Origin of the sequence: Pseudofulvimonas gallinarii, from assembly GCF_004343305.1 — a bacterium.
Taxonomy (GTDB): Bacteria; Pseudomonadota; Gammaproteobacteria; order Xanthomonadales; family UBA2363; genus Pseudofulvimonas; species Pseudofulvimonas gallinarii.
The window spans coordinates 56,345-114,015 of sequence record NZ_SMAF01000003.1; the positions used below are offsets into that span (position 1 = coordinate 56,345).

The following is a 57,671-nucleotide window of genomic DNA, read 5'->3' on the forward strand; positions in this document are numbered from 1 at the left end:
CGGGTCGACGTTCATCGAGCTGTAGTCGCCGAAGCGGTTGCTGGAGTTGGAAGCGGCGCCCGTAGCGATCGTGTTCTCACCCTGCGGCATCGTGCCCAGCGGATCGCCGGCCAGCCGGCCGGTGTAACGCAGGCTCGGGTAGTTCGGCGCCGTGCCGTTGTTGGTGCCGTAGCCCAGCGCGATGTTGCCGGTGCGGTCCATGGAGATGCTGCCCATGAAGCGGTTCAGCGCGTCCGGCGCGTAGGTGCCTTCCTGATGCAGGGCCCAGGAGCCGGCGAGGCCGCCGGTGCGGCGCAGTTCGAACCAGCGCTTGCCGCCATGATTGGTGCCGACGTCGGTGACGAGGGTGCCGATCAGCGCTTCATGCGTACCGAAGTTGCGGTACTGCAGGCGGTGCATCACCACCTCGCGCAGCGGGTCCAGCGCCGTGCTGGTGCCCGGCTGCGGGAAGCAGTTGAACGAGCTCAGGCCGCACAGGTCGGAGTCGATCTCGGCGATCGAGATCTGCACCGGACCGGTCAGCGTGCTGTTTGCCGGCGTCGTGAAGTCCGGCTGGAAGAAGAACAGTTCCAGGAAGTCCTCGGACAGGAAACCGGTCGGGCCATGGGCCTCGGTGTCGCGGTGGCGGGCGAAGATGCCTGGCGCGCCGGTGGGCGGCTGCTGGGCGCCGTCGGCGTCGGCCGGCTGGATCATCTGGAAGCCGAAGCCCGACAGCTTGGTGGTGCTCAGGCGGATGAAGGTGGCCGGCTGGCCGGCAAGCATCTTCACGCGATCAAAGGCGTACAGACCCAGCGTACTCTCGTTGGTGCCGACGAAGTAGGCCGTCGGCCAGACGCCGTACTTGGGATAGTCCGGGAACGAGGGTGCCTGGAAGTTGTAGGCGTACCAGCCGCCGGAAACCGGGTCGTTCGACTGCGAGACGTAGACGCACATGCGGTTGCCGGAGTTCGAGAACTCGCTGATGAGCCAGCGGTCGGCGAACTGGTCGTACAGGGTGATCGGGTCACCCAGGCCGCTCGCGCACTGGGCGCTGCCCAGGCTCTGCATCATGAAGTTGGCGACCTGCTCGCCGGTATTCTTGTCGTAGATGCGGACCTGCGTACCGGAAGAGCCGTTGATGGCCTGCAGGTAGTGGTTCGGGCCGACGACACCCACGGTGTCCGGCGGGTTGACGCCGGAGAAGCCGCCGCCGGCGAAGTTCAGGTCGGGCGTGCCGAAGACGCGCTGGTTGCGCGACGGCTCGGCGTTGCGCTGCAGATCAAGCAGCGGATCGACGTGCGGCGCATCCGAGAGCGGCTTCTTGCTCGGCGTCTGCTGGCCGGGCTGGCCCTTGGGAATCTCCCGGATCGAATCGCCCGGCTCCCATGCACGCGGCGTAGGCAGCTGGCGGACGTCGCCGTTGAACACGGTCGGCCAGACCGGATCGCTACCTTCACCGCCCACATAGGTGCGGATCTCGGTGCCGGTCACATTGGTCGGCACGCCGGCAGCATGGACGTGCGCGGCCGGTGCGGCTGCCGCGGCAAGAGCCGTCAGGCTCCCGCACAGCAGGCCGCAGGCCCAACGCGCCCGCGGTGGATTGGAATACGCCATTTCGTTGCTCCTTGAACAGGCAAAACAGACTCTCAACGACCTCGCGCATGCCTGTTACGGCAGGACACGGGTTGCGCCATGGTGCGAGGCCGTCCAGTCGGGCTACTCGCTTTTCCCCCTCCGTGGGGAAACCTCTCCCTTGAAACAGTCGGCCGGTCCGGTCGATCCTTCCCGGCCAGGATCCGCCCCGTGCGGTTCAGCGTCGGGAACCGGCAGGCGCATCCGCCACCGATTCACGCATCCAGCCATACAGGGTGAAACTGATGTCCCCGGTCTCGCTCTTCGCATCGATGCGGTGGGCGGCAGGGGCGTCGCCCCAATGGCCACTGAGCGTGTGGCCGTCGAGGACGAGATGCTGGGCCAGCGCTTCCGGCTCGACCTTGATGGTGCCGGACGTCTGCGCGTGGACCGCCAGCGGCGCCTTGGTCGGGAACTCGACCTCGATCGATCCACTGCGCGTTTCAGCCTTGTGTTCGTGGTTCCAGCGCTCGCCGATGAGCACCATCTGGATGCGGCCGGAGTCGGAGGCCAGGTCCATCCAGCCGGTGGTGGACAGGTTGATCAGGCCCGATTCCGAGCGCGCCTCGATGTTGGCGCGCACGCGCTTGCCGGTGATGACGCCATCGCGGGTGCGGACGCGAAGCGTGGTGCCCTGAGGCACCAGCACGGCGAGGTCGACGCGACCGGGGCGGTTGAATCCGTCCGGCGTGGTGTCGATGCCCTTGGGATAGCTGACTTCCACGCGGACATGGTCCTTGCCGGCGCGCAGGTCGATGTTCTCGATGGCGGGGTCATGGCCCAGTCGCTGGATGACGCCGGAAACGCCGAAGTTGGATCCGCCGCGGTTGTGGCGGACGTAGACGTCACCATAGGGGTTGATGACCTCGATTTCGGCGTTCGCAGGCAGTGGAGCGCTCCACTGCTCCATACGCCCGATCTGCAGGCCTTCGAACTCCGTGCTGGGCGGGTCGAAACGCAGTTCCGGCTTGAACTGGCGACTGCCCGAAGCACAGGCGGTCAGGCCACAGACCAGCAGGAGGATCAATGCGTTACGCATCGATGCGGCGGAAAACGGAAGCGCGCGACACGGGACCACAGTCATAGCCGGAATTCATCCGAAAAGCAGTCCAGAGTCTAGCAGTGCCGGGTGAAAATTCAACCGCCGCTGAACGGTTCGCGGTGCGCTCGCCGCTCAACGCGCAGGTTTTGGGGAAACGTGAATCCGGTCACGAAATGCGACTGCGACGCCCGCGTCCTGCCGGCAGGTACCCTCAGGCGCGGACGTGATAGTCGCCCTCGACGACCCATTTGTAGCTGGTCAGCTGCTCCAGGCCCATCGGGCCGCGGGCATGCACGCGCTGCGTCGACACGGCGACCTCGGCGCCCAGACCGAATTCGCCGCCGTCGGTGAAGCGGGTGCTGGCGTTCCAGTACACCGCCGCCGAATCGACCTCGTCCAGGAAACGTGCCGCCAGCACCGGGTCATTGCAGAGGATGCCGTCGGAATGGCCGCTGCTGTGGGCGCGGATATGGGCGATCGCCGCATCCATGTCGCCGACGACGGCGACGCCGAGCACCAGCGACAGCCACTCGCGGTCATAATCCCCGTCAACGGCGGCCACGACACCTTCGTCGCGCCCGGCTGCGTCGAGGGTGGCCAGGGCCGCGGCGTCCAGGCGAAGCTCGACACCGGCGTCACGCAGGCGGCGGACCAGTGCGGGAACGAAATGGATGGCGATGTCCCGGTGCACGAGCACCGTGTCGAGCGCGTTGCAGACGGTCGGTCGTTGCGTCTTCGCATTGTGGATGACGTCGAGCGCGCGCCCGGCATCGACATCGCGGTCGACGTAGAGATGGCAGATGCCTATGCCGCCGGTCACCACCGGCATGCGCGCATGTTGCCGGCAGAAGGCGTGCAGGTCGGCGCCGCCGCGCGGGATCACCAGGTCGACGTCGTCACCGCAGCCGAGCAGCGCAAGGACTTCGTCGCGGTTGCCGGTATCGATGAAGCCGATCGCGCTGTCCGGCAATCCCGCCTCGCGCAGCGCGTCGTGCACGCAGGCGACCAGTGCGCGATTGCTGGCCAGCGCCTCTTTTCCACCGCGCAGCACCGCCGCATTGCCGGTCTTGATCGCCAGGGCGGCAATGTCCAGCGTGACATTGGGACGTGCCTCGTAGATCACGCCCAGCACGCCCAGCGGCACCCGGCGCCGGTGCAGTCGCAGCCCGTTGTCGAGGACCCGGGCATCGAAGCGCTGCCCGAGCGGATCGGGCAGCGCGGCGAGGTGTTCGACGGCGGTGGCGAGGGCGTCGATGCGCGCCGGCGTCAGGCGGAGGCGGTCCTGCAGGCTTTCCGGCAGCGACTGCGCGCGCTGCATGTCCTCGTGATTGGCGGCAAGCAGGCGGTCGCTGCCGCAGCGCAGGCGCCGCGAGAGGCAGCCGAGGAAGCCGTTGCGCCGGCCGATATCGGCGCCGGTCAGCGCCGGCAGCGCAGTGCGCGCCGCGCGGGCGATTTGGGGAGCCAGTGCGCTCATAGGGTGACCAGGTCGTTGCGGTGGATCGCCTCGGGCCCGTAGTGGTAGCCGAGCACGGTTTCGATGTCGCCGGAACGGCGTCCGGCGATGCGCAGCAGTTCGGCGGCGCTGTAGTTGGCGATCCCGCGCGCGAGCAGCCGGCCGGCGGGCCCTCGGACTTCAACGGTGTCGCCACGGCCGAAGTCGCCATCGGTCGTCGTCACACCGACCGCGAGCAGGCTGCGGCCGGCGCCGAGCGCGGTTTCAGCACCGGCGTCGACCACGATGGCGCCGCGCGCACGGCCGCCGGCGAGGATGTAGCGCTTGCGTGCCTCGCGCGGCGCAATGCCGGCGCGGATGCGGGTGCCGACCGCTTCGCCAGCCAGCAGACGTTCGATCACCGCGCTGTCCTGTCCGTTCGCGATCACCGTGTCGGTGCCGGCCCGCCGCGCGATCTCGGCGGCACGCAGCTTGGTCAGCATGCCGCCGGTCCCGAGTCCGCCCGTGCTGCCACCGGCCGCCTCCCAGAGCACGTCGGGGATCGGATCCTCGGAGATGTCGGTGACCAGGCGCGCGTCCGCGTTGCGGCGCGGATCGGCGTCGAACAGCCCGTCCTGGTCGGTGAGCAGCACCAGCAGTGGCGCGTCCACGAGTCCGGCGATGAGCGCCGACAACTGGTCGTTGTCGCCGACACGGATTTCCGCCGTCGCCAGCGTGTCGTTTTCGTTCACCACCGGCACGATGCCGGCATCGATCAGCCCCAGCAGCGTGGTGCGCGCGTTGAGGTAGCGACGGCGATGTTCAACATCGGCGTGGGTGAGCAGGATCTGCGCGACCTGCAGGCCTTCATCGGCGAACAGCGCGGTGTACAGCGCCATCAGCGCGGGTTGGCCGAGCGCGGAGAGCATCTGCTTGTGCGGCACGTTGCGGCCGGCGGCGATGTCCGGACGCAAGGCGCGGCCGGCGGCAACGGCGCCGGAACTGACCAGTACCGGCTGGTGGCCGGCGTCGCACAGGCGACGCAAGCTGCGCGCGACGCCGGCGAGGCGGGCGCGATCGGGTGCGGCACCGCCGCCGGTCACGGTCGACGTGCCGAGCTTGATCACCAGGCGCATGGGCGAAGTGTCGGCGATCGTCGCCGCCGACGGAAGGGTGTTCAGCGTTTCCGCCGTGCAAACAGGCGGGCCAGGACGCGCGCGCGCTGGAAACGCGGTTCGCTTCCGGCACGAAGGCGGGCAAGGTTGGCGCGGTGCTTCCAGACCAGCAGTGCCGCGGCGGCGACGGCCACCAGAACCAGCGCCGCGTCGGCGCGCAGCGGCGTCAGCAGCAGGATGATCGGGAACGACACCGCGGCCATCACCGAGGCCAGGCCAACGTAGCCGGTGCTGGCCAGCACCAGCAGCCAGACCGCCAGCATGGCCAGCGCCAGCCAGGCGGACAGGGCCAGCACGCCCCCGAACAGCGTGCCGGCGGCCTTGCCGCCGCGGAATCCATGCCAGACCGGATAGCAGTGTCCCACTGCGGCCGCCAGGGCGCAGGCCAGCCCGACGGACGCCTGCGACATCGCCACAGGCGTCTGGCCGAAGAGATCGAGGCGGGCGATCACCAGCGCGGCCAGCGCGCCCTTGCCGACATCGATGGCCGCGACCATCAGCGCGAATGTCCAGCCTTGGGTCCGGAATGCATTGGTCGCACCGGCATTGCCGCTGCCGGCCTTGCGGATGTCGATGCCGCGCAGGTGACCGAGGACGAGGCTGCCGACGATGCTGCCCACCAGATAGGCGAGCAGCAGCTTGATCGCGAGCGCGATCAAGGCTGCACCGGATCGTCGCTGGCGGAGTCCGGCAGCCGCTGCAGGCCGACGACGACGGTGCCGGGGCCGGCATGGCAGCCAAGCGCCGGTCCGCACTCCGTCACCCAGATCTTGTCGAGTCCCTTCATGCGTTCACGCAGCGCCCCCGCCAGGGCGGCCGCCTCGTCACCGGCGTCGCAATGGGCGACGATCGCGCGCCATCGCCGGTCCTTGCCCTGCCGTCGCAGGACGCGGTCCGCAAACCGTTCCATCAGCGGGCCGCGCGCGCGCAGTGCGCCGAACGGCTTGATCCTGCCGTCCCGAATGGTGATCAGCATGCGCAGGCGCAGCAGGTCGGCCAGCCGTTTCAGCAGCGGCGGCACGCGACCGCCGGCAACGCCGTAGCGCAGATCGGCGATCAGCGCATAGACGCGCGTGTTCTCCATCGCCTGCGCCGCGGCGGCGCGCACCTGCGCGACACCGCCACCGGCCGCCGCACATTCGGCGGCGCTCAGTGTCACCAGCGCCTGGCCACAGGACGCGGACAGCGTATCGATGACATGGATGTGATCGGGGTCGGTATCGCGGGCGGCACTGACGGCGGCCTGCCAGGTGCCGGAGACCCGGCTGGATACGTCGAGGGCGACGACGTCGTCGCAATGGCCCCGTGTCAGTTCGAACGAACGGCGGAAATCGCCCGCCGGCGGCTGCGACGTGCGCAACGGCGTCGGATCCTGGCGCAGGCGGGCGTACAGCTCGTCCGCCGACAGCGTGATGCGGTCCAGGAAATCCTCTTCACCGGCAACGACGCGCACCGGGATCACGCCGATGCCGAGTCGTTCGACCTCGCTGGCGGGCAGGTCGGCGGCGGAGTCACAGACGACGCGCACCGGCTGGAAGGCCGAGGCGCGCAGGCGTGCCTGGGCGTGCATGTCGTCCGCCTTGCGCTGGGCGACTTCGCCGAAAGCCGCCAGCGCCTCGAACAGCCGGTTCGGCGAATCGATATGGGCATGGACGCGGATGCGTTCGCGACCACCGGCGACGACCAGCGAATCCAGCGGCAGCGCATCCAGCGCGGCGCGGATGTGCGTGGGGTCCAGACCGGTTCCGGTCACCACGCACTCGCTGCAGTAGCGGTAGCGACTGTCGGTTTCGACCGATTCCAGGTGCACGTCGGTGTCGTTGACCGTCGTGACCGGGCGCAGCCCTGGCGGAAGGCGCAGCGCCCGCCGGCCGTTTTCCAGCCATTCCTCGACGCCTTCCAGGAAATCCACGAAGCCGGCGGCGCCGGCATCGACCACGCCCGCGGCGCGGAGGACCGGCAACTGGCGGGGCGTGTCCGCCAGCGACTGCCGGGCACGATGCAGTGCCTGGGTGAATTGCGCGCGCAAGTCGGCGACGCCCCGCTCGGCCTGGCGCCGCAGCTCGGCCGCGAAATCGCCGATCACGCTGAGGATCGTGCCTTCCCTCGGCTGTGCCAGCGCGCCTCGCGCCGAGCGCGCCGCCGCTTCGGTGGCGTTCGCCAGCGTCGAGGCATCGGCGACGCTGCGGCGACCCAGCGCGTCGGCGAGACCCTGGAAGAACTGCGCGAAGATGGCGCCTGAGTTGCCGCGCGCGCCATCGACCGCGTCGCGCGCCACGCGCGCCAGCAGGTCACCGACATCCTTGCCGCGACCGCGCCGCGCACTGCCGAGCACGGCATTGAGCGTGAACGCCAGGTTGGTGCCGGTATCGCCATCAGGCACCGGGAATACGTTGATGCGATTCAGGTGGTCGCGCCGGGCAAGCACGCGGCGGCATCCGGCGATCAGCGCGGCGCGCAGGCGGGGTCCACTCAGCAGCGCGGGGACGGTAGGCGGTTGGATGAGGGCGGCATTCATGCGCGGCAAGCATACGGTGCCGTCCGCCTGGGGCATGCTGCCGCGCACCACGGCGCGCCGCTACTAACATGGCGCACTGCCGGCAAACCCGTCGTTGGCCGGGGTCATGCGTCAACGGGTCAGGAATGGCTGCGCTGGAATGCCGTTCCGGCGCGGCGAAAAGAATGCAAGGAGAGCGTCATGCAGCAGGGCACACCCGACATCCACGCCGTCACGGAATTCCTGCAGGGCCTGCAGGACCGCATCTGCGCTGCCATCGAACAGCTGGACGGCGGGGCCGCCTTCAGCGAGGACGCCTGGCAGCGGCCGGAAGGCGGCGGCGGGCGTTCGCGCGTTCTCAAGCAGGGTGCGGTGTTCGAACAGGCCGGCGTCGGTTTCTCCAGCGTCGGCGGCGAAGCCCTGCCGGCGGCGGCCAGTGCGCGCCGGCCGCAACTGGCGGGCGCTCCCTGGCAGGCCGTCGGCGTGTCCCTGGTGTTCCATCCGCGCAATCCGCACGTCCCCACCACGCACATGAACGTGCGCTACTTCCAGGCCAGGCCGAGCGAAGGCGAGCCTGTGTGGTGGTTCGGTGGCGGTTTCGACCTGACCCCGTTCTATCCGGTCGATGCCGACATCCGGCACTGGCACGAAGTGGCCAGGTCGGTCTGCGAACCCTGGGGCGGAGAAGCGCGCTACCAGGCGCACAAGCGCTGGTGCGACGAGTATTTCCACCTGCGCCACCGCGGCGAGACGCGCGGCGTCGGCGGCCTGTTCTATGACGACCTGAACGAGGACGGTTTCGATGCCAGCTTCGGCTACACGCGAGCGGTCGGCGAAGGTTTCCTCGATGCCTACCTGCCGATCGTCCGCGCCCGGAAGGACGCGCCGTATGGCGAGCGCGAGCGCCAGTTCCAGTTGTACCGCCGCGGCCGCTATGTCGAATTCAACCTGGTGTTCGACCGCGGCACGCTGTTCGGCCTGCAGAGCGGTGGCCGCACCGAATCGATCCTGATGAGCCTGCCGCCGCTGGTGCGCTGGGAATATGGCTACCAACCCGAGGCCGGGTCTGCCGAAGCCCGCCTGGCCGACTACCTGCGTCCGCGCGACTGGCTGGCGGAACTGCCCTGAACCGGACGGCCGTAACGGATGCTGCAAATAAAAACCCCGGACGTTAGGGGTCAACGTCCGGGGCCGGTTACAAGGCTGCCTAGGGGAGGAAACAGCCTTATCGTTTTTCGGTTCACCAGGGAGGAGGGTGAACCTGACGGGCCTCACGGCCAGTCGCGCATATTGACGCGCGTTCGGCGGCGAAGTTCCAGTGAAAGAAGTTGGGGTGTTCAGCTGTCAGTGGGCTTGATCCCAGTTGTCGCCGATGCCTGCGTCAACGACTAACGGAATCTTAAGTTCCGCCGCGGCACACATGCGTTCGGTGATCAACGCGCGAGCCTCTTCCAGCGCATCTTCGCGCACTTCGAATACCAGTTCGTCATGCACCTGCATGATCATTTTCGCCGGAAACTCACGCCGCCTCACGCAGGCGTCCAGGTCGATCATCGCGCGCTTGATGATGTCGGCGGCGGTGCCCTGCATCGGTGCGTTGATGGCGGCGCGTTCGGCGGCCTGGCGGAGATTCGCGTTGCGCGCGCGGATGTCGTTCAGGTAGAGGCGGCGCCCGAAGACGGTTTCGACATGACCGCGCTCGCGCGCCTGTTCGCGTGTGCTTTCCATGAAGGCGCGGACGCCGGGATAGCGGGCGAAGTAACGGTCGATGTAGTGCTGCGCCTCGCCGCGGTCGATGCCGAGCTGGCGCGCCAGTCCAAACGCACCCATGCCGTAGATCAGGCCGAAGTTCACCGCCTTCGCGGCGCGACGTTCATTGGCGCTGACCTCGTCGAGCGGTTTGCCCAGCACTTCGGCGGCGGTGGCGCGATGGATGTCCAGGCCGCTGCGGAACGCCGCCAGCAGCCCCTCGTCGTCGCTGAGGTGCGCCATGATCCGCAGCTCGATCTGCGAATAGTCGGCGGCGAGGATCTTCCAGCCCGGCGGAGCGATGAAGGCCTGGCGGATGCGGCGGCCTTCCTCGCTGCGCACCGGGATGTTCTGCAGGTTCGGATCCGACGACGACAGCCGGCCGGTTGCGGCGACCGCCTGGTGGTAGCAGGTGTGCACGCGCCCGGTATCGGGGTTGATCTGTTCGATGAGCTTGTCGGTGTAGGTCGAGACCAGCTTGGCCAGGCTGCGGTAATCGAGGATCACGCGCGGCAGTGGATGCTGGTCGGCCAGGGCGTCCAGCGCTTCCTCGTTGGTGGACGGCTGGCCGGTGGCGGTCTTGAATGCCACCGGCAGGCCCAGTTCCTGGTACAGGATCGCCTGCAGCTGTTTCGGCGAATCCAGGCTGAAAGCGCGGCCGGCCATGGCATGGGCCTGCTGCTCCAGTTCCAGCATGCGCTGGCGCAGGTGGCGTCCCTGTTCGACGAGCATGTCGCGGTCGATCAGCACGCCATTGGCCTCGACGCGGCCGAGAACCGGCACCAGCGGCATTTCGATCCGCGTGAACACATCGCGCGGACCGGGCTCGTCCTGCAGCAGCGGCCACAGCACCTGGTGCAGGCGCAGGGTGACGTCCGCATCCTCGGCGGCGTAGCGGGTCGCCGTCCCGAGGTCGACCTGGCTGAAGCCGATGCGCTTGCTGCCCTTGCCGGTGACGTCGTCGTACTTGATCGTCGTGACACCGAGGTAGCGGGCGGCGAGCGAATCCATGTCGTGCCTCGTCGCGGTGGCGTTGAAAACGTAGGACTCGAGCATGGTGTCGAAGGTGACATCGGCGACCTCGATGCCGGCACGACGCAGGATGTGCAGGTCGTACTTGCCGTTCTGGGCGACGCGCTTTTTCATCGGGTCGGCCAGCAGGGGTGCAAGGTCCGCCAGCACCTTCGCGGCCGGCAACTGCGGGGCGACGCCCGGACCGTCGTGCGCCAGCGGCACGTAGCAGGCGATGCCGGGCGCGACCGCCAGCGACAGGCCGACCAGCGTCGCGCGCTGCGGGTCCAGTCCGGTGGTCTCGGTGTCGAAGGCGAAGCAGTCGGCGTCGCGCAGCCGTTGCAGCCAGCCGGCCCAGGTCGCTTCGTCGAGCACCAGGTCATAGTGGCGTTCGATGCTGTCGCCAGCGGGCGTCGGGACGGCCGCGGCGCCGGTCGCCGCAGGCGCGCCCGCGGTTTCGGAAACGGCGCCGCCGCCATCGAGCTCGCGCAGCGCCGCCGTGAAACCGTAGCGCGTGTAGATCTGTCGCAATGCTTCGCGATCGGGTTCGCCCGGGCGCAGCTGCCCGGGGCCGAGTTCCAGCGGCACGTCGGTGCGGATGGTCACCAGCTCGCGGTTCAAGGGCAGGCGTGGAAGGGCGGTGCGCAGGTTTTCGCCGAGCTTGCCCTTGAAGGTGTCGGCCGCGGCCATGATCGCATCCAGACTGCCGAATTCCGCGAGCCATTTCGCGGCGGTCTTCGGGCCGCATTTCTCGACGCCGGGCACGTTGTCGATGCTGTCGCCCATCAGGGCGAGGTAGTCGATGATGCGCTCGGGCGGCACGCCGAACTTGCCGATCACGCCGTCCCGGTCCAGGGCGCTGCCGGACATGGTGTTGACCAGGCCGATGCGGTCGTCCACCAGCTGGGCGAAATCCTTGTCGGACGTCGAGATCGTCACCTGCAGGCCGGCCGCGGCGCCTTGCCGGGCGAGGGTGCCGATCACGTCGTCCGCCTCGACGCCCTCGATGCGCAACAGCGGCAGGCCCAGGGCACGCACCAGTGCGTGCAGCGGTTCGATCTGCACGCGCAGGTCGTCCGGCATCGGCGGCCGGTTGGCCTTGTACTGCGGGTCCAGTTCCTCGCGGAAGGTCGGGCCTGAGGCATCGAAGACCACGGCGACATGGTCCGGTCGATCGGCCAGGTGCTTGCGCAGCATGTTGAAGACGCCGAACAGCGCGCCCGTGGGTTCACCCTCGCGATTGGTCAAGGGCGGCAGGGCATGGAAGGCGCGGAACAGGTAGGACGATCCGTCGATCAGCAGGAGTGTGCTCATGCCGGCATTGTAGGCGTCGCCAAGGACAGGCGCGGCCAGCGGCAGGATCTGCGATGCCCGGCACGCGGCCGGGCCGGTTCAGGCAGGCCGGTTACACTAGCCCGCTTCCGAATGAGCCCGGACCGATGGACCCCGTCAACCGCCAGCTGAGCGTCGCGCCCATGATGGACTGGACAGACCGGCATTGCCGCGTCCTGCACCGTCGCCTGGCGCCCGCTGCGCTGCTCTATACCGAAATGGTGCACGCGCAGGCGGTAGTCCGCGGCGACCGCGCACGCCTGCTCGGCTACAGCGACGAGGAACATCCCCTGGCGTTGCAACTGGGCGGCAGCGAGCCGGCACTGCTGGCACAGGCCGCCCGCATCGGTGCCGATGAGGGCTACGACGAGATCAACCTCAACTGCGGCTGTCCCAGCGAACGTGTGCAGGAAGGCACCTTCGGCGCCTGCCTGATGCGCGAACCCGCGCGTGTCGCAGACTGCGTGGCGGCGATGATCGCCGCCGTTCCTTCGCGGGTGCCGGTGACGGTGAAGTGCCGCATTGGCGTCGACGACCAGGACGATTACGAGGGCCTGGAGCGTTTCGTCGCCACGGTGGCGGAGGCGGGCTGCCGCACCTTCATCGTGCACGCGCGCAAGGCATGGCTGAAGGGCCTCAGTCCGAAGGAAAACCGGGAGATTCCACCGCTGGACTACGAACGCGTGTTCCGGCTGAAGCATGAACACCCGCAGCTCACGATCGTGCTCAACGGGGGCCTCGCCACCGTCGGCGCGGTGAAATCGGTGCTGCCCAAGGTCGATGGGGTGATGCTCGGACGCGCGGCCTACCACACGCCGTGGATCCTCGCCGAACTGGCGCAAGCGCTCGATTCGCGGCCGCTTCCGGATCGCATCGCGCTGGTCCGCGAGCTGCGCCCGTATGTCGAGGCGCGACTGGCGGCAGGCGACCGCCTGGCCATGATCGTCAGGCACTGGCTGGGACTTGGACACGGCCTGCATGGTGGCCGCAGCTTCCGCCGGATACTCACCGAAGAGGGCCGTCTCGCCGGTGCCGGCTGGGCGGTTGTGGAACGCGCACTGGCGTCCCTGGATCCCGGCCTGGCGGAAGCGGCCTGATGCTGGTCACGCGTCCCGGGGAATTCAGCGCCGCCTGGCAGGCGCTGCCGGCCGAGGACTGGGGCGCCCCGGTTGCACGCGGCGCCATGCTGCTGGCACCGGACGGGTTGACTGCCGCCGCCGTCACCAGCGCCGACAACCGCTACATGGACCCCTCCCGTTCGGTGGATGCTGCGCGCCTGCACGAACAGCACCGTTCACTGGCGGCAGCCCTGGCATCGGAGCTGCCTGCCTGGGTATTCCCGGGCGACGAGGCAACGCCGGATGCGACTTTCCTCAACAACGCCTTCGCGACGGTGCCCGGACGCCTCATCCGGGGCGCCATGCGCTACCCGGAGCGGCAGCGCGAAACCGGTCGCGGCGACATCCGCGCGTTCTTTCGCGATGTACTCGGCTATATGGAGGTCGATCTGGCGGGACAGGGTGTGGTGGCCGAGCTGACCGGCTCGCTGGTGATCGACCGTCGACATGGCGTCGGCTACTGCGGCCTCGGCGAGCGCTGCGACCTGGCCGGGGCGCGGGCCATGCACGAGGCCTTCGGCCTGCGCCTGACGTATGCATTCGAACTGGCGGCAGGCGAATACCACACCAACGTGGTGATGAGCGTGCTTGCCGGGCGGACCCTGGTCCTGTGCCGCGAAGGTTTCGCCGACGCCGATGCCGCCGTGGCGCTGAAGTCGGCCTACGCGGGGTCGGTGATCGAATTGTCGGCTGCGGAAAAGAATGCATTCGCGGGCAACTGCATTGCCTTGCGCGATGACAGCGTCTGGATGAGCGCCGCCGCGGCCGGCGGATTGACCGCGGCGAACCGGGAGCGATTCGCCGACATGGGCTGGCGCATCCGGGACGTCGAGCTGGACGAGGTCGAAAAAGCCGGCGGTTCGCTGCGATGCTGCGTGGCGGAGCTGTTCTGATGCTGGCCTGGCGTGCCCCGGTTCTGAACCAAACGGGTTCGGGTCTGAACAAGTTCAGCACGAATTCAATCCCTTGCCGTAGTCTGGCCGGACCCGGTACCGGCTTGCACTGCGTCGGTCGGCCCACAACAATGCCGCCCCATCCATGACCTTTGTCCTTCGAATCCTCTTCCTCGTGTGTGCCGCCGGCTTCGTTGCCGTGCCGGACGCGCAGGCGCGCGATCGCTCGGGGAGCCTGCAGGAAGCCATCGACGAGGTTCAGCGCGAAACCGGCGGCCGGGTCCTGGCTGCGGATATCGTCCGCGCAGGGCCCCGCGAGCTGTACCGTATCAAGGTCCTGACGCCCGATGGCCGCGTCCGGGTTATCACCAAACAGAGCCGTGGCGGGCCACGCCGCTGAGCCGCTGCAACGACAGGGAGACGATCGATGCGCATCCTGCTGGTTGAAGACGAAGCCCCGCTGCGCGAGACGCTGGCGGCACGACTGAAGCGCGAAGGCTATGCGGTGGATACCGCCGCCGATGGCGAGGAAGGACTGTTCCTCGGCAAGGAGGTGCCGTTCGACCTGGCGATCATCGACCTGGGCCTGCCGCGCATGAACGGCATGGAGCTGATCGAGAAGCTGCGCGAGGAAAACTGCCGCTTCCCGATCCTCGTGCTGACCGCCCGCGGCAGCTGGCAGGACAAGGTCGAAGGGCTCAAGACCGGCGCCGACGACTACCTGGTCAAGCCCTTCCACGTCGAGGAACTGCTGGCGCGCATGAACGCGCTGATGCGCCGCGCCAGCGGCTGGAGCAAGCCGTTGATCCAGTGCGGGCCGGTGGTCATGGACACGACGGCGCAGACCGTCAGTGTCAACGACGAAATGGTCGAGCTGACCAGCTACGAGTACAAGGTGCTCGAATACCTGATGATGCACGCCGGCGAACTGGTGTCGAAGGCGGAGCTGACCGAACACATCTACCAGCAGGACTTCGACCGCGACTCCAATGTGCTCGAGGTCTTCATCGGCCGCCTGCGTCGCAAGCTGGACCCGGAAGGCACGCTGAAGCCGATCGACACCGTGCGTGGTCGCGGTTACCGCTTCTCCATCCCGCGTTCGGAGTAGCCGTCAGGCCCCGCCCGCGGCGGGTCCTGATGCGACGGCACACCGGCGGCGACCCGCCGCCGGACATTCAGCAACGATCCGCACCAGCACCGGCTGGGCGGGTCTTCAAGGGGTAGGCCGGTGCGACCATGGTCGCTGCAATCGCGGTTGCTGTTGGTGGTGGCGGCGGCGCTGGTCGCCTTCCTCGGCCTGACCGGCTTCGCGCTAGATCAGGCCTTCCGCGAAAGCGCGCTGACCGCGCTGCGCGACCGGTTGCAGAGTTACGTCTGGGCCTATATCGCCGGCTCCGATCCCACGGTTTCCCGCCGGCTGGTATTGCCGGAAGTGGCGCCCGAACCGCGTTTCGACCAGCCGGGCTCGGGCCTGTATGCCGGCATCACCGGCGAAGAACTGCGCTGGGAGTCGGCGTCGGCGCTGGCGCGTGACCTGCCGTTCGAGGGCGAGCTCGCGCCGGGCGAGATGAGTTTCCAGGGGCCGCTGCCCAGCCCGGTCGGCGAGATCTACCTGCTCAGCTACGGCGTCGTCTGGGAACTGGCCGACCAGGACGAACTGCGCCTGACGATCCACATTGCCGAACATGCCTCCGGCCTGCGTGGCCAGGTCGTCGTGTTCCGCCAGACGCTGTGGTTCTATCTGGGGGCGGCCGGCGTGATGCTGCTGGTCCTCATGCTGCTGATGTTCCGGTGGGGTCTGTCGCCGCTGCGTCGCGTCCAGATCGAGCTGGCGCGGATCGAGGACGGGACCGCGCAGCGCCTTTCCGACCGCTATCCGCGCGAGCTCAAGGGCCTGACCGAAAGTGTCAACGATTTCATCGTCACCGAACGCGAACACCTGGTCCGCTATCGCAACACGCTGGGTGACCTTGCACACAGCCTGAAGACACCGCTGGCAGTGATGCGCACGCGTCTCGAGGCTTCCGCCGAGGGTCCATGTGCGGGCGAGCAGGAGGAACTGCTGGCGCAGGTCCGCCGCATGGACGAGATCGTCGCCTACCAGTTGTCGCGCGCGGCGACGTCCGGCCACCAGACCTTCGCCGCTCCGCTTGCCATCGAGCCGGCGGCGGAAGAGATCGTGCGCAGCCTGGAGAAGGTCTACGCCAGTCGCGGCGTGATCTGCGAATTCGAGATCGACCCGAAAGCGCGCTTCCATGGCGAGCGCGGTGACCTGCTGGAGCTGATGGGCAACCTGCTCGAAAACGCGTTCAAGTGGGCGCGTGGCCGTGTCCTGTTGAGCGTCAGCCGGGTCGACTTGCCGGGCGGCCGCCGTCCCGGCCTTGAAATGGCCGTGGAGGACGACGGGCCGGGCATTCCGGAAGACCGTATCGCCGATGTCCTCAAGCGCGGCGTGCGTGGTGACGAGCGCGTCGAAGGACATGGCATCGGCATGGCCATCGTCCAGGACATCCTGCGCGCCTATCGTGGCAGCCTCGACGTCGGCCGTTCCGGCGCACTGGGTGGTGCGCGCTTCCTGGTGCGCATGCCCTGACCGGCACGCGCCGGTCTGCTTTTCGCGCCAGGCAATCAACGCCGACGAGCCGGGTCCGTTTGCCGCTGACCGCGGCATTCCGCTATGGTGCGCGTCTGGATTGCAGACCTTCACCGGAGTCGCCCATGTCCCGCCTGATCGCGCTGTTCGCCGCCGGCCTCGTGCTGGCTGCCTGCTCCTCGTCCGAATCGCCCGCTCCGGCACCGGCGGCGGACAAGGCGGCAACGGAAACGGCCAGCGCACCGGCGCCCGCGCCCGCGGCACCCGCCGCCCCGGAAATCCCGGTGGGCGAGTGTGGCGACCAGGGCTCGCGTCCCGCCGAGGAGCGGATCGCCAATACTCCGAAGTGGTCGACGGCCAGCGAGCTGGAGAACTTCGGTTTCGATGTCTATCGTGGTGACAGCGAGGAAGGTCCCTTCGAGCGCCTTACCGGATCGCCGATCCTCGGGGCCGGCACGTCCGACGAACCGCACCAGTACAGCTTCCGTGACGACAGCATCGACCCGTGCAAGGACTACTGGTACTACGTCGAGGCCATCTCCACGTCCGGTGCCCGTGAGAAGTTCACGCCGACCTTCCGCGCACCGGCCAAGCGCCGCGCCGCGGAGTAAGCCGCACCCGCCACCGTGCGTTTCCTCGAGCTGCTCTGGTTCAGCGCCTACGCGGAGCTGAAGGCGGAGTCCGCGCGCAGCTACCTGGGGTTCGTCTGGTGGCTGCTTGAGCCGGCCATGTTCATGGCCGTGTTCTATGTCGCCTTCGGCGTGCTGATGGGCATGCGCGACCCGGACTATATCCCGTTCCTGATCATCGGCCTCACGCTGTGGCAGTGGTTCAAGTCCTGCATCAGCCACGGCGGCTACGCGATCTGGCTCAACATACCGATGATGCGCCAGGTGCGCCTGCCGGTGCTGCTTTTCCCGCTGACCGTGGTGGTCAGCGATACTGTCAAGTTCCTGTTTGTGTTCGCCGTGCTGCTGCTGATCCTGTGGTCGCTGGGCTATGGCCCATGGCGCGGCTACGTGGCGCTGCCGCTGGTGTTCGGCGTGCTGCTGCTGCTGGCGACCGCCTGCGGCGTGGCGGCTGCCGCCATCGTCCCGTTCGTGCCGGACATCCGTTTCGTCATCGAGAACGCGCTGATGGCGATGATGTTCGTGTCCGGCGTCGTCTTCTCGCTGGGCTCGCTGAGCGAGCCCTACCGCAGCTGGGTGGCGCTGAATCCGCTGGTCGGCATCCTGGAGTCGGCGCGCGACATCCTGATGCGTGGGCAATGGCCGGACTGGATCCTTCTCGCCAAGGCCGCGGGCGGATCCATCGTGCTGCTGGTCATCGCGATCTTCGCCATCCATCGCCTGGCGCCGCGTTACGCCAAACTGGCCGTATGAGCGCCGCGATGCGATGTCACAGGGCGGGCCGGCCGTGAGCGAAATACTGTTGCGCCTTGAAAACGTCGGCGTCGCCTATCACGGCGTTCGCCGCGTCGGCGCCGGCGCCTTCTGGGCCGTTGAAGACGTGAGCCTCGACCTTCGCGAGGGCGAGACGCTCGGGTTGATCGGTCGCAATGGCGCCGGCAAGAGCACGCTGCTGCGCGTCATCGCCGGCATCCTGCGGCCCGATCGCGGCCGCGTGGTGGTGAAGCGGCCGCTGCGGATCCAGATGCTGGCGTTGGGGCTGGGTTTCGTCCCGCACCTGTCCGGGCGTGACAATGCGCTCCTGAGCGGTATGCTCCTGGGCTTGCGCCGTCGCAAGATCGAGCGCTGCCTGCCGGCAATCCAGGACTATTCGGAACTGGGCGATTTCTTCGAGATGCCGCTGAGTACCTACTCCAGCGGCATGGTGATGCGTCTGGGCTTCGCGGTGGCGATGCAGTCGCAACCGGACGTCCTGCTCATCGACGAGGTGCTGGGCGTCGGCGATGCCGAATTCCTCAAGAAATCCGAAGGGGACCTGCGCCAGCGAATGCGCTCCGGCATGACCTGCGTGCTGGTGTCACACCAGGACTCGACGGTCGAGGAACTCGCTCACCGCGCCGCCTGGATCGAGCATGGCAAGCTGGTCATGCAGGATGACGTCGGCGCGGTGCTGTCGGCCTATCACGCCGCCTGATTGCGGTTTGACAAGTCAGATGGCCGCGAGGGCCAGCTCTTTCTGGATTTGGCGGGCAAGAGACCGGCGATCAACTTGGCTGGCAGCCGGCCCGGGTTTCAGCGACACATAGAACTCGCAGCCCACCGAATCAAAGAAACACGATTCGGCAAGGTCGATCAGGTCCAACTGTTGCAGCTCGTGGACGATCAGCCGGAAGCTGGACGGGGTGAACCGCCATGCATGGATGTCGATATATGGCGCGTCCGTCTGTTGTGCGAGCTGGAAGAAGTTGCGCGCCTCCTCCAACGAATGCAGGTGCCTGACGTCGCCCCGCGTTCCTGCAACCCAGGTGATCGCGCCATCAAGCGCGGACGCGGACGAGAAATAGTCGAACACCCACCCGGCGGGGTGTCGGGAGCGTTTTTCCAGATGTGCCTGGAGGGCGTCACCGGTAGAGCTCAGGGGGCGGAAATAGTCGAAGCAGTAACGCTTGTCCGGGATCGCCAGGGAAAGGGTCCCCGTTGGTTTCAACAACTTCCGGCATTCGCCCAGGAAGCCGACCAGATCCGGCACATGTTCAATCACGTGTGAAGCGATGATCCAGTCGTAGCGACCTTCCTGGCCGATCAGTTCGCTCAGGGGTTGGCCTTGCCAGACATAATCGACCTTTTCGATGGCGCTTGTGTCGACGCCGTGGCCGGTGTACTTGGCAACGAGTCCAGCCTGATCCATATGGTCAACCGTTTCGACGTTGAAACCCGCACGCTTGGGCGCAATCGGGTTGTAGCTGGGACCTATCTCGAGTCCCAAGCCGCGGCGATCGATGTGCGCGAAGATCCTGTCGTTGCGATTCATGGCGGACCGTGGTCGGAGATGAGTGAAATGGGCAAGGTGCCGGGGAAAAGCGGACGCGTACGGCGGTGATGCCGCCATCCGCTCCGGGCGCCCGTCCCTGTTAGCATACCCGATTGCGTTTGTGCCTCCTCGTCCGTGGCCGGCGCTTCATTGTGTTGTTCAACGGATTGCGCCCATGCTTCATCGTCAAGAAGGCTGCAGGCTCCTGCGCGGCAGGGGTATCGAAATCGGCGCACTGCACGCTGCGACGCCCCTGTCCCCCGCGTTGCATGTCGAATACTGCGATGCCATGGATGAGGAGACGGCACGGCAGCGGTTCCCCGAACTGGCCGGCGCGGCACTTGCGAAGCCCGATCACCTGGTCGATGTCGATCTGGCCGGCCTGGCTCCGTTCGCCCGGCACAGTCTCGATTTCGTCATTGCCAACATGGTTCTTGCCCACCTGGGCAATCCGCTGCGTCTGCTGGAGGAGATGGTGCGCGTCGTGAAGCCCGGCGGGCATATCGTCGTCTCGGCCGCCGACAAGCGCTTCACCCATGACCGGGACCGGCCCTCGACGTCCTTCGATGCACTGCTGCAGGCGCATGCCGAAGGCCGGTCTTCGCCGGAGGACCAGCTTTACGTCGACCTGCTTGAAGTGCTGGATGTCGGGCAACTGCGTGGGCCGGCGCGGCGGGTCGCGCAGGCTCTCGAACGCGTGCGCGAACGACGCGAAGCCGTACACGTCTGGGACAGCACGGACTTCCGGGCATTTCTGGAGCGCGCTTTCCAGCATTTCGGTGTCGCGGCGACCTGTGTGTACGAGCGTGTCGGAGACGAAACGGGCGTGGAGGATTTCTCTGTCTGGCGTATCGGTCCTGCTGTGTCGATGACCGGCGATCAGAACTGCGCCGCTTCCGGACCGGGCGCCACCGGGCCCGGTCCCGGTGCCGGGCACCCGCCCATCGAGCCGGCCGCAGGTTCAGTTGTGCCGTCCGGCGCGGCCGCCTCGCCTGCGCGCAAGGAGCCCCGCACCGCGCCCGGTGTCCTGCTGCTGGGCATGCACCGTTCCGGCACGTCGCTGGCCACGCGGTTGCTGGGCGATGCCGGCCTGTGGCTCGGCAGCGAGGATGATTTCCTGCCCGCACATCCGCAGGACAACCCGGATGGCTACTGGGAGCGCCGCGACGTCTACGAGGCCCAGGCAGATTTCCTCCGTGCGCTGGGTCGCGACTGGGACCGGCTCGCCGGCTATCCGGGCGATGCGTTCGACACCGTGGCCGCGCATGATCTGCGCGCCGCACTGCAGGCCATCGTCGGCAGGCTGCAGCCGCATTCGCCATGGCTGGTGAAGGATCCGCGACTGGGCCTCGTGTTGCCGGCCTGGCGCGACGCCGGGGCTGACTTCGTACCCGTGGTCGTCATCCGTCATCCACTGGAAATCGCCGGCTCGCTGGCCCGCTCGCCGCGCGGTGTCTATCCGACCGCCTATCTGCTGGCATTGTGGGAAAAATACCTGCGAAGGACGCTGGCGGGCCTTGATGGCCAGCCGGCGGTTTTCCTGGCCTACCGCCGCCTGATGGCCGATCCCGCCGCCGAACTTGCACGCGTCGTCGGGGCGCTGACCGCCGCAGGCCTCCGCGGACTGGCCGTGCCAGATCCGGGGAAGCTGGCGGAACGTATCAAGCCCGGGCTCTACCGGCAGCGCAGCGAAGGCGATCCGGACGGGTTGATGACGGCGGCGCAGCAGCGACTCTGGGCACAGGTCGAAGATGCTGCCCGTCAACCGGGAATGCAGGCCGTGCAGCCGGATGACCCTGAGCCGGACGGGATCCTGGCCCTGTTCCAGGATGCCTTCGACCAGCGCATCGCCATCGGGCGGCATCTGGCCACCGACGACAACGTCCGTGCCATTGCAGCGATCAATGCGGCAACGGCGGAGATGCGCGAGATGGTCCAACAACGGCTCGACAACGAGCGCCGGAACAACGAGGCGCTGCGCGAGCGCATTCGCGCCCTGGAGGACGGCGAGCACGATCTGCGTGAGCGCCTGGGTGCCGATCTGGAAACGCGGGCGAGATTGCAGCAGGAACTGGAACAGGCGCAGCTGGGCCTGCAGGCCGCCGATGCCCGCTGCGAGCAGGCGCATCGGAGCGTACAGGACATGCAGCGGTCGCTGTCGTGGCGCATTACCGCGCCACTGCGCTGGGTCGCGGGAAAGCTGCGCCTGCCGCGGATGTCGTGGCGGTTCGAGCAGCGCCTGTACAGGATGTACTACGGGTTCCCCGGCATCAGTTATCGCCGCAAGCGGCAGCTCATCCTCTGGCTGCATCGCCGCCTGCCGTTCCTCACCCGATCGACGCAGTCCTACACCCTGTTCAACCAGGGCGCCAGCCGTCCCAGCGACATCCCGCCGGTACCACGAATGGATGCCGCGCGTGCCGCAGAGGTGCTGAAGACGCTGGCGCGGCAGCCGGTGTTCTCGATCATCATGCCGGTCTACAACACCGACCCGCGCTGGCTGCACGATGCCATCGAGTCGCTGCGCAACCAGTATTACGGGAAGTGGGAGCTGTGCATCGTCGACGACTGCTCCAACAAACCCGAGACCCTGGAGTACCTGGCGCAGCTGGACGACCCCCGTATCCGCCAGCAGCGCATGGAGAGCAACGCCGGCATCGCCCGGACGACCAACGCGGCGCTGGCGTTGGCGACCGGCGAGTACATCGGACTCCTCGACCACGACGACGTCCTTACCCGCGACGCATTGCTTGAGAACGTCCTTGTTCTGCAGGATCCCCAGGTCGACCTCATCTATTCGGACGAGGACAAGATGGATGTCGACGGTGGTTGCCACGGCCCTGTCTACAAGCCCGACTATTCACCCGACTACCTGTTCTCCAACAACTATTTCTGCCACTTCACGGTGGTAGCCAGGAAGCTCGTCGACGAGGTGGGCGGCCTGCACTATGGCTATGACGGGGCGCAGGATTTCGATCTCGTGCTGCGATTGACCGAGCGGGCGCGCAAGGTCCACCACATTCCCAAGGTGTTGTACCACTGGCGCATGGTGCCCAGCTCGACGGCGGCGACGGCCGGCGCCAAGCCCTACACCTGGGAGGCCGGGCGGCGCGCGCTGACCGATGCGCTGACACGACGTGCCATTGCCGGTCGCGTCGACCTCGGCCCCTATCCGAATACCTACCACGTCCGCCGGGACATCCTCGGGAAGCCGCGGGTCAGCATCGTCGTGCCCTTCCGCGATGAGCCCGCCCTCCTGCGGCAGTGCGTCGGGTCGATCCTCGAGCGCAGCACCTGGCAGGATTTCGAGCTGGTACTGGTCGACAACCAGAGCCGCTTGCCGGAGACCGCCGCCCTCCTTGTCGAGCTGCAGCAGCGTGACGCGCGAGTCAGGGCGTTGCGCTATGACCGGCCGTTCAACTACTCGGCGCTGCACAACTGGGTGGTGCCGCAGCTCAAGGGTGACCTGCTGCTGCTGCTCAACAACGACACGCAGGTCATCAGCAACGACTGGATCGAGTCACTGGTCGAGCACGCGCAGCGCCCGGAGGTTGGCGTCGTCGGTTGTCGTCTGCTGTATCCGGACGAGACGGTGCAGCATGGCGGCGTCATCATCGGCATCGGCTCCTTCGCCGGCCATGCGCACCACCTGATTCCCGCCGACCATCCCGGCTACATGGCGAAGCCGCACCTGCTGCAGAACGTCAGCGCCGTGACCTTCGCCTGCGCGATGATGCGCATGTCCCTGTACCGCGAGCTGGGTGGGCTGGACGAAAAGAACCTCGGCGTGGCCTACAACGACGTCGATTTCTGCCTGCGTGCGATGGAGAAGGGTTACCTCAACGTGTACACGCCGCATGCGGAGCTGTACCACCACGAGTCCAAGACCCGTGGCAGCGAGAATGACGAGGCGAAAAAGGCCCGGTTCGAGGCCGAGACAGGCTACATGCGGCGCCGTCATCGGGCGCTCCTGGAGCGTGGCGACCCGTTCTACAACATCAATTTCCGGAGCGATGGCAACAGTTACGAGGTCGATCCGGGCTATACCGCCACGCTGCCGGTCTAGGAACATGCATGGCCCGTACAGCGGCACGACGATGGGCCGGGCATCGGCCGGATGCGCCCCAGCGTTCGCGGGTCGGTATGGCAGGACGGTCTGATGCTCGCGGTCCTGATCGTGCATTTCGGCGAGGCATCGGTGACGGCCGAGGCGATCTCGTCCGTCCTGCCACAACTGCCCGACGACGCGCGGCTGCTGCTGCTGGACAATGCGAGCGGCACCTGGACGCCGCCGCTGGCGGACAGTCGGGTGGAACTGGTCGCCAGTGCCCGGAACCTGGGTTTCGCCGGTGGCATGAACCGGCTGATCGACCACGCGCTGCAGGATCCCGCCGTCGACACGGTGCTGCTTCTTAACAACGATGTGCGCGCCGGCCCGGGGCTGGTCGATGCGCTGCTCGCTTTGCGCACGACCCGGGCCGATGCGGACATGGTGGCGACCCGGATGCTGCGCGCGGACAGGCCGACACAGATCGACAGCCTCGGCATCACGCTCTACCGCTCGGGCCTGGCCTCCAACCGGAAGCACCCCGAGGAGCGCCTGCTCGGTCCGACCGGCGGCTGCATGCTGTTGAGCCGGCGCCTGCTTGAAGACCTGGACGCCCAGCAGGGGTACTGGTTCGATGAACGTTTCTTCTGTTACGCCGAAGACACCGACCTGGTGATGCGCGCGCGCTGGCTGGGCTATGGCTGCGCCTTCGCCGAGGACGTATACGCACTGCATCATGGCTCGCTGTCCAGTGGTGGACCCGACAACGAGTTCGTCCTGTATCACGGCATCCGCAACTCGATCTGGGCGCTGGTACGCAATGCGCCTGCGGTCTGGCTGGTGGTCTTCTCGCCCTGGCTGCTGGTGGCACACGCGGGAATCTGGGCGCGCAACCTGAGAAAGGGGCGCGCGGGCACCCTCTGGCGCCTTTACCGGGATGCGCTGCGGGGGCTGCCGGCGATGTGGCGGGACCGCCGGATCATCCGGCGAAGCCGACGGATCCGGGCACGCGCGTGGTGGAGCTGGGTGGAACCGCGCCTCTACGAACGCGATTTCCTGCGACGGGCGTGGCAGGAGTTGTGGCGGCGGGGCCGCCGTTCCGGCCCCTGATCGATTTGCCCTGCCGTCACCACCGCTGGGGCGTCAGTGCGCCGAATCCAGACCGCTGTAGGTGATCACGTCAGCCTCGTCGACCGAGCTGCGGTCGCGGGGCGTTGGCGGCGGCAGGGCGGCGAGGCGCGTCCGCTCCGCTTCCGCCTCGGCCTCGCGGCGCGCCGCTTCCGCCAGGGCAACCAGGTCGAGGCGTCCGATGCCGTCGCTCCGGCTGGCGTAGTCGGCCAGGTGGACACGGATTTCGGTCGCGGTCGTTGCCTCGGCGGGTGCTTCGACGCGTGCAGTGCGTCCGCGCATCTCAAGTTGGCGCTGGGCCAGCAGCTGCCCGTCCTGATCCATCCATTGCACGGTCGCGCGTCCGTTGACGGCCTGCTCGGTGGCGAGTTCCAGGCTGCTTCGGCCGCCCCGTTCCTGGACCCGCAGCTGCAGCGGCAGGCTGGGACGCTTGAGGACAACAGCGGGATCGCCAAGAAGGTTGTACGTTTCAACCAGCGTGCGTTGCCACTGGTTGGGAATGGCATGCTTCGCCCGCATCAGCGCTTCACCGATCGTGGCCCCCGGGACCATCAGCTCCCTGACTGCTGCGTCGCTGAATGCGGGCGCAGGCGAATTGCGCCATGACGCGGCAAACACCGCGATTGCACCCTTGCCGGGTTCGCGCAGGAATCGCTCCCCGATCGAATCGGCACTGGGATGGTCGAAGGGTGCCGAATAGCAGGTCATCGAGAGCACCATCGGCAGGCGGTCGCCGTTGTTGAGCTGCGCGACATGATCCAGCGTGAACAGGTCGTGGTTGCGGGTCAGGTCGGGCGGGCCGGTACGCCAGATGTAACGGCCGCCGTGGCCGATGAAGTGCACCAGCAGCTGGCCTTCGTTGATGGCCTCGTTGAGCGCATTGATCTGCGGTTCGTTGTCCTGGGCATCGGCGTCGGCGTACACGCGCTGCGACAGGAAACCCTCGTTGACGAGTGAGTCGGCGAGACGCGTGCTCTCGCTCTGGAAATGGGGCGTCGTGTCGGTAGTGAACAATGTGTTCATCCGCCAGTCGCCGAAATCGACGCGGGTGGCGTAACGGATCGTCTTGGCGACGATCGCCTCGACTTCTTCCGGCTCGACGACCGGGAACCGGCCGAGCGCGAGATCCGGCAGCCAGTCGTCACCATCAACAGCGACGAAATAGTTGTCCGCCGCCGAGTGGCCTTCCTCGGACGGGTACTGCCAGGTCGGGATCAGGTTGCGGCGCGCCGCCAGCTTGTCGGTGCCCTCGTACATCCCGCCGGGAATCGTGCCGAACTGGCCGGGAATCAGCAGCTCCATGTTCGCCCACTTCGCGTAACGGGCGTCTTCGGCACGATCCGAGCGGATGTCGAAACTGGCGTCGCCGACCAGCAGCACGAAGCGCGGCCGCGGGGCTGGCCAGTGGTGGTAGGCGTGGGCGACGAAATCGCGGATCGCGCGGGGATGGACGATGCCGTGGTTGAACTGGTCGTACAGGTGGGTGACATCCACTTCAGCCACGCGCAGGCCCTGGCTGCGATGGTGTTCGGCCAGCGGACGGGCGGCCTGCTGCAGGCTCGGATGCGAGACGAGCAGGTAGTCGTAACCCTGGTCGACGTTGTGCCAGTCCGAGGCCGGCAACGTGCGGATGGCGGCGATTTCACGGTAATGACCATCGGGAACCGGCTGGTATTCACCCGGCGCCAGCGCCGGGAGGTGCCAGTGGCCGTTCCGCTTTTCGGCCAGATGGCGACTGCCGTCCTTGCCGTACAGCGCCAGTTCCCGCGGTTCTCCGGCAACAGCCACGGCGACCGACCCGCCACCCTGGACAGTCAGGGGCAGCAGGGCATGGGAAAGGTTCGTGTCCAGCGGGTAGTCGACGTCGACGAAATCGAACATCACCACGTCGACCAGTGCATCGGCCGTTTCCGACCGGCGTTGCGGAACGCGGAGTTCCAGCGTGTTTCCGGTGGCGGCGAGCGTGTGCGCCGGAAGTGACAGACGGGTGCGGAACTCGTTACGGCTCTCGAACTCGACGGTCGTCACCAGGGCATCATTGACGCGGATTTCGACGACGTGATCGGCAGGCTTCTGCGAGCCGCGCACGGCGCGGACTTCGGACAGGCCACGAAAGCCCAGCTCGATATCCACGGTGCCGCCACCCGTGGACAGATCGGGCAGGTCGAACTGGCTGCGGAACGGTTCGGGATCGATCTGGGTCAGCTTGCTCCAGAACCACAGGTCCGGTTCCTCGCCCGGCTGGATCCAGCGGTTGTTGAGCCGGATCTGCAGGTTTTCCTCTTCCAGATGCAGGCTGCGACGCAGGGCAGCCATCGCACCAGTCGACGCCGCAGGGCTGGCAGGCGGCAGCGCTGCACTGCCGTCGAAGTCGAGCCTGTACACATTGTTGACGGCGTAGGTGTCGAACCAGCTCTGCGGGCCGGACAGCCGGACGGCGTGGAAGCTCACACTGTCGCCCGGGCCGAAGCGGCCGTCACCGCCGTCATGGACGTGGATGGCGCGGGGTTCGCCGCGGGTGCTGAGGCGCAGGAGACCGCTGTCGATCTCGCCCATCTCGGGCACGACCGCGGCAATCTGCTCGTAGCTCAGGCGGTAAGCCCCCGTGTCCGGAATCTCGACCAGCACGCTGGCAGGGGCGGCGATCGCTTCCGGGATGGCCAGCAGGCCGGCCAGTGCCAGGCACAGGCCGGTCGGTTGGGTTGGACTCACTCTCACCTTGCATCTCCTCACACGCGTGACCCGTGATTCTAGCCGTTCAAGCCCATTGCCCTGATCAGCAACTGAACCGTCAGCGGTCGACACCCTCACGTTCCGGCAGGACGAGTTCGAAGCCGTAGAACGCGCGAAGTTCCGCGTGCAGGGCCGGGTGCCCCGCGGCAAGCAGGTCCGGCGCGGAGAAAAAGGTCTCGCTGGCAACTGCGAAGAACTCGTCCGGTGCCTCCGCCGCGTAGGGGTCCATCACGGTCTCTTCGCCGGCATCCACCGCCTTGCAGAAGCGCCGGTATTCATCACTGAATATCGCCTGCCAGCGCAGTGCGGTCGCCCGGTCCGGCAACGGCGGCACGCCGTCGCAGGCGCCGTCCAGCATGTCCAGCTTGTGGGCGACCTCGTGCGCGACGAGATTGAAACCGTCGTAGGGCGCGTCCAGGTCGGCGAGGATGTCCTCCAGCGAGAGGATCAGTGGACCCTGGTGCCAGGCCTCGCCTGCAAGCCAGTCCTCGTCCTCGGTGACGACGCCGGTGTCATCGTCGTGCCAGCTGCGTCGTACGCGGAACTGACCCTGGTAGACGATCACCTGCGACCAGCCGCGAAGCCAGTCATAGCCCAGCCGGGTGACCGGAAGGCAGGCGAGGATGGCGATCCGCAGGCGGTCGTCGTCGTCCAGTTCCAGATCGTGGCTGCCGGTGATGCACTTGTCGCGGAGGAAGCGTGCACTCAGCGCGCGCAGGCTGTCGAGGAGGCCCGGTGGCAGCCTGTCGAGCCAGCGGATGTCGGCGCAGGCGTCGAACCAGGCCTCATCGGAGATGACAGGCGGCTCCGACCGCCGTTTCAACCAGCCCAACATGGCTGGCAGTGTGCCGCAGGCGGCGTCCGGGCGCGAGCGGCGCCGGACGCCGGGCCGTATTACCGCATGCTTCCCGGCAGGAGCGTACGCCAGCTCATGGTGGTCCGCGGTTGCGCCACCACCACGGTGGCGGGCGTGAGGTCGGCGGTGCGGAGCACGATATCCCTGTCCGCGACGACTTCGCTTCCGGAAAGGCGCGGCGTCGTGGTCAGCGCGGCGACGGTCAGGCCGAGGCCGAGCACTATGGCGATGACAAAACGGACGGCGAGCAGGTTCATGTCTTTACTCCAGGGGTTCGCGCTACATCGAATGCAAACGTCGTGCCAAAGCTTTGCTGGCGCATAGGTCACTGAATTGATTGAGATGATCGATCTTGACGGCTGTCCGCGAAGTGGTCGAGTCGTCCCATGCCGGACAGTCCGCACGGACAGTGCCGATGGCGTGGGCAAAGGCCTCTGTGTCCGGGTTCTTCGTTAGGATGTGCGGGCCACGGCCACCGTTGCGGCCGGGACGGACGAATGCGGCAGGACGCTGTGAGAGAACGACTGGACGAATCCAACGCCGCGCGTCCCGTGGATGGCAGCGCGCGCGGTTGGCCCGCGGAGGCCGAGGCGATGCTTTTCGCACTGTCTGAGGGCGAGGGCATCAGCCTCGCCTCGGCGCGCGAGCGCGCCGGCGGTGCCCGCGAACTCGACGCGCTCCGGCAGGACTGGGATGCGCTGGGCCTTCCCATCCGGGAGCGGGCGGCGCAACTGGTCTGGGTGGCGGACATCCTGGGGCTGAGTGCCGACCGGATCGCCGGTCATCTGTCGGCCCTTGACGTTTCCTGTGCCGTCCGGGTGGAGGCGCTGACGGATTCCACCAACGCGCAGCTGCTGGCCGATGCGGCAGCCGGAGCGGTGGCGGCACCCAGCGCGCTGTTGTGCGAATGCCAGCGCGCCGGACGCGGGCGCCGGCAGCGGGTCTGGCAGGGCCGGTTCGGCGAGTCGATCCTGATGTCCGTGCTCCTCCACTGCGCGCGCCCGCTGGCGGAGCTGCCCGGGGTGGCCATCGTCGCCGGGCTGGCCGTCCATCGCGCGTTGTCGGAGCTGGGCGCCGGGGGCCTGGCGGTCAAGTGGCCGAATGACCTACTGCTGCACGACGCGAAACTGGCCGGGATCCTGGTCGAGAGCACCGGGCGTGCCGGCCAGCTCGTGGTCGGCATCGGCATGAACTGGTCGGGTGCGGCGGACCTGTCGGCCCGGCTGGGGCGCCCGGTGGCGGCCCTGAAGCCGGCGTTGCCGGACGGTGTCGATCGCAACCGGGTTGCCGCCGCACTGTTGGCAGCGCTGGTCAAAGACGTACAGCGCTTTGCGGACGACGGCCTCAGGCCGTTCCTGCCGGCGTTCGCCCGGCACGATGCACTTGCGGGCCGTACCGTACGGGTCATGACCGCCGACGCGATGTCCCGCTATGGCACGGCCTGCGGCCTGGCGCCGGATGGCGGTCTCAAGGTCGATCACGGTGGCACCCGGGCCGTGTATCACAGTGCCGACGTCAGCGTGGTCCTCGCATGACCGTCGATCCCGATTGCCTGCCCGGCGCCAGGGCTCCCCGGCTGCTGATCGACCTCGGCAACACCCGACTGAAGTGGGTATTGGCGTCCGGGCGGGAATTCACTGCGCCACCAGGGGCAATGCCATTCGACCTTGGGCGTCTGCCCTGGGACGTTTGGTGCTCGGCGGCGCCGGCCGAGGTCGTCATTGCATCGGTGGCACCGGACCCGGCGCGCGATGCGCTTCTCGATGCACTGGCCACTTGGCTTCGTGTTCCCGTGCGCAGTGCACGCGTCGAGGCCGAATGGCAGGGGCTATGGTGCGCTTACCGGAATCCGGAAAAGCTGGGCATTGACCGCTGGCTGGCGGTCATCGCCGCCCATGATGCCGATCCGGCCAGCGCGGCACTGCTGGTCAGTGCCGGCACCGCGTTGACGGTCGATCGCCTCGACCCAGGGGGCCGGCATCGCGGTGGCGTGATCGCGCCCGGCCTGGCGGCAATGCGTGCCGGACTGGTCGCCGCGGCCCCCGGCCTGGCTGTGCATGGTCCGGGCGAAGCCGGCGGCAGCATGGCCACCAACAGTGCCGACGCCATCGCAAGCGGCTGCCTGCAGGCGGCCCTCGGACTGATACGGCACGCAGTCCAGGACATGCTGGATGAAGGGCTTTCGCCTTCGGTGTGGTTGTCCGGCGGCGATGCCCCGCTGCTGGCGCCACATCTGGCGTATGACCTGCGCCTGCGGCCTGCGCTGGTGCTTGAGGGTCTGGCGATCTGGGCCTATCGTTCCGCGAAGACCCCATCGCCTGACGTAGACTAGGCCCATGCTCTCGCGCGCTTTGTTCGTCATCCTGCTGGCCATGAACCTGGCGACCGCCATGTGGTTGTGGCTGGCGCCGAGCACGGCGGCCTCGCGGCCGGCCACCAGCGATCCCGGTGTCGCGGCCCTGGTCCTGCTCGGGGAGAGCATGGCCAGCCTCGGCGATGCCAGCGCCGAACTGGCTTCCGCGCCTGAACCGGTTCAGACCGCGGTGGCCTCGACAGGCTTCTCCTGCGTCGAGATCGGTCCCTTCCAGACCCAGTCCGACCTGCGCCAGGCCGAGTCGGCGCTGGTCGCGATCGGCCAGACGCTCGGCAGTCGCGAAAGCGTCGAGCGCCGCTTCCGTGGCTACTGGGTGTTCCTGCCGGCATCGGCCAGCCGCGACCGGGCGTTGACCACGGCCCGGGAACTGGCGGCGGCGGGCGTCCGTGACTACTACGTGGTCACCGCCGGCGACCAGGAAAACACCATTTCACTCGGGCTGTTCCGCGACCGTGGCAATGCCGAGCGCCGCCAGGGCGAGATGCGCAGCCGCGGCTACCAGGCCGACATGAGCGAGCGGGTCGAGGAACAGCGCGTGTACTGGCTCAAGCTGGCACAGCCGCCCGAACCGGCCGCCGACTGGCGGACGCTGGTCTCGACCGCCGACCTGCAGGCCAACCCGGTCGCCTGCGGCGGCTGATCACTTGCAGCGGGGCGGCAGAACAGGCTATGCTTGCATGCTTGATTCTGCGCAAGGCCTTGCCATGAAGCCCAACATCCACCCCAATTACCGCGAAGTCGTCTTCCAGGACGCCAACGCCGAATTCGCGTTCCTGACGCGTTCCACCATCCAGACCAAGGACACGATCACCTGGGAAGATGGCAAGGAATATCCGCTGGTGAAGGTCGAAATCTCGTCCAAGTCGCATCCGTTCTATACGGGCAAGCACAAGGCCGTGGACACCGGCGGTCGCGTCGACAAGTTCCGCCGCCGCTACGCCGGCAAGTAAGCGCAGGACGCTGTTGGCGATGCCCCCCGCCGGGGGTGTCGCGGCCAACGTTCACAGCGACCCGGGCGCCCTGATGGGCGACTCGGGTCGTCGCGTTTTGGCCACGGACAAGCAGTCGCCGGCGCCCCGTGCGCTCGCGTATGCGATAATGCCGCGATGCAATATGTCGGTCGCGCCGTCCGGTGTGCCCGTCCTCGAAAACTCCCCGCCGCCTGCATTCCCGCCGCTCCCGAAGCCGCAAGAGTGCCTGCCGGTGCATCGAATTCGCTGGAGGTCCTCGTGTCTGAATCCAACGTCGTCCTGACTGACAAGCAAACCGGAAAGTCCTCCGAGCTGCCGTTGCTCCGTGGCTCGATGGGCCCGGCCGCCATCGATATCGGCAAGCTGTACCGCGACACCGGTCATTTCACCTACGACCAGGGCTTCGTCGCCACCGCAAGCTGTAAGAGCGCCATCACCTATATCGATGGTGATGAAGGCGTGCTGCTCTACCGCGGCTACCCGATCGAACAGCTGGCCAAGCACTCGAACTTCCTGGAAGTCGCGCACCTGCTGATCAATGGCGAGCTGCCGACTGCCGATGAATTCAAGGCCTTCGAGCACGAGGTCACGCATCACACGATGATGCACGAGTCGCTGAAGACCTTCATGCAGGGCTTCCATTACGACGCCCATCCGATGGCGATGCTCTGCGGCGTCATCGGTTCGCTGGCGGCGTTCTATCACGACAAGCTGGATATCGACGATCCTGAGCACCGTCGCCTGGCGGCCATCCGCCTGATCGCGAAGATGCCGACGATCGCCGCGGCCGCCTATCGCTATTCGATCGGCTGGCCGATCCGCTTCCCGCGCAACAACCTGGATTACTGCCACCGCTTCCTGCACATGATGTTCGAAGTGCCGAGCGAGCCGCTGGACCTGCCGCCGGTCGCCGCCAAGGCGCTGGACCTGCTGTTCATTCTGCACGCCGACCATGAGCAGAATGCTTCGACGTCGACGGTCCGCCTGGTCGGTTCGACCGGGGCCAATCCGTACGCCTGCATCGCCGCCGGCATCGCCGCGCTTTGGGGGCCGGCACACGGTGGCGCCAACGAGGCCGTGCTGACGATGCTGCAGGAAATCGGCGACGCGAAGAACGTCGCCCAGGCGGTCGAGCGTGCCAAGGACAAGGATTCCGGCTTCCGGCTGATGGGCTTCGGCCATCGCGTGTACAAGAACTTCGATCCGCGCGCGACGATCATCCGCGAGATGTGCCACAAGGTGCTCAACGAGCTGGGTGTCAGCGATCCGCTGCTGGACATCGCCATGGAGCTCGAGCAGGTGGCACTGAAGGACGAATACTTCGTGCAGCGCAAGCTCTATCCGAACGTCGATTTCTACTCCGGCATCATCTACAAGGCGCTGGGTATCCCGACTTCGATGTTCACGGTCATGTTCGCGATCGCCCGGACCGCCGGCTGGGTCGCGCACTGGCTCGAGCAGAGTGCCGATCCGACCGTGAAGATCGGTCGTCCGCGCCAGGTCTACACCGGCCCGGTGAGCCGCGACTACGTGTCGATCGACAAGCGCTGAGTCGTTGATCGACACGGGCTGCCTGCACGCGGCCCGACATGGAAAGCCCACGCCTGTGCGTGGGCTTTCTGCTTTCCGGATCGCCAGCGACCCCGCGGCGGATGAATCGGTCGCGTGTGGCCGCCTGCAACAGGCCGGGAATGCTGGGGTAGTATCCAGCCAAGCGCTGTCGGGTTCGCTCGGCTGTGGAACGCGGAACACACGGAGGTCATGTATGCGGATGGTCGGTCTCGCTCTTTCCGGCGCGCTGGCACTGGTGGCGGGCAACCCTGTGGCAGTGGCGGATGAAGGCTTCGCCGGCGTACGGGTCGAGTACGCACCGAAGCGAAGCGACGCCGATCCCATGGCGGTGGGCGCCGTGACCGAAAAACGGATGCCCGACGGTACGGTCGTGGCGGCCCTCAACGGCAACGCGATGGCGCCCATCCAGGCACTCGTCCGCGACGGGCGACTGCTCACGTCCTGTGGCGAGGTGGCCGATCGCTTCGATTTCCGCGCCCGCCGCCGCAGCGAGGAGCAGTGACCATGGCGCGGTTTTACTTGCTGCTCGCTGCAATGCTCGTCGCGACGCCCGTGCCGGCGGCCGAGATGGTGATTGTCAACACCAATGCCGGCGGAGCCGGACTGAATGATCCGTCGCCGGCAAGACCCGAGGCGGGCGTCAACGGCGGCACGACGCTGGGTGCCCAGCGTTTGCGCGTGCTGCAACGCGCCGCGGAAATCTGGGCCGCTGCGCTGGATTCCCCGGTCCCGATCCGGATCGAGGCGCGGATGGTCGAATTGCCCTGCAGCCCAGCCAGCAACATCCTTGGCCAGGGCGGGCCTCTCTACATGGCCTGGAACTTCTCCAACGCGCCCCGTCGCGATACCGCCTATCCGATCGCGCTCGCCAACGCGCTGGCGCGTCGTGACCTGGACAATGGGGCCGACATCCGGATCGACCTGAATATCTCAGTCGACAACGGCTGCATGGACGGCACCGTTGGATGGTGGTACGGGCTGGATCCGGCAGACCCGGGTCCGGCCGACCGCTACCCGCTCCTGCCGGTCGTCCTGCACGAGATCGCACACGGTCTCGGCTTCCTCTCGAGCGTGAACCCGGGCACGGGCGAGTACTACGTTTCAATGCCTACCCTCTGGTCCAACTATCTCTATGACCAGCAGGCCGGCAAGCACTGGCGCAACATGACGGCAGCAGAACGCGCCGCATCGGCGCGCAACGACCCCTATCTCGTCTGGACAGGCGACAACGTCAACCGGCAACTGTCGAACTGGCTGCTGGGCATCCTGCGTCTGGACATTGAAGGTGTGCGTGGCGGCGAGCGCCGGCTGAGCGTTGCCACCGCCGAATTCGGCGGCAGCATTCCGTCGTCAGGTGGCCCCGCGGCAGCCGTCGTCACCGTGAATGACGGCATCGCCGCTGCCGGCGATCCGCCGGGCACTTTCACGGATGGTTGCGAATATCCGTTCCTGAACGGCAACAGGCTCCAGGGCCGGATCGCGCTGGTCGACCGCGGCAGTTGCACTTTCGTGGAAAAGGCCCGCAATGCTCAGGAACAGGGTGCAGTGGCGCTGCTCGTTGCCAACAATGTCGAAGGCACGCCGCCGACCATGGGGGGCGTGGCCAGCGACATCACCATTCCGGTTCTGGGCATCACCCGCGAGGAAGGGGCGCGCCTGAAGCGCTCGCCAGCCGGCGTAGCGAGTGCGCAACCCAGCCGCGACGAAACCCTGAGCGGGACCCGGGCCGGCTGCATGCGGATGTACGCGCCGGCCAGCATTTCCAGCGGCTCGTCGGTCACGCACTTCCACAGCGAGGCGACGCCGTCGCTGCTGATGGAACCGGGCGTCAGTCCCGGGCTGGGCGACCAGCTGGATATGACGCTGGACCTGCTTCGCGACCTCGGTTGGGTGATACGTGCAGGCGGTCCACCGGCTACGGCGAACGATTGTGCGCAACGACCACTGCCCTGAGGGGCAGGCGCCGAGCGTTCCGGCCAGGTCGAGGCCCTTGCCTGGCGTCTTTCACGTCGCGCCAACGAGACGGCGGACCTGCTCCAGTGTGCCCCGCTTCATCGGTCGGCCGCTGATGCGGTCGATCGGCGACAGGTGGCGGTTTCTTTCCGGCAGCAGCACCAGACTCATCGCGATGCCGTCGGCACTGAAGCCGTAGGCTGGAACGCGGGTCTCGGTGTCGACGTCGAGACGGATCCTGTGCTGGCCGCGGCTGGCCGGAACCCCGCGCTCCGACAGCCACAGCACGACCTGGTCAGGATCGTCGGCGTGCAGGTGGATTTCGACAATGCTCCCGGGGCCGGCGTGGCCGTCCAGCACGGGGCCGACCAGCCGGGGATCGAACAGCGACAGCGCCTCCATCGCTTCGATCGCGGCCCGGCGCAGCCGCTCCAGCTTCGCCACCTGGCCAGCGGGCCCGAACAGCGCCAGGTGCGCTGACAGGGCGGCGTCGATTTCGTTGCGACCAGGCAGGGCGCGCGGGTCGGTGATGCCCAGCTCGCGCGCCACCTCGGCGCGCACCCGTGCGGGGTCGTCCCGGCAGCCGTATTCGGTGAGCCGGCGGGCGACCTCGGCGGCGATGCGCTGGCGTTCCCGGAGTCTCGAATCCATGACGGAGGCGACCGGCGCGGCCAGCAAGCTGGACCGCCAGGTCAGAATATGTCGTACGCCGCTTCTTCCTCGGCGCTGGTGCCGCCAAGAATGCCTTGGCCGTGGCGGATCTTGTCGATGTCCTCACGACGCACCAGTTCGGCGATCGCGCCTGGCTCGCCGTTTTCGGCCAGGGCGCCGGTCAGCGGATTCATGGCGACGCGGACCAGTCCATCCGGCATGGTCCACTCGCGTTCGGGAACGCCTTCCAGCGCCGTGCGCATGAATTGGATCCAGATGGGCAACGCGGTGCGCGAGGCGAATTCGCCCGGGCCCAGGCTGGTGAAGTCGTCGAAACCGACCCACACCGTCGTCACCAGGTCGCCGCCGAAACCGGAGAACCAGACATCACGGAAATCGTTGGTGGTGCCGGTCTTTCCGCCAAGATCGGTGCGTCCCAGCACCTTGGCGCCGGAACCGGTTCCGCGGTTCACGACATCCTGGAGCAGACTCACCATGATGTAGGCATTGCGCGGGTCGATGGCCTGTGGGGCCGGGCGGGAGGGCGTCATGGCATTGCCACAGTCCTCGCGGGCCGTCAGTGGTTCGACCTGGAAGACCACCTGCCCGTCGCGGTCCAGGATGCGGTCGATGTACCAGGTATCGACCAGCTTGCCGCCGTTGATGAACGTCGCGTAGCCGCGCGCCATGTGCAGTGGCGCCACGGCACTGGTGCCCAGCGCCAGTGACAGGTTGGGTGGCATGGATTCGGCGCTGAACCCGAACTTGAGGATGTAGTCGCGACCGGCCATGGCGCCAATCGCCTCGAGCAGGCGGACCGAGACGAGGTTGCGGGAGCGGACCATCGCGTCGCGCAGGCGCATCGGCCCCATGAAACGGCCATCGTCGTTGCCCGGGCGCCACCAGCCGTCCGGCTGCGACGGATCGGGCAATGCGACCGGTGCGTCATTGACCAGACTGCCGGGATTGAATCCCCGCTCGAAGGCCGCGGAATAGACGAACGGCTTGAAGCTGGAACCCGGTGGACGTGCGCTCTGCGTGGCGCGGTTGAACTTGTTGAGCGCGAAGCTGAAACCGCCGACCAGCGAACGGATGGCGCCGTCGCGGCTGTCGATGGAAGCCAGCGCCGACTGCACGGCCGGCATCTGGCTGAGTCGCCAGCGGCGGTTCTCGTTGTCGAACACGACGCGGACCACGTCGCCCGGCGCCAGCACATCGCCCATCCGACGGGGTTCCGGACCTCGCGCATTGACGCTGCGGTATTCGCGCGCCCAGCGGACGCCCTCCAGGTCCAGGGAGACCGTGCGGCCGTCGCGCATTTCCAGGGTCGCGGAATCGTCGCCCACTTCGACGACCAGCGCGGGATGCAGGCCGGCAATGTTGTAGCGTCCGGCGAGCGGATCCAGACGCCAGCGGAGGGCGGGATCGCTGCCGGCAAGGTCGAGCTGCGCTTCCGGCCCGCGGTAGCCGTGCCGCTGATCGTAATCGAGGATGCCTTCGCGCACGGCGGCATTCGCAGCCTGTTGCAGGTCGCCGTCGATACTGGTCACCACGACGTAACCGTCGGTGAGCGCCCGTTCGCCCAGTCGTTCCAGTGCGTCCTGGCGGACCATTTCCGCAAGGTAGGGCGCGTCCACTTCCGCCGGCGATTCGTGAGGTCGTGCCCGCTCGGGCTCGGCCATGGCCGCTGCGTGCTGGCTGGCGTTGATGTATCCGACCTCGAGCATGCGGTCGAGGACGTAATTCCTGCGTACCAGTGCGCGCTCGGGACGGGTGATCGGATTGCCGGTGGACGGGAACTTGGGCAGCGCGGCCAGCATCGCGCATTCCGGCAGCGTCAGGTCGGCCAGCCGCTTTCCGTAATAGAAGTCGGCGGCGGCAGCGATGCCGTAGGAGCGGTGGCCGAGGAAGATCTTGTTGAGGTACAGCTCGAGGATCTCGTCCTTGCTGAGGTTCCGCTCGATGCGCAGCGCCAGCAGGATCTCCGCGGCCTTGCGCTTCAGCTTGTATTCGGAACTCAGGAAGAAGTTGCGCGCAACCTGCTGGGTGATCGTCGAACCGCCGGGCACACGGCCCTCATGGCCCCTGCCCAGCATCCAGGCGGCGCGGAAAATGCCGCGCCAGTCGATGCCCGGATGCTCGTAGAAGCGTGCGTCCTCGGCGGCGAGGAATGCATGCTTGACGCAGTCGGGAATGTCGTCGATCCGCACCGGTATGCGGCGCATTTCGCCGAAATTGGCGATCAGGCGACCGTCCCGCGTTTCGACGCGCAGGGGCACCTGCAACTGGACTTCGCGGAGCGTGGCGACCGAAGGCAGGGTTGGCGCGATCATCCAGTAAAGGACGCCCAATGCCGTGGCGCCGAGCAGCGCCATGCACAGGGAAAAGATCAGCAGCCATTTCGCGATTCGGCGCCAGCGCCGCCCGGGTGCGGCGTTGGGAGAGGAAGGTGTGGACACGGCGCGGATTATATAGGGATGATGGCGCGTAGGAGCCGCGTGTACGGTTCCCGGAAAGGTACCAGGGGCGTTGGATCGGGCGTGTCGCGGACCAGCAGTGTGGCCAGGCCGCGGGGTTTCAGGGTCCGGATGTTGCCTGAAAAGGGCGTGAACCACACGTCAGGAGAGTGATCCGGGTCGCAAAAGGGCAGGAAAAACAACACGTAACGGGTCTTTTCGCTTCAGGTTGTAAAAAAGGTGTTGCGTTCTGCTCCGGTTTTGGCCTTTAATCCACGGACAGAACAAACTGCCGTAAGAGGCCGTCTCAACAGGGGGGAACGGCGTGGGTCTCTTCAAGCCAAGCTCGCCGGCACTGGTCGGTATCGATATTTCGTCCACTTCGGTCAAGCTCCTCGAGCTCAGCCGGAGTGATCGTCGCTATCGCATCGAATCGTGGGTGATCGAACCCTTGCCTGCGGATGCGATCCGCGACAAGCAGATCACCGACAACGATGCGGTGGCCGCAGCGGTCAAGCGTGCGCTGGAGCGATCCGGCTGCAAGCTCAAGCATGCCGCGGCCGCAGTGGCCGGATCCGCGGTGATCACCAAGATCATGACCCTGCCGAGCGGCCTCAGCGAGGACGATCTGGAGGGCCAGGTGCAGGTCGAAGCCGCCCAGTTCATCCCATATCCGCTGGAAGACATCAGCCTGGACTTCGCGGTCCTCGGCAATCGCGGCAGCGAACTGGTCGATGTGGTGATGGCCGCCTGCCGGACGGAAACCGTGGATGCCCGTGTCGAAGCCATCGAGGCCGCAGGCATGACCATGGAGAAGGTGGACGTCGAAGCATTCGCCATCGCCCGGGCCGCCGAGCTGCTGCCGGTCATGCAGCAGGCGCCAATGGACGCGGTGAGCGCGATCTTCGACATCGGCGCGATGACCACCACGATGATCGTCCTGCGCGAAGGTCGCCTGGTGTACACGCGAGAGCATGCCTTCGGTGGCCGCTCGCTGGTCGAAGACGTGCAGCGCCGCTATGGCCTGAGCGGCGAAGAGGCGCAGTCGGCCATCAAGAGCGGCAGTCTCCCGGAAAGCTATGCCGAGGACGTTCTTCCCGGCTTCCGGCACAACGTTGCCGTCCAGATCGGCCGCCTCCTCCAGTACTTCTACGCCGGCAGCGAATTCAGCCGGGTCGACCAGATCATCGTCTCCGGCGGCATCGCCGTCGTGCCGGATCTGGCCGCCGCCATCAGTGCCGAGATCGACGTGCCCTGCCATATCGGCAACCCGCTTGCCGAAATGACCAGGGCGGGCCGGGTGCCCGCGCGGGCGATCGAAGAGGGCACGGCGATGATGATTGCCTGTGGTCTTGCCTTGCGGAGCTTCGACTGATGGCCGCGAATATCAACCTATTGCCATGGCGCGCGAAGCGCCGCAAGCAGCGCGAACGCGAGTTCTACACCCTGCTCGGATTTGCCGCGATCCTCGGCGTCCTGCTGGTGCTCGCGGGCATCTTCTTCTACAACGCCCGCATCGATCACCAGAAGGCACGCAACACCTATCTCACCCGCCAGATCGAGGCCTTGAACGAACAGATCAAGGAGATCGAGCAGCTGGAAGAACGACGCCGCCAGCTCATTGCCCGGAAGGAAGTCATCGAAAAGCTGCAGGCAGACCGTACGCGGATGGTCCATCTTTTCGACGAGCTGGTGCGAACCATTCCAGAAGGTGTCCGCCTGACCGCCATCAAGCAGGCAGGTCCCCAGCTCACCCTGGAAGGCTTGGCCGAGTCCCACTCGCGGGTCTCCATGTACATGAGAAGCCTAGAAGACTCCGACTGGCTGACGAGTCCCGACCTGAACATCATCGATGCCAAGGGTGAGGACCAGCGCAGCCGCTTCGCCTTCACGCTGCGTGTCCAGATGACGACGCCCGGCGCGAGTGAGAAGAAGGAAGAGGCGGATACCTTTGCCTCGGCAGGTCCGGGAGGTTCGCCATGAATCTTGCCGATTTCCGCAACCTTGATACCAGCAACGTCGGCTCGTGGCCGACTGGCGTCAAGTATACGTTCGCCTTCCTGCTGGTCATCCTGATCTGTGTCGCCGGCTGGTACTTCCAGATCAGCAACCAGCAGCTGGAGCTCGAACGGGTTGCTGCCGAGGAGCAGCGCTTGCGCAATGACTTCACCGTCAAGCAGGGCCGCGTCGTCAATCTCGAGGCCTATCGCGAGCAGCTCGCCGAGATGGACAACATGTTCCAGCAGATGGTCAAGCAGCTGCCGAGCGCGACCGAGATGCCTGAATTGCTGGTGGATATCTCCCAGTCGGCTCTGGCCGCGGGTATCGATACCCAACTGTTTTCGCCTGGCGGCGAAAGCAAGCGCGACTTCTATGCCGAAAAGCCGATCACCGTCCGCATGTTCGGGGACTACCACCAGTTTGGCGATTTCATCAGCCGCATTGCCGCGCTGCCACGCGTCGTGATCCTGGAGGTCAAGGAAATTACGCCCGAGGCGGCCCCGGCGGGCAATCAGCGGGGGCGTGCTCCAGTCCGCCGGCGACCAAACTCTTCGAATGCACCAGGTGATGCGCTGAAGCTGGAAGGAACAATCCGGACCTTCCGCTACCTGGATGAAAGCGAGCAGGCACAGCTGGAGGCGGAGAACGCCGCGGCAGCAGCACCGGCACGGAGGCGCTGACATGTATCGTCAGGGGAAAAATCAAAACAGGCAGCTGACGCAATCGCTGTTGCTGGCCGGCGCCGTCGCAGTCGGTCTCACCGGCTGTGCAGCGGGCATGGGTGATCTGGAGGACTGGGTCGCGGAAGTCAAATCTCGCCGCGGCGCTCCGCTTGAGCCTCTACCTGTCCTCAAGACGTTCGATGCCTTCGAGTATTCGGCCTACGACCTGCGCGAACCCTTCGCCGCATGGGATGTCGGCGAAGACCAGCGCTCTGTTTCCGGGGTGGCCGCAGGGCCCCGGCCTGATCCTACACGCCGCAAGGAGGCGCTCGAGTCGTTCCCGCTCGACGCGCTGGATATGGTTGGCACCATCGGTCTGGGTGCGGACATGTTCGGCCTGATCAAGGCGCCCGATGGCGTGGTCTACCGCGTTCGGCCGAACAACTACCTGGGTCAGAGTGACGGCCGGATCACTGGTGTCCGTGAAGACCGCATCGAGTTGGTAGAACTCGTCCCCAATGGAGTCGGTGGCTGGAACGAGCAGCCGGCACAGATCCCTCTTGAGAATCAGTGAGAGAGAGCCCTATGACAGCCCTCACTTCGCCCCAGAAGCGTTTCCGCAGCCGTCTAGGCCTCGCCCTGATCGCCTTGCTGGCAGCAATGCCAGCCTTCGCGGCAAACGTCCTCCAGTCGGTGAGTTACACCGCTATCAGTGGTGGCCGGATCGACATCCGCCTGGATCTCGCGAATGGCACCATCGATTCGCGCGATTTCGCGACCGACTCCCCGGCACGAATCGCCGTTGACCTGCTCGATACGAGCAATGCCTGGCGTGACCGTCGCCTCCCGGTTGGAAGCGGCGCGGTCAGTGCGGTTTCGGCAGTCGAATCCGGTGGGCGCACCCGACTGGTTGTCGACCTGCTGAGGCCGGCCAGCTATTCACTCCGGCAGGAAGGCACCGCGCTCCTTCTGACGGTCGACCCGGGTGTGTCGGCCGGCGGCTCCGCAGCCCTGGCCGCCGTCACCGATCCGACGAAACGCGCGGCCATCGCGACCAGCAACGAACTCGACCGCGTCGACTTCCGTCGCGGCAAGGACGGCGAGGGTCGCATCCAGTTCGTGTTCACCGGCGAAAATGTCGCCGCGGACATGCGCGAACTGGGCAACCGTCTGCAGCTTGAACTCGCCAACGTCCGGGTGCCGGAGCGCAATGCGCGCCGCCTGGATGTGACCGACTTCGCGACGCCGGTCCAGTTCGTCGACATCAAGCCCGTCGGTGACAGTGGCGCGCGGATTGAAATCGGGACCAGTGGCTCAGTGGAGACGCTGGCCTACCAGACCGGCAGCGAGTATGTGGTCGAAGTGGCGCCGAAGCGCGAGGTCTCGGCGGCGGAGCGGCGCAACCGCCCGCCGGAATATGCCGGCCAGCGTGTGACCTTCAACTTCCAGGATATTCCCGTGCGCTCGGTCCTGCAGCTTATCGCCGACGTCTCGGAACTCAATGTCGTCGTCGCTGACAGCGTGCAGGGCAACATCACGCTTCGCCTTGTGAATGTGCCCTGGGACCAGGCGCTCGACATCATTCTGCAGGCAAAGGGTCTGGACAAGCGCAGCCAGGGCAACGTGATCTGGGTCGCGCCGCAGCAGGAGATCGCGACGCGTGAGAAGGAGATGGAAGATGCGCGTATCGCCATCGAGGAGCGCGCCGAACTGGTCACCGACTATATTCCGGTCAGCTTCGGCAACGCCGAAGACATCGCCAAACTGCTGACGGTCGAAAGCCAGCAGACCCAGGGCGCCTCGGGCAGCGGCGGCGGCTCGCAGTCGCGCGGATTCCTGTCCCCCCGAGGCAGTGTCTCGTTCGACCGCCGCACCAATACGCTGCTGGTCAGTGACATCCCGTCGAAGATCCAGGAGATCCGTGAGCTCGTCGCGCTGCTTGACCGACCCGTCCAGCAGGTGCTGATCGAATCGCGCATCGTGATCGCAAACGAAAACTTCGCCCGCGAACTGGGTGCCCGATTCGGCATAAGTGGCGCCAAGGAAGATGGCAACGGCAATGTGTTCAGCACGGCGGGCAGTGCGGCAGGGACGGACCGCATGAGTGCAATGGCTGTTCGCAACCGCTATACCGGGGTGAGCCGTGGATTGCCGGTGTACGTTGCGCCCGAGGAGCCCGGTGATCCGATGCCTTCGCCAGGCCTGGGCGAGCGCCTGAACTTCAATCTGCCCGTGCAGACGGCTGGCGCCGGAAGCTTCGCGCTCGCGATCCTCGGTGCGGACTACCTGCTGGATCTGGAACTGTCCGCGCTGCAGGCGGAAGGCCGCGGTGAAGTGGTTTCCAACCCGCGCGTGATCACGGCCAACCAGCAGGAAGCCATCATCAAGCAGGGTGACGAAATCGGTTACCAGACGACTCAGGTATCGGGTGGTGTCGCCCAGACGACGGTGAACTTCAAGGAAGTGGTGCTGGAGCTGAAGGTGACGCCGACCATCACGAACGACGGTCGCGTGTTCCTTGCGCTGGCGGTCAAGAAGGATGAAGTCGCCGAGCTGCTGCAGACGCCCCAGGGTGTGGTGCCCGCCATCACCAAGCGCGAGATCAATACCGCAGTGCTTGTCCAGGATGCCGAGACCGTTGTGCTGGGCGGCGTTTACGAGATCAGCTCGCGCGAGGACCTGCAGAAGGTACCGTTCCTTGGAGACGTGCCGCTGCTTGGCAACCTGTTCCGGAACAAGAACAAGAGCACCTCCAAGGCGGAGCTGTTGATTTTCGTGACACCGAAGCTGTTGCGTGACACGCTGCAGTGACGGTTTGTCGGTACCCATTTGGTTGACAGGTTTGGAGAACACGATGATGCGCGCCCTCCTAAGGCTCGTTCCAATTCTTTCCTGCCTCGGGCTGGTAGCCTGCGGCGGCGGTGGTGGTGACAGCGGTGGTGCGGCGCAGCCGCCCCAGCCTGTCGCCCTGAGTGTCAACGTTGGCAGCAGCAGCCTCGGTGTCACATCGATCACTGACGTAGTGGTAAACGTCTCCCGCAGGGGAACCGGTGTGCCTGACGGCACGCCCGTGACCCTGAGCGTCGATCAGCCCAGCATGGGTCAGGTTGGTGCGGCGACCGGCGAGAACCAGAGCTTCAACAATTCGGCCAGCGCGCCAACGACGGGTGGGCAGGCGCGATTCCGCTTCAAGAGCAGCACGGCGACGGGTACCGTCCAGCTGCGTGCATCGATTGCGGATCCGGGGGCCCAGCCCGCCACCGCAACGATCAGCCTGAATGGCGGTCCGAGCAACGACACCCGCCTTACGCTGCAGGCGAATCGTCAGACCATTCCGGTGAATGCCGAAGGCCTGCCGCCATCCTGCCGCGACTTCCCTTATCAGGCAGAGGTCACCGTTACCTGGCGTAACCTTCGTGGCGAACTCGTGACCGCGCCGGAAGACGAGGAAGCCATGCGTGCCGTGTGGACTTCCGAGGACAACGTGGGCGCGCTATCGACACCGGACGATCCCGATACGGACGAGAACGAATGCGAGATGTATTTCGCCTCGACCCGTGTCGTCATGAACGCCGGTCGGGGTACGGTGCTGGTCCGCTCTCTGGGGAATGCCGGCTCAGGCCGCCTGACCGTATCGGTTGTCGACCAGGATACCGGTGAGAACCTCAGTGCGGAAATGCCGTTCACGATGACGTCCGGCGTGCCGGGAATCCCGGGTACCGTTCGTGTCGCGCAGGAAGGTCCCCCGGCCTACGTCCAGGGTTCCGGCGGCAGCACCAGCCGGCAGTTGCGGATCTTCGTCGACGACGGTGCGGGAAATCCTGTCCCTAACCCGGTGTCGGGCAGCACCAGCTACAACAATGTTCGTCTCGAGATTCTCGATCAGGAGGGTGAGCGCCTCAGCGTCACGACCGCGGCAGGGGTGACCCAGGAAGGCCACACCGTGTCCACGCGCACCTTCAACGGCGTTGCCGGCGCACTTTTCCGGACCGCCAACCGGCAGGGTATCGTCCGCATCCGCGCGACGGCTGATCGCGCTGACAACAACGTCGACAACGGCATCACCGATCCGGTCGTCGGCGAGGGCTCGGTCGTCGTATCCGACGGCCAGCTCTTCAGCGTCACCCTGACGACCCCGGTCATGGATTCCCTCTTCGTGAACAGGACCCATGTCCTGTTGCCCGAAGACGACGACGAGAATGCACCCGCGGATGGCACCTACAGCCTGATCGTGAGCGCCATCGCCACCGACCGCATGGGCAATCCGGTACTGCCCGGCACGACCCTGCAGTTCGGCCTGATCGACAGCCCGCTGGCCGCCAACGGCAACTTCGCGCTGTTTGGAATGAACGGCGATCCGCAAGAGGGCGGCACGCTCTTCAGCGCATCCAATGGCGCCTTCACCACCGCCGGCGGTGGTGTCGGCCCGGGCGACACCCTTGTCCTGTTCGGCAAGGATGTCACCGGCAATGAAGACCTTGAAGGATCGCGCGTGGTGCAGTCTGTCAGCAGCGCGACGAGCCTGAGCGTGACGCGTCGATTCAACTTCAACGACCACACGGGCCAGAGCGTCAACCGCGGGCCGGTCGTGCCATATGCCATCGGACGCGCACAGGTCGGCAACATCCACGAGTCCGCCCGTACCAACGCCAATGGCGTTGCAACGGTCTACATGAACTACCCCGTGACCCATCTGGGCCGCGCAGCCATCGTCTGGGTCCAGGGCAATGGCGCAGTGGTGTCCGGCGAGCCGAAGACGGTTGGTGATGTCGAGTTCTACAGCTTCGCAGGCCTGGCGCCGGCGCAGCTGATGGCTGCACCGGAGTCCATCACCGCCAATCAGGCGTCGCATGTCATGGTGTGCCTGAGCGATGCGCGTGGTGAAGCCATGCGTGGTGCGAGCATCGGTTTTGCCTTCCAGGGCCTGACCTCGGGCAGTGGCAGCATCACCGGTCAGGGCTCCAGCGGGGTGGTCGGTCCGACGGATGCGAGCGGTTGTGTCGGCGTCACCGCAGTGACGACGGGTATCCAGGCGGGTGGTGGCAACCCGTCTCTGGTGTTCTTCGTTGGCGGTGCACAAGCGGTTGTCGAAATCGTCGGCGGCGAGGAACCGGAAGACCCAGGCTCCACTGAAACGGTTACGCTGACGGTGAACATCACCGGCGAGACCGGCAACGTGCAGCTGAGCAGTTCGGAAAACAGCTTCTCGCCGCCGCGCCCCAGTGGTCTGGCAACCTGCGAAAGGACGAGTACGGCCGCTCCGACCACGACCTGCACTTACGAAATCGTCCTCGGGCGCAGCGTCGGGCTTACCGCAATGCCCACCGGCGGAAGTGCCTTCGGTGCCTGGTCGGGTGACTGTGCAGGGGGTGCGGCGACAGTGTCGCAGCTGATGAACGGCGATCGCAGCTGCACTGCGAACTTCGTGCCGTAGTCTTTGAAAAGCGGTGAACGGTTGTAACGGAACGGCGGCCAATGGCCGCCGTTTTGCTACATTCGCTTCTCCGGAGCGAGGCACAGAGAGTCCATGGCACTGCACACCAAGCTGTTGATCGGCTTCCTTGTTGGCCTGATCGGTGGCCTGATCGTGAACTTTACTGCTGGCGGTGACGCCGACTGGGTGGTCTGGCTGACCGGTTACGTCACGCAGCCCGTCGGCACCATCTTCCTGCGCCTGCTCTTCATGCTGGTCATACCGCTGCTGTTCTCGGCGCTGGTGGTCGGTGTGGCGGAAATGGGCGACGTCCGTGCACTGGGACGGATCGGCTGGAAGACGCTGGCCTATTCCGCGCTGGTCTCCGCCGTCGCGGTGGTCATCGGCATGACCCTCGTCAACGTCCTCAAACCGGGCAATGGTGTCGATCCGGCCGTTGCCGAGCGCCTGCTGGGCGATGCCGCGGATCGGGCGCAATCCATCGTGACATCGGCGCGCGAAGGGGCCAGTGGCGTGATGATGCTGGTGCAGATCGTTCCGGACAATGTCATCCGTGCCGCCGCAAGCAACGACGTCCTGGCGGTGATGTTCTTCGCGCTCATGTTCGGCATCGGGCTGGTGCTGGCGCGTGGGCGCCCGGGGACCGAAGCCTTGAAGGGTGCCATCGAAGGGCTGTTCGAGGTCATGATGACCCTGATCAACCTGGTCATCCGGTTCGCGCCCTACGCCGTGGCCTGCCTGGTCTTCAACCTTGCCGCGCTGTTCGGCTGGGATCTGCTCATCCGGTTGGGTGCGTATGCAGGTGTCGTCCTCTTGGCATTGGCCCTGCACTTCGTTGTTGTCTATACGTTGGCGGTGAAGTATCTCGGGGGCATGTCGCCGGGGTTCTTCTTCCGCGGCGTGCAGGAGGCCGTGCTGGTCGCGTTCTCGACCTCGTCCAGCAATGCCACGCTGCCAACCGCCCTCAAGGTGGCGGAAGAGAACCTCAAGTTGCCGCACAAGATCTCGCGTTTCGTCCTGACTGTGGGCGCGACCGCGAACCAGAATGGCACCGCGCTGTTTGAAGGTGTGACGGTGTTGTTCCTTGCCCAGTTCTTTGGCGTCGACCTGAGTTTCCAGCAGCAGCTGCTGGTCATGATGGTCTGCATTCTCGGTGGCATCGGTACCGCTGGTGTGCCTTCCGGCTCACTGCCGGTGATTGCCATGATCTGCGCGATGGTTGGCATTCCTCCGGAAGGCATTGGTCTGATCCTGGGCGTCGACCGGCTGCTCGACATGTCGCGCACCGTGCTCAATGTCACCGGTGATCTGACGGCAGCGGTGGTGGTTTCCCGTGGCGAATCGGACCTGCCCGATGCAGCCGTGGCGGAGACGACTGGCTAGGCTGCGGATGGCATCGGGCACGGCAGTCCTCCTGTCAGGGCTGCTGTGCCCACGCATCGCCAGCCCTGAGCCACCACCCTGGGCCTACTGGTCCGATCCGCTCGTCCTGTCACGCCATCGCGATGACCATGCGGTGGTCCTGTATTCCACCTTCAGTCCGGTGCCGTGCGCATACGGCCCCGATGGCGCAGTCGAGCCGGGCGCCTTGGAATGCCGCTACGACCATCTGTATCGCCCGCTTGGACGGCATCGCGAGCTGCGCCTAGAAGGTGACGAGCTGCTATTGGTGGATGAGCAAGGCGCCGGCGCACTCGTCCGCGCGTGGCTGACGACCGGCGATGGCTTCAGTGCCGACTTTCCCGCCGCACTGCGCCTGCGTATCCGGTTGGACGGGAGTCCGGATCCGTTCGTCGATATCGCGCTGAACGACTGGTTCGCAGGCGATGTCTCCCCGCACCTGGCGCCCCTTGCCGGCAACAGGCATTCTGCGGCCGGCGCCGGCTTCAATCTCGTACCGGTAGTGTTCAATGCCGGGATGACAATCAGCCTCGCCGGTGGCGATCAGGCGATCGATGCGAACAGGGTCTGGTACCAGTTCAACATCCATCGTGTAGCGGCTGACGTCGAAATCGGCGCGTCCGGATTTCCGGCCGATTGGCCGGCGCTGCACGCATTCATCAGCACGACACCGGGGGCGTACCCGTGGCCCGGGGCACCCGCTTGGGTGAGCGGGCAGCGCACGATCAAGCCGGGTGTCGAGGAAACGCTGCTCGAACAGGCCGGGTCCGACTCGCTGCTCGGCCTCCGGTTGCGCGTTCCCGACGGGGTGGACGGGTCGTCGCTCCGTCTTCGGATGCGCTTCGATGAGGGTTCCGACATCGACCATCCACTGACCGACTGGTTCGGCATGGGCAGCGAACCGACCGAGGCGCCGAGGTCCCTGCTGGTCGGTCTGGACGACGACGGATTCGCCTATCTGTTCTGGCCCATGCCATTCCACAGTCAGGCGAGCGTGCGCCTTCTGCAAGCCGGACGAGGCGGCGAAGTGACTGTCGATTACGCCTACGTGCTGGACGGCAGACCTGCGCCCGAAGACGCCATGCATTTCGGTATCCGCGTTGCGGACCAGTGCATCGGCACCGGCCGGCACCAGAGTGACCTGTCGCTGCTTGCCCTTGGTGGCCGCGGTCGCTGGCTCGGACTGTCGACCCGCCAGCACAACCTGCTGTCCGACAACGCGAACTATCTCGAAGGGGACGAGCGCATCCATATCGACGGCAGCGCCCATCCGGCCTTGCACGGAACCGGCAACGAGGACTTCTACAACGCCGGCTTCTATTTCGATCATGGCGGCTACGGCTACCCCTTTGCCGCGCCCATGACCGGCGCCCCCTGGCATCAGCGCGTCGCTGGTACGCCGGTGGCGTCGCGCATGTATCGCCTGTTGCTGGCCGATGCCGTTCCGTTCCGCTCCAGCCTTGATGTCCGGCTGGAACGCGGCGCCTATGGCGACCAGGCCATGTGCGCCGACGCGACGGCCTGGTTCTATCACGAACCCGGGCGGGCGATGCTACCGGTCTCGACGCTGGACCTGGTATCGGCTTCGAGCATTCAGGCAAGTCATTACGTTGCCCCGGCGTCGGCGTCATGCAGCGACCTGTCATCGCACTACATCGACGAGCCACCGACCCAGCGAAGCGGCCGCGTCTGCCGCTTCAGCGAGGGAACTTCATCGTTCCGGTTCCATCTGCGCAATCGGGCGCAGAGGCTGTGGCTGCGAAGACGCTTCGACGCGCTGGAGGGTGGCCAGGCGGCCATCGTGGTCGTCAATGGCCAGGAGGCCGGCAGGTTCCCATATGCGCCGAAACAGCCGTGGCGGCGCTGGCAGGAAGTGGATCTGCCCCTGGCAATGCCGCCGCAGCCTGCGGGCTCGATGCTGGACATCCGGATCGTCCCCATCGACAGCGCAGCACTGTTCACCGAGGCGGCATACACGCTGCTCGCGCCACCTGGCGATCTGCTGCACGCCGATGGTTTCGATCCGGTCCGCTGACCGCGTTCACTGCAGTCCGTCGTAGAAGATCAGGTCACCGTTGGCGACCACGCGGAGGGCAGCAGGAACAAGCAGCAGATCCTGCGCAAGGTCGTCCGGGCTGATCGAACCGTCCTCGTCGATGTCGACATACAGCGAGCCGTAGACATCGTACGTGCCGGCGCCCGATCCGGAAGGCAGCTCGAACACGCGCTGGTGCTGGGAGCCTCCGGATGGCAGCACGGCCGGTGCGTCGTTACCCGGATCGTCGATAAAGGGGCCAGGCGGCCGGCGAAGGCTGGCGCCCAGCAGCACGCGTTCGTGCGCGGTGCTGGCCAGGTTGCGCGCGTTGAACTCGAGCACCAGCGTTGCCCCAGGCACAAGGGTGCGTTGGCGCGGGCGCACCATGTCCAGTGCGAGCACCTGCGTCATTGTTGCCGTGCGCAGCCCGCTGCCGGCGCCATGCTGGTTGTAATAGTGATTGACCTGCCAGCGCCATGTCTGCAGATGTGGTGGCTGCGACCAGCGCTGCGTACCCCACTGGCTCATGCCACGGCCGTGTCCGAAACAGTCGCGGTCAAGACCGACAGCATCGGGAAGGCAGGGCCAGTTCGCCGCCGGTGAGCCGGCGAAGCCATTGCCGCAGGACAGGTCCTGGTTGGCGCAGCTCTGGGTTCCCAGGCGACAGTTGTTCTCCGCGGAATACTCGCTGCGGAACACGGCGCCATTGCGCTGGAGCATCAGTCCGGCGGTGCGCGCCACCGCCAGATCGGTGTTCGCCGAAGTATCGCCGTCATTGACCTGGCAGCAGGCGGAAGAACAGATGTCGAACGCACGCCCTGGCACCGGATTCAGGGCATGCCAGGCGCCGTAGCTGCGGTAGGCGACACTGCCGGCTCGCAGCGACTGTGTGGACCAGGATGCGATCCATTCGTCATTGAGGCCCCGGCGGACATAGGTCTCCAGATCGAAGACGCAGACGTGATTGCAGCTGCCGGTACAGCAGGTGGTGCTGCAGCTGGCATCGGCGTAACCGACACGCACGCTCGCCGGCGGCTCGACGGGCGTGCCGGCCGGCCATTGCATTTCGCGACCCGCCTCGATCGCTTGCGACAGCGTGTCCGCCGGCAACAGGTGACGGTGCCCGGGCTCGTCCGCGCCGGCAGCGGAAAAGTCGATGATCAACCGCAGGTCCGAACCGCGAGCGACCGCCACCGCGCGTTCGATGCGACGCCCATCGGCTGCGGTCACGACCAGCTGATGGCGGACCAGCGCGGTGTCAGCGGGAGCTTCGGGCAGCGGCAGCGAAAATGCGCCCTGGGCGTCGCTGATGGCGCTTTCGCTGCCGCCGGCCCACTGCACGCGGACATCTTTCATCGGCTGCAGGCTGTCCGGATCGATCACGAAGCCATGCAGGGCCGCCGCGGCATGCCGCGCCACTGCGGGGATCCGCGCCGGTTGCAGCCAGAGCGTCCAGCCTTCGATACCGGTGGAGGGTTCGATCACGGTGAGCAGCGTCCTGTAGCCGTCGCTGGAAACGCGCGCCGCGGTTCGGCCTTCAACCGGCATGGCGGCACGGGCGCCCGCTTCAATCCGGTGGATGCGGACATCGCCGGTCCGATCGAATACATCCGCCAGCGCGGCGGCGGTCGGGGCGATGTCGTTCGGCAGTGATGCCAGTTCGACCCGCGCCGGAATCCCGCGGCCGGTTTCGCCATCGCGAACGACCACCGGCTGCGCCCGGGCGGCTTGTGAAGCCAGCAGCATTGCGAATACTGGAATCAATCCGAAGCGGCTCCCGCCTGCCATCCCGTCCTCCCTGGTGCACCCCGCACCCCCGCGCGACACCGTAGCGCAAGCCGCGGAACGATGTCGCGCAGGAACGGCGAGGATCCGACGAAGGCCGCTGCCTCAGGGTCCCGTCGCAGCCAGCTCGCGGAAGAACAGCCACATCGCGGACAGTTCCACATCCGTCATGGTCCTGAAGGCCTGCCAGGGCATCAGCGGATGCACGGGCGTGCGGTCCGGGCGCAGACCTTCGCGCATCAGACGGCGGAAGTCCTCGGCCTGCCAGTCATGCAACGCCGTCAGGTCGGACGCCGGCGGCATCTCCGGCGGCGTGCCCGGGACGCGACCACCACGGTAGCCGCCGCCATGGCAGCCCCTGCAGGTGCGGGCGACGTAGGCGCCGAATTCGGCGGTGGCGGCGGGCGCCGGCGCCGCGCGCTCGCGCGGGCGGTGGTCGACATGGCGCGCAGGCACCAGCTCCAGCTGACCGAAGGCGAGCAACAGACGGCCAAGCGGACGCACCTGCGTCGTACCCGGATCGTTGTCGACGGCGGGCAGGCTTTCCAGATAGGCGGCCAGCGCGGCGGCATCGGCGTCGCTCAGCTCCGCGTAGTCCTCGATCGGCATGAAGCGCAATGCGCGGCCGTCATGGGCGACGCCGTGGCGGACGGCGCGACCGAAGGCGTCCCGGTCGTAATGACGGCCTTCGCCTGCGGCCGTGAGATTGCTGGCAACCACCCTGGCCGGGGGCACGTCGAACACGACGCGGCCCTCGCCGCGCTCGCCGTGGCAGTCGGAACAGCCCCGGCTGTGGAACAGGTGGCGACCGTGCGCGCGGCCGTCGTCGCCGACCCTGGCCAGGGGTGGATCGGCCACGTCGATACGCAACGAGAGCACGCGTTCGCTGCTCCACCAGGCGAAGGCGAATGCGCCGATCAACAGCGTAAGGACAGCCAGTGCGGCCAGGCACAGCCAACTCAGGGCTCGTTTCATGCGTGAAATCCGTGCTTGAAGTGAATCGGGATGTGCCGGGAGCTACGCGGCGCTTGCGGCGAAGCCATCAGTCGCCGGCCTCGCCGTGTACACGCCATTCAGGCAACGCCCGGCGATCGGTGCGTTTCCGGACACGGCGCGGCTTGGGCGCAGGCGCCACTCTCGGCGACAATAGGCATCCCGCCTGCCGCCCTGTCCCGGAGTGCCCGAAATGCCCAGTCGTCGCGACCTCGCCAATGCCATCCGCGCCCTCGCCATGGATGCCGTGGAGGCGGCCAAGTCCGGCCATCCGGGCATGCCCATGGGCATGGCCGATATCGCCGAGGTGCTCTGGAACGACTTCCTGCGCCATGACCCGGGCAATCCGGGATGGCCGGACCGCGACCGCTTCGTGATCTCCAACGGCCACGGTTCGATGCTGCACTACGCGCTGCTGCACCTGTCCGGCTACGACCTGCCGATCACCGAACTGAAGCGCTTCCGCCAGTTGCACAGCCGCACGCCCGGACACCCGGAAGCCTTCGAGACGCCAGGGGTGGAAACCACCACCGGCCCGCTGGGCCAGGGACTCGCCAACGCCGTCGGCATGGCGCTGGCGGAAAAGCTACTGGCGGCGCGATACAACCGCCCCGAGCATCCGGTCATCGATCACCGCACGTGGGTGTTCCTCGGTGACGGCTGCCTGATGGAGGGCATTTCCCACGAAGCCGCCTCGCTGGCCGGCACGCTCAAGCTCGGCAAGCTGGTGGCGTTCTATGACGACAACGGCATCTCCATCGACGGCGAAGTCGAGGGCTGGTTCAGCGACGACACCGTCAAGCGCTTCGAAGCCTATGGCTGGCAGGTGATCCCGGCGGTCGATGGCCACGACGCCGAAGCCATCAAGTCGGCGATCGTCGCCGCACTTGACGACGAGGACCGGCCGACGCTGATCTGCTGCCGCACCACGATCGGTTACGGCGCGCCCAACAAGGCCGGCAAGGAGGTTTCACATGGCGCGCCGCTGGGCGCCGAGGAAATCGCCGGCGCGCGCAAACTGCTCGGTTGGCCGCATGCACCGTTCGAGATTCCGCACGAGATCATGGCTGGCTGGGACGCGCGCCTTGCCGGAGGCATGCGCAGCAAGGAATGGCAGCGCCACTTCGACGCCTATGCCCGCGTCTATCCCGCCGAGGCCGCCGAACTGACGCGGCGCCTGCGTGGTGAACTGCCTGAAGGCTTCGCGGCCGAAGCCCGTGCCTACATCGAGTCGGTGCAGGCGAAGCTGCCGGAAGTCGCCTCACGCAAGGCCAGCCAGCAGGCCATCGAAGCCTTCGCGCCGCTGCTGCCGGAAATGGTCGGCGGCTCCGCCGACCTCGCCGGTTCCAACCTGACGCTCTGGAAGGGATCGGTAGACGTCAACACCGATCCGGCGCGTGGCAACTACGTCTACTACGGCGTGCGCGAATTCGGAATGAGCGCGATCGCCAATGGCCTGGCGCTGCACGGCGGCTTCCTGCCGTACGACGCGACCTTCCTGGTGTTTTCGGATTACGCCCGCAACGCCGTGCGCATGAGCGCGCTGATCCCGGCACCGGTCATCCATGTCTACACGCACGACTCCATCGGCCTGGGCGAGGACGGCCCGACGCACCAGCCGGTCGAACACCTGGCCTCGCTGCGCTACATTCCGAACAACGAGCTTTGGCGCCCGGCCGACGCCGTCGAAAGCGCGGTTGCCTGGCAACGCGCCATCGAGCGCCGGGACGGACCGACCTGCCTGGTGTTCTCGCGCCAGAACCTGGTCTGCCAGTCGCGCGATGCCGACACGCTGTCGGCCGTTTCACGCGGTGGCTACATCCTGCTCGATCCCGCAGATGCCAAGGTCGAAGCCATCGTCCTGGCGACCGGATCGGAGGTGGAACTGGCGATGTCGGCCGCGCGCCAGCTGGCCGGCGAGATCGGCGTGCGCGTGGTCTCGATGCCGTGCACCAGCGTCTTCGACGCGCAGCCGCTGGAATACCGGGAAGGCGTGCTGCCCTCGTGGTGCCGTGCGCGCGTCGCCGTCGAAGCGGCCCATCCGGATTACTGGCGGCGCTATGTCGGCCTGGATGGCGAAGTCATCGGCCTGGCCGGCTTCGGTGCCTCGGCACCGGCGCCGCAGCTGTTCGAGCACTTCGGCATCACCGTCGAGGCCACCGTCGCCGCCATCCGCAAGGTCGTCGGGCGATGACGGCGGGCGCAGGACGCACGCTGGCGGCGGTATCGCTGCTCGTGTCCATGGCACTGGCCGGCTGCTGGGGCGGGGGCGCCGAGGTGCGCAACAGCAACCAGGCCACGACCGTAGGCCAGGAGCTCATCGACCTGCAGCGCGCCCGCGACCAGGGCCTGCTCGACGAACGCGAATACGAAAAACAGCGCCGGCGCATCCTGCGCCGGCGCGACTGAACGCGATATCCCTTGGCCCGCCGGTGCGACCGGCTCCTTCCCTGGGGCCGGTCGCCGGACCATCGGGGAGAATCAGAGAATGCAGCCTGGCGCCGGGCCGTGGCATTCGAAGTCGTCGGCGAAAATGGCGTCGTTGAGGTCCCAGCCGTAGACATTGACGCGGCCGAAACCGGTCGGCTCACCGGGCAGGCCGACCGCCAGCCAGGCCTCGTCACCGGCCAGCGCGTAGCCGGCCTGCGAGGTCGGGAAGCTGGCGGCGAGGGGGTCGAACGGCTCGTCGCTGTGGCGGATCCAGGCACCCGCGTCGAGCAGGTAGTGGATGACCTGGCCGAAGTAGGTCGAATACGGGAAGTGCGGTGCGCCGGCCACGACCCGGTTCGGCGTCAATGCGTGCACCGCGTGTCCCATGCGGTTCTGGCTGACGACGACCTGGGCCGTCGGTATGGCGAGGATCTCGTCCGCGTTCTGGGACCAGCCGCAGCCACCCACGATGGTGCAACTGCGCGACATGATGGTGATGCTGCCCGAGGGCGTCGCCGTCGGCGGCATCAAGGTCGGGTTCGGCACCAGCCTTTCCGGTGCGCCGATGACCAGGCGTCCGGTATGCATATGGATGCTGTGGCCGAAGCGGCTGTTCGCAGGTCCATCGATGGTGCGCTCAACGGGCCAGTCCATCACCGTCGCGCCCATCGCGCGCATTTCCACGCGGTCCTTGCCGGGAATGCCCACGCCGAGCAGCAGCGTCATGCCCGGCGAAGGACCCGCCCGGTTGAACAGCAGCGAGTGACCGTACCTGGAGTCGTTGTTCGCGGCAATGGCCGGTGGCGCCAGGGTTGCGGCCTGGTCCCAGGCCAGCAGCCAGCGGAACACCTCGACCGCGCCGGTGTTGGCGCCCAGCCCGCCACCGAGCGGAAAGGTGCGTCCCGGGCAGCCCATCGCCGCCATCGGCAACGGGCTGTCAGTGCCCGGCGCGCCATCGATGATCGCGACGCTGTAGCCGCAGGTGTCCCCGTTCGTCGTGCCGACGAGGTTTATCGCGTCGACATAATTGCCCGTGGCGCCGTCGCGGTTGTAGATCACTGCGCGGCCGCGCGCGTTGCCCGATACCTGATGCCAGGGGCAGCCGACCATCAGGAAGTTGTCGCTCAGGGCGACGGTGTGGCCGCACTGCCCGTCGCCGCCGGTGCCGAACGCGATGCGCTGGTGCAGCGACCAGCCCAGGCCGGACTCGTTGCGACGGTAGATGAATACCGCGCCGCGCGCGAAGATATTGCCGCTGCTTCCGGTGAGGGTGCCGGGTGCGCCCACTACAAGCGTGTCGCCGCGCAGCGCCACCGAATGGCCGAAGCGCGGATCATCCTGCTCCGGCAGGCCGCTGAAATCGCCTTCGAGCGAGGCCACCAGTTCGTGGACGGGATCGAGAACGGCCGAACCGCGATCGTCCGCGAGGGCGGGCGATCCGGCCTGCGCAGCGACGGCGCAGGCCAGCACGATTCGGGAAAGGGAGGCGGTGGAACGTCGGGACATGATGGGCTCCATGGATGAGGGAGGGTGACGTGCCCGGTCCGTTGCCCGTTGCCTCTGCACAGTTGAGAGGTCGCGGCAGGATGGATTTGTGACCGGTTGCCCAGTGGAGACGACCACAGCGAAGCAAAACGCACAGATCGGACGACCTGCCCGTCCGTTGTATAGTCCGACTTCGGGTTACAGGGGTGGAAAATGAGCGCCACCGGACTGCAGTCCCTGTCCACCGAAGCGCTGCTGCAACGCTGGCAGGCGGGGGACCATGCCGCCCGCGAGGCACTCATGGCCCGCTACCTGCCCATCCTTCGCCGCCTGGCCCACAACCGCCTGCCTACACGTGCGCGCGACCTGGCCGGTACCGAAGACCTGGTGCAACTCACGGCGATCAAGGCGCTCAACGTCCTCGACAACTTCCAGCCGCAGGGCCCCGGCGGCCTGCTGGCGTATCTGCGCACCACGCTGATGAATACGCTGCGCGACGAGTTGCGGCGCGGACAGCGTTCGCCGCTCCGCGTGAGCGACGAGGTCCTGGTCGGACAGGCCGATGCCTCGCCATCACCCATGCAGGGCGTGTTGACGGAACAGGCGCTCGCCGCCTACGAGGCGGCACTGGCGCGGCTGCGGGCCAATGACCGCGATGCGGTCAGCCTGCGTGTCGAGTTCGGTCTCGACTATGAGGAAATCGCCGGCCTCTGTGGCCTCAAAACCGCCAATGCCGCGCGCATGCGCGTCAGCCGCGCGCTGCTGAGACTGGCGGAGCTGATCGATGTCGAAACGATCCGGCCCTGAACGGACGCGGCCGCGAGGGCCCGACGCCGGTTCGCCACTGCTGGCACTGGCCGAAGCGGTGGCGGATGGTGCGCCGCTGCCGCGCGCTTCCGGCGGTGATTCGCGCATTCGCAGCGGACTGGCGCTGATCGCGGATCTGTCCGAACGCCTCGGCGCCGCGGGTGGCCGGGCACGCGGAACGCTGTCTTCGCCGGGCCGGTTCCAGTGGGGCCACCTGGAAGTGCTGCAACAGATCGGCAGCGGTGCCACTTCCGAGGTGTTCCGCGCCTTCGATCCGCTGCTTGCCGTCGAAGTGGCGCTCAAGCTCAGCCGGCCGGGACAGGGCTGGGCCGGCGCCGGCGACTGGATCGCCGAGGCGCGCAGCCTGGCGCGCATCCGCCACCCCAACGTCGTCGCCGTCCATGGCGTCGATCGCCACGACGGCCGCAGCGGCATCTGGCTCGACCTGGTCCAAGGCGAATGCCTGGACGCCCTGGTGCGCCGCGATGGGCCGTTGCCTGCGG

Annotated in this window: 46 protein-coding genes (2 of these 46 running past the window's edge); 30 read left to right on the top strand and 16 right to left on the bottom strand. The window is 66.8% G+C overall.

The annotated features are described in order from the left end of the window. From EDC25_RS03185 to EDC25_RS03210, 6 genes are all read right to left on the bottom strand, one after another. Positions 1-1,593, bottom strand: partial view of a proprotein convertase P-domain-containing protein gene (locus tag EDC25_RS03185; protein ID WP_132577225.1) — the 5' end (the start) only. The gene continues 2,109 nt to the left of window position 1, outside the view; 1,593 of the gene's 3,702 nt are visible here — the first part of the coding sequence; its start codon is at positions 1,591-1,593; the stop codon falls past the left edge of the window. A gap of 196 nt (positions 1,594-1,789) precedes the next feature. Beyond that, positions 1,790-2,650 carry a DUF4097 family beta strand repeat-containing protein gene (locus EDC25_RS03190; RefSeq protein WP_132577226.1) on the bottom strand — a complete coding sequence of 287 codons (861 nt, stop codon included), beginning with the start codon at positions 2,648-2,650 and terminating at the stop codon, positions 1,790-1,792. Positions 2,651-2,864: 214 nt separating this feature from the next. Next, positions 2,865-4,127 carry a glutamate-5-semialdehyde dehydrogenase gene (locus EDC25_RS03195; RefSeq protein ID WP_123522715.1) on the bottom strand — a complete coding sequence of 421 codons (1,263 nt, stop codon included), beginning with the start codon at positions 4,125-4,127 and terminating at the stop codon, positions 2,865-2,867. After that, a complete protein-coding gene (proB, locus tag EDC25_RS03200) occupies positions 4,124-5,221 on the bottom strand; it encodes a glutamate 5-kinase (protein WP_123522714.1) in 1,098 nt (365 codons plus the stop codon). Before proB ends, EDC25_RS03195 begins: the two co-directional genes overlap by 4 nt. A gap of 41 nt (positions 5,222-5,262) precedes the next feature. Further along, positions 5,263-5,919 carry a glycerol-3-phosphate 1-O-acyltransferase PlsY gene (gene plsY / locus EDC25_RS03205; RefSeq protein WP_164484121.1) on the bottom strand — a complete coding sequence of 219 codons (657 nt, stop codon included), beginning with the start codon at positions 5,917-5,919 and terminating at the stop codon, positions 5,263-5,265. Beyond that, positions 5,916-7,778: a DegV family protein gene (locus EDC25_RS03210; protein WP_164484120.1), complete on the bottom strand. Its 1,863-nt coding sequence runs from the start codon at positions 7,776-7,778 to the stop codon at positions 5,916-5,918. Before EDC25_RS03210 ends, plsY begins: the two co-directional genes overlap by 4 nt. A 180-nt stretch (positions 7,779-7,958) precedes the next feature. Here EDC25_RS03210 and hemF point away from each other — a divergent pair, with 180 nt between their 5' ends. Next, the gene (gene hemF / locus EDC25_RS03215; protein ID WP_123522711.1) at positions 7,959-8,885 is read left to right on the top strand and encodes an oxygen-dependent coproporphyrinogen oxidase; all 927 of its coding nucleotides are present in this window, start codon (positions 7,959-7,961) and stop codon (positions 8,883-8,885) included. 216 nt (positions 8,886-9,101) lie between these two features. Here hemF and polA read toward each other — a convergent pair whose 3' ends face one another. After that, entirely contained in the window at positions 9,102-11,831 is a 2,730-nt protein-coding gene (gene polA, locus EDC25_RS03220) for a DNA polymerase I (RefSeq protein WP_123522710.1), read from the bottom strand. A gap of 125 nt (positions 11,832-11,956) precedes the next feature. Here polA and dusA point away from each other — a divergent pair, with 125 nt between their 5' ends. The 8 genes from dusA to EDC25_RS03260 all read left to right on the top strand — a co-directional run bounded on the left by dusA (position 11,957) and on the right by EDC25_RS03260 (position 18,556). Beyond that, positions 11,957-12,946, top strand: a complete 990-nt coding sequence (gene dusA / locus EDC25_RS03225) for a tRNA dihydrouridine(20/20a) synthase DusA (RefSeq protein WP_123522709.1) — start codon at positions 11,957-11,959, stop codon at positions 12,944-12,946. Further along, positions 12,946-13,860: an arginine deiminase-related protein gene (locus tag EDC25_RS03230; RefSeq protein WP_123522708.1), complete on the top strand. Its 915-nt coding sequence runs from the start codon at positions 12,946-12,948 to the stop codon at positions 13,858-13,860. The genes dusA and EDC25_RS03230 overlap by 1 nt, the downstream gene beginning before the upstream one ends. Before the next feature lie 145 nt (positions 13,861-14,005). Further along, positions 14,006-14,260, top strand: coding sequence for a PepSY domain-containing protein (locus tag EDC25_RS03235; RefSeq protein WP_123522707.1), 255 nt, complete (start codon positions 14,006-14,008; stop codon positions 14,258-14,260). Between the two features lie 27 nt (positions 14,261-14,287). Then, positions 14,288-14,968, top strand: a complete 681-nt coding sequence (locus EDC25_RS03240) for a response regulator transcription factor (RefSeq protein WP_123522706.1) — start codon at positions 14,288-14,290, stop codon at positions 14,966-14,968. Between the two features lie 120 nt (positions 14,969-15,088). Next, entirely contained in the window at positions 15,089-16,453 is a 1,365-nt protein-coding gene (locus EDC25_RS03245) for an ATP-binding protein (RefSeq protein ID WP_240639688.1), read from the top strand. A 125-nt stretch (positions 16,454-16,578) separates the two neighbouring features. Further along, entirely contained in the window at positions 16,579-17,064 is a 486-nt protein-coding gene (locus tag EDC25_RS03250) for a hypothetical protein (protein WP_123522705.1), read from the top strand. Positions 17,065-17,079: 15 nt separating this feature from the next. Then, the gene (locus EDC25_RS03255; protein WP_123522704.1) at positions 17,080-17,835 is read left to right on the top strand and encodes an ABC transporter permease; all 756 of its coding nucleotides are present in this window, start codon (positions 17,080-17,082) and stop codon (positions 17,833-17,835) included. Positions 17,836-17,869: 34 nt separating this feature from the next. Continuing rightward, positions 17,870-18,556 carry an ABC transporter ATP-binding protein gene (locus EDC25_RS03260; RefSeq protein WP_205985019.1) on the top strand — a complete coding sequence of 229 codons (687 nt, stop codon included), beginning with the start codon at positions 17,870-17,872 and terminating at the stop codon, positions 18,554-18,556. 15 nt (positions 18,557-18,571) lie between these two features. Here EDC25_RS03260 and EDC25_RS03265 read toward each other — a convergent pair whose 3' ends face one another. Further along, a complete protein-coding gene (locus EDC25_RS03265) occupies positions 18,572-19,471 on the bottom strand; it encodes a class I SAM-dependent methyltransferase (RefSeq protein ID WP_123522702.1) in 900 nt (299 codons plus the stop codon). Between the two features lie 97 nt (positions 19,472-19,568). Here EDC25_RS03265 and EDC25_RS03270 point away from each other — a divergent pair, with 97 nt between their 5' ends. Next, positions 19,569-23,459 (top strand): glycosyltransferase, encoded by a 3,891-nt coding sequence (locus tag EDC25_RS03270; protein ID WP_132577228.1) that lies wholly within the window; start codon positions 19,569-19,571, stop codon positions 23,457-23,459. 93 nt (positions 23,460-23,552) lie between these two features. Further along, positions 23,553-24,551, top strand: coding sequence for a glycosyltransferase family 2 protein (locus EDC25_RS03275; protein ID WP_164484117.1), 999 nt, complete (start codon positions 23,553-23,555; stop codon positions 24,549-24,551). Between the two features lie 33 nt (positions 24,552-24,584). On the opposite strand, the gene EDC25_RS03280 is transcribed toward EDC25_RS03275, so the two are convergent. From EDC25_RS03280 to EDC25_RS03290, 3 genes are all read right to left on the bottom strand, one after another. Beyond that, the gene (locus tag EDC25_RS03280) at positions 24,585-27,281 is read right to left on the bottom strand and encodes a C25 family cysteine peptidase (RefSeq protein WP_123522698.1); all 2,697 of its coding nucleotides are present in this window, start codon (positions 27,279-27,281) and stop codon (positions 24,585-24,587) included. A gap of 79 nt (positions 27,282-27,360) precedes the next feature. Continuing rightward, positions 27,361-28,125 (bottom strand): M90 family metallopeptidase, encoded by a 765-nt coding sequence (locus EDC25_RS03285; protein WP_240639685.1) that lies wholly within the window; start codon positions 28,123-28,125, stop codon positions 27,361-27,363. Positions 28,126-28,196: 71 nt separating this feature from the next. After that, a complete protein-coding gene (locus EDC25_RS03290) occupies positions 28,197-28,415 on the bottom strand; it encodes a hypothetical protein (RefSeq protein WP_123522696.1) in 219 nt (72 codons plus the stop codon). A gap of 294 nt (positions 28,416-28,709) precedes the next feature. On the opposite strand from EDC25_RS03290, the gene EDC25_RS03295 reads away from it, so the two are divergent. The 7 genes from EDC25_RS03295 (at position 28,710) to EDC25_RS03325 (ending at position 35,028) form a co-directional block, all read left to right on the top strand. Then, positions 28,710-29,693 carry a biotin--[acetyl-CoA-carboxylase] ligase gene (locus EDC25_RS03295; RefSeq protein WP_164484116.1) on the top strand — a complete coding sequence of 328 codons (984 nt, stop codon included), beginning with the start codon at positions 28,710-28,712 and terminating at the stop codon, positions 29,691-29,693. Further along, positions 29,690-30,490: a type III pantothenate kinase gene (locus EDC25_RS03300; RefSeq protein WP_123522694.1), complete on the top strand. Its 801-nt coding sequence runs from the start codon at positions 29,690-29,692 to the stop codon at positions 30,488-30,490. The genes EDC25_RS03295 and EDC25_RS03300 overlap by 4 nt, the downstream gene beginning before the upstream one ends. Positions 30,491-30,494: 4 nt before the next feature. Next, on the top strand, positions 30,495-31,172 hold the full coding sequence (locus EDC25_RS03305; RefSeq protein WP_123522693.1) for an SPOR domain-containing protein: 678 nt from the start codon (positions 30,495-30,497) through the stop codon (positions 31,170-31,172). 64 nt (positions 31,173-31,236) lie between these two features. Next, complete coding sequence (locus EDC25_RS03310) at positions 31,237-31,482, top strand: type B 50S ribosomal protein L31 (protein WP_123522692.1); 246 nt, start codon at positions 31,237-31,239, stop codon at positions 31,480-31,482. Positions 31,483-31,761: 279 nt separating this feature from the next. After that, complete coding sequence (locus tag EDC25_RS03315; RefSeq protein ID WP_240639684.1) at positions 31,762-33,054, top strand: citrate synthase; 1,293 nt, start codon at positions 31,762-31,764, stop codon at positions 33,052-33,054. A gap of 220 nt (positions 33,055-33,274) precedes the next feature. Next, positions 33,275-33,577 carry a hypothetical protein gene (locus EDC25_RS03320; protein ID WP_123522690.1) on the top strand — a complete coding sequence of 101 codons (303 nt, stop codon included), beginning with the start codon at positions 33,275-33,277 and terminating at the stop codon, positions 33,575-33,577. A 2-nt stretch (positions 33,578-33,579) separates the two neighbouring features. Continuing rightward, positions 33,580-35,028 (top strand): PA domain-containing protein, encoded by a 1,449-nt coding sequence (locus EDC25_RS03325; RefSeq protein ID WP_123522689.1) that lies wholly within the window; start codon positions 33,580-33,582, stop codon positions 35,026-35,028. A 51-nt stretch (positions 35,029-35,079) separates the two neighbouring features. Here the strand turns inward: EDC25_RS03325 and EDC25_RS03330 are convergent, their stop codons facing one another. Further along, on the bottom strand, positions 35,080-35,679 hold the full coding sequence (locus EDC25_RS03330; protein WP_132577230.1) for a hypothetical protein: 600 nt from the start codon (positions 35,677-35,679) through the stop codon (positions 35,080-35,082). 41 nt (positions 35,680-35,720) lie between these two features. Next, on the bottom strand, positions 35,721-38,138 hold the full coding sequence (locus EDC25_RS03335; protein WP_338108958.1) for a penicillin-binding protein 1A: 2,418 nt from the start codon (positions 38,136-38,138) through the stop codon (positions 35,721-35,723). 322 nt (positions 38,139-38,460) lie between these two features. Here EDC25_RS03335 and pilM point away from each other — a divergent pair, with 322 nt between their 5' ends. The 8 genes from pilM (at position 38,461) to EDC25_RS03375 (ending at position 49,668) form a co-directional block, all read left to right on the top strand. Continuing rightward, entirely contained in the window at positions 38,461-39,510 is a 1,050-nt protein-coding gene (gene pilM / locus EDC25_RS03340) for a type IV pilus assembly protein PilM (protein WP_123522686.1), read from the top strand. Next, a complete protein-coding gene (locus EDC25_RS03345) occupies positions 39,510-40,118 on the top strand; it encodes a PilN domain-containing protein (protein WP_123522685.1) in 609 nt (202 codons plus the stop codon). The genes pilM and EDC25_RS03345 overlap by 1 nt, the downstream gene beginning before the upstream one ends. Then, a complete protein-coding gene (locus EDC25_RS03350) occupies positions 40,115-40,816 on the top strand; it encodes a type IV pilus inner membrane component PilO (protein ID WP_123522684.1) in 702 nt (233 codons plus the stop codon). The genes EDC25_RS03345 and EDC25_RS03350 overlap by 4 nt, the downstream gene beginning before the upstream one ends. Before the next feature lie 97 nt (positions 40,817-40,913). Next, positions 40,914-41,372: a pilus assembly protein PilP gene (locus tag EDC25_RS03355; protein ID WP_164484126.1), complete on the top strand. Its 459-nt coding sequence runs from the start codon at positions 40,914-40,916 to the stop codon at positions 41,370-41,372. 11 nt (positions 41,373-41,383) lie between these two features. After that, complete coding sequence (locus EDC25_RS03360; RefSeq protein WP_205985018.1) at positions 41,384-43,609, top strand: type IV pilus secretin PilQ; 2,226 nt, start codon at positions 41,384-41,386, stop codon at positions 43,607-43,609. A 286-nt stretch (positions 43,610-43,895) separates the two neighbouring features. Then, the gene (locus EDC25_RS03365) at positions 43,896-46,232 is read left to right on the top strand and encodes an InlB B-repeat-containing protein (RefSeq protein WP_123522681.1); all 2,337 of its coding nucleotides are present in this window, start codon (positions 43,896-43,898) and stop codon (positions 46,230-46,232) included. Between the two features lie 93 nt (positions 46,233-46,325). Continuing rightward, entirely contained in the window at positions 46,326-47,615 is a 1,290-nt protein-coding gene (locus tag EDC25_RS03370; RefSeq protein WP_132577232.1) for a dicarboxylate/amino acid:cation symporter, read from the top strand. Positions 47,616-47,622: 7 nt separating this feature from the next. Beyond that, complete coding sequence (locus tag EDC25_RS03375) at positions 47,623-49,668, top strand: DUF2961 domain-containing protein (protein ID WP_164484114.1); 2,046 nt, start codon at positions 47,623-47,625, stop codon at positions 49,666-49,668. A gap of 6 nt (positions 49,669-49,674) precedes the next feature. Here EDC25_RS03375 and EDC25_RS03380 read toward each other — a convergent pair whose 3' ends face one another. Together EDC25_RS03380 and EDC25_RS03385 are read right to left on the bottom strand one after the other, a co-directional pair. Then, positions 49,675-51,456 carry a SpoIID/LytB domain-containing protein gene (locus EDC25_RS03380; RefSeq protein WP_123522679.1) on the bottom strand — a complete coding sequence of 594 codons (1,782 nt, stop codon included), beginning with the start codon at positions 51,454-51,456 and terminating at the stop codon, positions 49,675-49,677. A gap of 102 nt (positions 51,457-51,558) precedes the next feature. Next, positions 51,559-52,428: a c-type cytochrome gene (locus EDC25_RS03385; protein ID WP_123522678.1), complete on the bottom strand. Its 870-nt coding sequence runs from the start codon at positions 52,426-52,428 to the stop codon at positions 51,559-51,561. A gap of 211 nt (positions 52,429-52,639) precedes the next feature. Here EDC25_RS03385 and tkt point away from each other — a divergent pair, with 211 nt between their 5' ends. After that, on the top strand, positions 52,640-54,640 hold the full coding sequence (tkt, locus tag EDC25_RS03390) for a transketolase (protein WP_123522677.1): 2,001 nt from the start codon (positions 52,640-52,642) through the stop codon (positions 54,638-54,640). After that, positions 54,637-54,855 (top strand): hypothetical protein, encoded by a 219-nt coding sequence (locus tag EDC25_RS03395; protein ID WP_123522676.1) that lies wholly within the window; start codon positions 54,637-54,639, stop codon positions 54,853-54,855. The genes tkt and EDC25_RS03395 overlap by 4 nt, the downstream gene beginning before the upstream one ends. Positions 54,856-54,927: 72 nt before the next feature. Here EDC25_RS03395 and EDC25_RS03400 read toward each other — a convergent pair whose 3' ends face one another. Then, positions 54,928-56,382, bottom strand: a complete 1,455-nt coding sequence (locus EDC25_RS03400) for an FG-GAP repeat protein (protein WP_164484113.1) — start codon at positions 56,380-56,382, stop codon at positions 54,928-54,930. A 192-nt stretch (positions 56,383-56,574) separates the two neighbouring features. Between EDC25_RS03400 and EDC25_RS03405 the strand changes: the two genes are divergently transcribed. Both EDC25_RS03405 and EDC25_RS03410 read left to right on the top strand, forming a co-directional pair. Next, positions 56,575-57,168, top strand: coding sequence for an RNA polymerase sigma factor (locus tag EDC25_RS03405; RefSeq protein WP_123522674.1), 594 nt, complete (start codon positions 56,575-56,577; stop codon positions 57,166-57,168). Next, positions 57,146-57,671, top strand: partial view of a serine/threonine-protein kinase gene (locus tag EDC25_RS03410; protein WP_123522673.1) — the start only. Its footprint extends 3,086 nt past the window's final position; 526 of the gene's 3,612 nt are visible here — the first part of the coding sequence; the start codon lies at positions 57,146-57,148; the stop codon falls past the right edge of the window. The genes EDC25_RS03405 and EDC25_RS03410 overlap by 23 nt, the downstream gene beginning before the upstream one ends.

Excerpts from the sequence above, each read along its gene's own strand:
- polA (WP_123522710.1), bottom strand. The coding sequence starts at position 11,831 with ATGAGCACACTCCTGCTGATCGACGGATCGTCCTACCTGTTCCGCGCC.
- EDC25_RS03270 (WP_132577228.1), top strand. The coding sequence starts at position 19,569 with ATGCTTCATCGTCAAGAAGGCTGCAGGCTCCTGCGCGGCAGGGGTATC.
- EDC25_RS03405 (WP_123522674.1), top strand. The coding sequence starts at position 56,575 with ATGAGCGCCACCGGACTGCAGTCCCTGTCCACCGAAGCGCTGCTGCAA.
- EDC25_RS03275 (WP_164484117.1), top strand. The coding sequence starts at position 23,553 with ATGCTCGCGGTCCTGATCGTGCATTTCGGCGAGGCATCGGTGACGGCC.
- EDC25_RS03265 (WP_123522702.1), bottom strand. The coding sequence starts at position 19,471 with ATGGCGGCATCACCGCCGTACGCGTCCGCTTTTCCCCGGCACCTTGCC.
- EDC25_RS03290 (WP_123522696.1), bottom strand. The coding sequence starts at position 28,415 with ATGAACCTGCTCGCCGTCCGTTTTGTCATCGCCATAGTGCTCGGCCTC.
- EDC25_RS03375 (WP_164484114.1), top strand. The coding sequence starts at position 47,623 with ATGGCATCGGGCACGGCAGTCCTCCTGTCAGGGCTGCTGTGCCCACGC.
- EDC25_RS03330 (WP_132577230.1), bottom strand. The coding sequence starts at position 35,679 with ATGGATTCGAGACTCCGGGAACGCCAGCGCATCGCCGCCGAGGTCGCC.
- hemF (WP_123522711.1), top strand. The coding sequence starts at position 7,959 with ATGCAGCAGGGCACACCCGACATCCACGCCGTCACGGAATTCCTGCAG.
- EDC25_RS03240 (WP_123522706.1), top strand. The coding sequence starts at position 14,288 with ATGCGCATCCTGCTGGTTGAAGACGAAGCCCCGCTGCGCGAGACGCTG.
- EDC25_RS03190 (WP_132577226.1), bottom strand. The coding sequence starts at position 2,650 with ATGCGTAACGCATTGATCCTCCTGCTGGTCTGTGGCCTGACCGCCTGT.
- EDC25_RS03350 (WP_123522684.1), top strand. The coding sequence starts at position 40,115 with ATGAATCTTGCCGATTTCCGCAACCTTGATACCAGCAACGTCGGCTCG.
- EDC25_RS03385 (WP_123522678.1), bottom strand. The coding sequence starts at position 52,428 with ATGAAACGAGCCCTGAGTTGGCTGTGCCTGGCCGCACTGGCTGTCCTT.
- proB (WP_123522714.1), bottom strand. The coding sequence starts at position 5,221 with ATGCGCCTGGTGATCAAGCTCGGCACGTCGACCGTGACCGGCGGCGGT.
- EDC25_RS03235 (WP_123522707.1), top strand. The coding sequence starts at position 14,006 with ATGACCTTTGTCCTTCGAATCCTCTTCCTCGTGTGTGCCGCCGGCTTC.
- EDC25_RS03305 (WP_123522693.1), top strand. The coding sequence starts at position 30,495 with ATGCTCTCGCGCGCTTTGTTCGTCATCCTGCTGGCCATGAACCTGGCG.
- EDC25_RS03325 (WP_123522689.1), top strand. The coding sequence starts at position 33,580 with ATGGCGCGGTTTTACTTGCTGCTCGCTGCAATGCTCGTCGCGACGCCC.
- EDC25_RS03380 (WP_123522679.1), bottom strand. The coding sequence starts at position 51,456 with ATGGCAGGCGGGAGCCGCTTCGGATTGATTCCAGTATTCGCAATGCTG.
- EDC25_RS03300 (WP_123522694.1), top strand. The coding sequence starts at position 29,690 with ATGACCGTCGATCCCGATTGCCTGCCCGGCGCCAGGGCTCCCCGGCTG.
- EDC25_RS03355 (WP_164484126.1), top strand. The coding sequence starts at position 40,914 with ATGGGTGATCTGGAGGACTGGGTCGCGGAAGTCAAATCTCGCCGCGGC.
- EDC25_RS03360 (WP_205985018.1), top strand. The coding sequence starts at position 41,384 with ATGACAGCCCTCACTTCGCCCCAGAAGCGTTTCCGCAGCCGTCTAGGC.
- EDC25_RS03365 (WP_123522681.1), top strand. The coding sequence starts at position 43,896 with ATGGGTCAGGTTGGTGCGGCGACCGGCGAGAACCAGAGCTTCAACAAT.
- EDC25_RS03210 (WP_164484120.1), bottom strand. The coding sequence starts at position 7,778 with ATGAATGCCGCCCTCATCCAACCGCCTACCGTCCCCGCGCTGCTGAGT.
- EDC25_RS03320 (WP_123522690.1), top strand. The coding sequence starts at position 33,275 with ATGGTCGGTCTCGCTCTTTCCGGCGCGCTGGCACTGGTGGCGGGCAAC.
- tkt (WP_123522677.1), top strand. The coding sequence starts at position 52,640 with ATGCCCAGTCGTCGCGACCTCGCCAATGCCATCCGCGCCCTCGCCATG.
- EDC25_RS03395 (WP_123522676.1), top strand. The coding sequence starts at position 54,637 with ATGACGGCGGGCGCAGGACGCACGCTGGCGGCGGTATCGCTGCTCGTG.
- EDC25_RS03230 (WP_123522708.1), top strand. The coding sequence starts at position 12,946 with ATGCTGGTCACGCGTCCCGGGGAATTCAGCGCCGCCTGGCAGGCGCTG.
- EDC25_RS03400 (WP_164484113.1), bottom strand. The coding sequence starts at position 56,382 with ATGTCCCGACGTTCCACCGCCTCCCTTTCCCGAATCGTGCTGGCCTGC.
- EDC25_RS03310 (WP_123522692.1), top strand. The coding sequence starts at position 31,237 with ATGAAGCCCAACATCCACCCCAATTACCGCGAAGTCGTCTTCCAGGAC.
- EDC25_RS03370 (WP_132577232.1), top strand. The coding sequence starts at position 46,326 with ATGGCACTGCACACCAAGCTGTTGATCGGCTTCCTTGTTGGCCTGATC.
- EDC25_RS03250 (WP_123522705.1), top strand. The coding sequence starts at position 16,579 with ATGTCCCGCCTGATCGCGCTGTTCGCCGCCGGCCTCGTGCTGGCTGCC.
- EDC25_RS03345 (WP_123522685.1), top strand. The coding sequence starts at position 39,510 with ATGGCCGCGAATATCAACCTATTGCCATGGCGCGCGAAGCGCCGCAAG.
- EDC25_RS03195 (WP_123522715.1), bottom strand. The coding sequence starts at position 4,127 with ATGAGCGCACTGGCTCCCCAAATCGCCCGCGCGGCGCGCACTGCGCTG.
- dusA (WP_123522709.1), top strand. The coding sequence starts at position 11,957 with ATGGACCCCGTCAACCGCCAGCTGAGCGTCGCGCCCATGATGGACTGG.